Source organism: Salinivibrio sp. SS2 (genome assembly GCF_001722075.1).
Classification (GTDB): domain Bacteria; phylum Pseudomonadota; class Gammaproteobacteria; order Enterobacterales; family Vibrionaceae; genus Salinivibrio; species Salinivibrio proteolyticus.
Window position 1 is genome coordinate 1 of record NZ_MEBP01000069.1, and the last position, 45,413, is coordinate 45,413.

The window sequence follows — 45,413 nt, forward strand, 5'->3', positions numbered from 1 at the left end:
GATTTAGGAAACAACGCCCGAAGAAACTGTAGCATTCTTAAGGCTCATGCAATTCATGAAGCCTCGTAATGTACCAAAAAGGCTGCCTACAGCCGCGTAAAAAAAGCGTAAAAAATTCACTTTTTCATGAGCAAATAGTCAAAAATTCGACGAAATTACTGTTTCCAATTGGTTATCATGGCTCAGTATTTCAATTGACATATGGAAAATCATATATATTATTTACCATATATGAAAACCGCGGATGACCTCAATGTGTGACACCCTAACGTTTTACAAAGCCTTATCTGAGCCCACTCGGCTGACCTCTCTATTGCTGCTCTCACAGCATGGTGAGTTATGTGTATGCGATTTAATGACTGCGCTGGCGTTGAGTCAGCCTAAAATTTCACGGCATTTGGCGGAGCTACGTAAGCATCAGTTAGTCGTCGGAGAGCGTCGTGGTAAGTGGGTCTATTACCAATTATACCCAGCCTTACCTGACTGGATGCGCGACATTTTACTGACCACGGTAAAACACAATCCTGCCATGTTGCCGCCTGTTGAGCCAATGGCCTTTAGTCAGACTTGCTGTGAGGAAAAACAATAGTATGAATGATAACGAACTCCCAAATATCACGGCCGATGCGTTTGATATTCCGTCGGCTGATAAGTTTGCGGTGCAGTCATCGACCCACCGTCCTCGTATCTTGCTGCTATATGGTTCCTTGCGGGCGCGTTCATACAGCCGACTGGTGGTTGAGGAAGCGGCGCGTCTGTTGACCGCGATGGGGGCTGAGGCGCGCATTTATGATCCTAGTGGCTTACCCGCGGCCGATAGTGTAGATCCTTCACATGAGAAAGTGGCGGAATTGCGCGAGCTGATGATGTGGTCTGAAGGGCAGGTTTGGTGTTCGCCTGAACGCCACGGTTCGATGACCAGTATCATGAAAAGCCAAATCGATTGGGTGCCTCTAAGTCTTGGGGCCGTGAGGCCAACCCAAGGCAAAGTGCTCGCAGTGATGCAAGTATGTGGGGGCTCTCAATCATTCAATACGGTTAATCAGCTCCGTGTTCTCGGCCGCTGGATGCGTATGTTTACCATTCCGAACCAATCATCAGTGCCCAAAGCCTATTTAGAGTTTGATGAACAAGGCCGGATGCTGCCATCGCCTTTTTATCAACGCATTGTTGATGTGGTGGAAGAGCTTATGAAATTTACGCTCTTACTTCGTGACAACAAAGACTATCTCGTTGATCGCTACTCTGAGCGCGTTGAGAGTGCCGATGAGCTATCAGCACGTGTCAATCAACGTCAGATATAAAAAGGAAATACCACTATGACTCAATCTGAAGCCTGTGCGCCGTCGGCCGCGCAAAAGATGGGGTGGCTCGATCGGTACTTAACCGTGTGGATTTTTCTCGCCATGGCCATTGGGGTGAGTGTGGGGTGGCTTTTTCCCGACGTCGCAACCCTCAGTGAGCGCTTATCAGTCGGGAGCACCAACGTGCCGCTTGCGGTTGGCTTGATTTTAATGATGTATCCGCCACTGGCAAAAGTGAATTATCGCTTATTGGGATCGGTTACGCGCGATAAAAAAGCTATCACGTTGTCGCTGATCATGAACTGGATCGTGGGTCCTATTCTTATGTTCGCGCTGGCGGTGCTGTTTTTACGTGATGAGCCAGGCTACATGGCGGGAGTGATATTGATTGGTCTTGCCCGTTGTATCGCCATGGTCTTGGTGTGGAACGACATCAGTGGTGGCAATAAAGAGTATGGCGCGGCCCTAGTGGCCCTAAATAGCTTATTTCAGATCCTGACCTACAGTGTGATGGCATGGCTATTTATCACCGTTTTACCCCCCATGCTGGGACTACAAAGTTTTGTGGTGGATGTCACCATGGGCGAAATTGCACAAAGTGTGCTGATTTACTTGGGTATCCCTTTTGTAGCGGGTTATCTATCACGCACCGTGTTGGTCGCTAAAAAGGGTGAACATTGGTACGAAGACGTCTTTTTGCCACGTATTTCCCCGATGACGTTAATTGCTTTGTTGGCGACCATTGTGTTGATGTTTAGCCTAAAAGGGGAGGCGATTATTGCGCTGCCACTTGATGTTTTGCGTATCGCTGTACCGCTAGTGACCTACTTTGTGCTGATGTTCTTTATTAGCTTCTTTGCGGGCAAAAAATTGGGGATCCCGTATGACCGCAACGCGTCAATTGCGTTTACTTCATCCGGCAATAACTTTGAATTAGCCATTGCGGTGGCGATTGCGGTGTTTGGCATTCACTCTGATCAAGCCTTTGCAGGGGTGATTGGGCCGCTGGTGGAAGTGCCTGTGTTGATTGCCTTGGTGAATGTCGCGCTAAGAATGAAGCGACGCTATACGACTTAATATGAAGCTTTTATGAATCCCTGTCTGTGAGGGTTGCATGCTGGCTTAGGTTTATTAATATGCGTATATCCATATATGCATTTAGCGGAGTGTAGTGAGAGAGCCTATGTTGCCTCATCAGTTTTTTAAATTATTGGCCGATGAAACGCGCGTGCGATGTTTACTGCTTATTGCCCGTGAAGGGCAGTTATGTGTGTGCGAGCTCACCGAAGCGCTGGACACCTCGCAGCCGAAGATCTCACGTCATTTGGCGCAACTGCGGGCCAGTGGTGTGTTGGTTGATACGCGCCAAGGGCAATGGGTGTTTTATCGCTTAGCCGCTGACTTACCCGGCTGGATGCGCAAACAAATTCAGGGGTTAGTTGATTCCAACTGCCTAAAAGACACTTATCAAGAAGATATCACGCGGCTGGCCAAAATGGCGTCACGCCCCACCTGCTGCGTGTAAAGGAGAAAGCAATGACAATTAAAGTCGGAATCAATGGGTTTGGCCGTATCGGTCGTTTGGCATTAAGGGCAGCATTTGATTGGCCAGAGCTCGAGTTTGTGCATATTAACGATGTGGCGGGAGATACCGAAACGCTGGCGCATTTGCTGGAGTTTGATTCGGTACAAGGGCGCTGGCATCACGCGGTGAGTGTAGAAGGCAACCGCGTACAGATTAACGGCCAAACACTGACGACAAGCCAAGAAAAAGCGATTGATGCCGTCGATTGGTCAGGCTGCGATGTGGTGATTGAAGCAACGGGAAAACATCGTGACGCGGATCTGCTGCAACAATATTTGGACCAAGGCGTAAAGCGCGTGGTGGTCTCTGCGCCGGTCAAAGATGAGCGTGTGGCGAATATCGTAGTGGGGGTGAATGACGCGATTTTTGATCCGAGCAAACATCGGATCGTTACCGCAGCGTCGTGTACCACGAACTGCTTGGCTCCGATTGTGAAAGTGATCCATGAAAAGCTGGGGATTGCGCAGTCGACCTTCACTACCATTCATGATTTAACCAATACCCAAACGATTTTAGACGCGCCGCATAAAGACTTACGTCGTGCCCGCGCCTGCGGCATGAGTTTGATCCCGACTACTACAGGATCGGCGACCGCCATCGTAGAAATTTTCCCGGATCTAAAAGGCAAGATTAACGGCCATGCAGTGCGTGTCCCCCTTGCCAATGCGTCGCTAACGGATGTGATTTTTGATGTGGAAACTGATACCACCGCCGACGAGGTGAATGCACTGTTGCAAGAAGCCGCGGATGGCGAGCTCAAGGGTATTCTTGGCTTTGAGGCGCGTCCTTTAGTCTCGATAGATTACCGTGGTGATCAGCGCTCCACCATTGTCGATGGTTTATCCACCATGGTGGTGGGTAAGCGTATGGTCAAAATCTATGCGTGGTATGACAACGAAATGGGGTATGCCACGCGCACCGCTGAGTTAGTGCGCAACGTCGGCGGCGTTGATCAGTAATCGCTTTTTTATCGGGTAGCGATGTGTGCCCAGTGCCGCATCGCCCTTTTTGGTATGTGAATCGATGACCACTATGTTTGCTCAATTAAGCCAATCTGTGCGCCAGTATATGCTGGTCACCTTTAATTATTGGAATTTCACCATCACCGACGGTGCACTGCGGATGCTGGTGGTGCTGTATTTTTATGAGTTGGGCTACGGCACGTTAGAAATCGCCTCGCTGTTTTTGTTTTACGAATTTTTCGGGGTGGTCACTAACCTTATCGGTGGATGGCTCGGTGCGCGTTTAGGCCTTAATCGCACCATGAATATTGGCCTTGGCATGCAAATTATCGCGCTTGCCATGTTAGCCGTGCCAGCCGGTTGGCTCACCATTCCTTGGGTGATGGCGGCTCAAGCCTTGTCTGGAATTGCAAAGGATCTGAATAAGATGAGCGCTAAAAGCGCGATCAAAACCTTAGTGCCTGACAACGCACAGGGAGCGCTGTTTAAGTGGATTGCGATCTTGACGGGCTCGAAGAACGCGCTCAAAGGCGTAGGTTTTTTTGTCGGTGGCGCATTGCTCTCTCTGATTGGCTTTCAATATGCGGTGGCGGCGATGGCTGGCGTGTTGAGTTTGGTGTTTATAGGCAGTGTGGTATCGCTCAATGCGGAGTTGGGGAAAGCGAAAAATAAGCCCAAGTTTTCGGAAATTTTTTCTAAGTCTCGCAGCGTGAATATCCTCTCGGCAGCACGTTTATTTCTTTTCGGCGCTCGAGACGTTTGGTTTGTGGTGGCCTTGCCAATTTATCTTGGCACCACATTTGGTTGGAGCCACAGTGCGGTGGGCGGATTTCTTGCGCTATGGGTGATCGCTTACGGCGTGGTGCAAGGGGTTGCGCCGAAAATTACCGGGCGCCAAGCTGGCCATTCGCCGGGCGGTAAAGCGGCGTTAGGTTGGGCAGGTTTATTGGCAGTGGTGACGGGTATTATTGCTTACGCGATTGGCGAACAGTGGTATCCGCAAGGGGTGATTATTGTTGGACTCATGGTATTTGGGGCGATATTTGCGATTAACTCGTCACTGCATTCCTACTTGATTGTTAGCTACGCCAAAGGCGACGGTGTGTCGCTGGATGTAGGATTTTATTATATGGCGAACGCCATGGGACGCTTAATTGGCACCGTGTTATCCGGTTGGGTTTTCCAAGTATGGGGACTGGCGGCATGCCTTTGGGTGTCGTTTGGATTTCTTACCGTAACCACGGTCATTTCGCTGGGGTTACCGAACCGTCAACCACAGCCTCTGCCGCCTTCGTCATAACCGCAGAATGAGATAAGTGCCACCCAGCAGGCTGGGTGGCATTTTGGTTACCATTTAAACACGGTACTGAGGCGACGCAGCTCTTCACCGACGGATGCCAAGTCTTGGCTGGCTACCGAGGTTTGCTCGGAGGCTTGTGAGGTTTGGTCGGCCACATCTTGAATGGTATTCATGCGTTGGCTGACATCTTCCGCCGCGTGCCCTTGCTCTTTGACGGCTTGTGCGATTTGGGTGTTCATTTCCGTGATATTGCTAATTTCTGCTGAAATAGACTCAAGCGCTTCACGAACTTGTTCGGTTTGCTCGACCACTTCTTCGACTTGTTGCTTACTTTTCACCATTTCACTCACGGCGGATTCGGCCCCGGCTTTAAGGGTCTCGATCATTTTTTCGATCTCGACGGTCGATTCTTGGGTTTTCTGAGCCAGTGAACGGACTTCATCCGCCACTACTGCAAAGCCACGACCTTGCTCACCCGCGCGGGCGGCTTCGATGGCGGCATTGAGTGCGAGTAAGTTGGTTTGATCCGAAATTCCTTTGATCACATCCAAGATAGACGCGATGTTCTCACTGTCGTCTTTCACCGTGTTAATGACTGACTCGGATTGTCCAATGGCTTCCGCTAAGGTCGAAATACCGGCGACTGTGGTGCTCACTAACGCGTTACCGCGTTGCGCTTGATCGTTCGCCTGATGGGCGGAGTCCGAAGTTGCCTCGGCTTTATGTGCTACCTCTTGTGCTGAGGCGCTCATTTGTGTTGCTGCAGCGGCCACTTGTTCAATATCCTGCTTCTGTGTCTTCACGCCGTGGGAGGTTTCGTTGGTCAGCGAAGACAATTCCTCTGACGAATTGGCGATGCGGGTAATGTTGTCCGACAAATCGCCAATCATGGTTTTTAGACGGGTAGACATGGAGGAAATGGATCCGAGCAGCTCACCAATTTCATCTTTCCTATCGGTCGCAATGTTGACGCTTAAATCGCCATTGGCAATTTTCTGACTCGCTGCCACTGCGCGCTGTAAAGGCGGCACGATCATGGCGGTCATCAGCCAAGAGACGCCAATACCGATTGCAATGGCGACGCTAGCAAGCACGATATTAGTGATCAGCATGCTTTGCTTATTTGTAGCGAGTTTTTGTTTGCCGATGTCACGGCCTTTCTCCGCAAGATCTTCTACCGCTCTCGCTTTGGTTAACATGGTGTCGTTAATTGTTCGGCGTTGTTGATATGCACTGACGTAGGTTTGGAATGCGTTGCGATAGGACGCGATGCCTTGTCGAACGGCTGACGTGTCTATTTCATCCGGAAGGGTGTCGCTCAGTTTATCCATATCAGCCAGCTTTTGGTTAACGGCTTCCGTGAATTGCGCATCGCTGGATAGTATATAATTCTTCTCGGCGAGACGAGACTCGAGCATCCATTTAATTAAGCGATTCGCTTCATCGGCAATTTTTAACGTATCAATGATCACTTCCGGCGAGCGCCCTTGGGCAAGATAACGGTTGACGCGATCCTTTTGCATTTGACGAATGCCTATAAGCGCTTGCTCAACCCGCCGAGCTTGATCGCGCATCCCCGTTTCCGCTTGCGCAAGCTTGTCATACTGGGCCACATACTGATCCATCGCCGTTTGGTACGCTTTATTTTCAGCCATGATTTGCGAGAGCAGCGTTTTCGTTTGTTGATCACTGACTTTGGCAGTTGTGGTGGTCGCTTGCTGATTGATGGTATCGGTGAGTTGTTTAATTTCCGCCACGTAGCTGTTGTCGCGGCGCAAAATAAAATTCTTTTCGGTAATCCGTACTTCTTTTATGTATTTTACTATTCGATTGAGATCATCAGCTGCCGAGACTTCATTATTGAGCTGAGCCACGCCAGTGACAGCGTTCAGCGTCACTAATGCGGTTAATAACACCAAAATGCCAAATGCGATCATCAGCTTAAGCCGCACTTTAAGGTTATACATCCATTTCATTGGGCGCCTATTCAGTTGAGGTGGGACCTATTCAATATAGTGGAATTTTACTAACTGACATGTTTTCACTCTAAGGGGACACTATGGTGTGCGCCTTGGCGTATGATTTTTCGGTGGCCTCGTACTCCTTCCATTCTGCGACGATCAGCGACTTGAACAGCTTTTTCGAATAACTCCAACAAGCTGAACGGCCGACTTTCTCGTTGTGGCTTTTTATACTGCAAAGAGAAAAAGGAGGACGTATGGGAAAACTGATCGATGGTGTGTGGCACGATGTGTGGTATGACACCCAAGCATCCGGCGGCCGATTTATCCGTGAAGACGCTGGGTTTCGTCATTGGATAACGCCTGATGGAGATGCAGGGTCCAGCGGGAGCGCGGGCTTTAAAGCAGAATCAGGACGTTATCATCTCTATGTCTCTTTGGCATGCCCTTGGGCGCATCGCACCCTGATTATGCGTCATTTGAAAGGACTTGAGCCTCATATTGCTGTCACTGTGGTGGCGCCTGAGATGCTAGAACATGGCTGGACGTTTTCGAAGCCAGAGCCCTTATATGGGTTTGACTACGCGCACCAGTTGTATACCAAAGCCAAACCTGACTACACCGGACGGGTCACTGTGCCAATTTTATGGGACAAGCAAACCGAGACCATTGTCAGTAATGAATCCGCCGACATTATTCGGATGTTCAATTCGGCATTTGATGGTATTACGGGCAATCATGACGATTATTACCCAGAAAACCTACGTGCAGCGATTGAGCAGTGGAATGAATTTGTTTATCCCAATGTGAACAATGGCGTGTATAAATGCGGCTTTGCCACTGAGCAAGCGGCCTATGAAGACGCTTTTGATAAGTTATTTACTGCCTTGACAGTATTGGACGATCATTTAAGTCGTCACCGTTACCTTGCTGGAAATCAGATCACAGAAGCCGATTGGCGTTTGTTCACCACCTTAATTCGTTTTGATCCTGTCTACGTGGGCCACTTTAAATGTAACAAGCAACGTATTGCCGATTACTGCAATTTGTTCTGCTACATGAAAGAGCTGTTTCAAGTGCCAGGGGTGGCTGAGACCGTCGATATGCAGCACATCAAAACCCATTACTATTACAGCCACGGGAATATCAATCCAACCCGAATTGTACCGAAAGGACCGGAGCAAGATTTATGGTCGCCGCATGGGCGGGCATCACTAACAAGTGGGAAATGATAGGGTAGTTAACGACACAACAACGAAAAAGGGCCAGCATCTGCTGGCCCTTAAAGATGGTGGTGGAGGAAGGATTCGAACCTTCGAAGGCTGAGCCGTCAGATTTACAGTCTGATCCCTTTGACCGCTCGGGAACTCCACCACGGAGTCTTACTTTGTAAAGTGGTGGTGGGAGAAGGATTCGAACCTTCGAAGGCTGAGCCGTCAGATTTACAGTCTGATCCCTTTGACCGCTCGGGAATCCCACCACGGGGTGTTGCTTTGTAAAAGTGGTGGTGGAGGAAGGATTCGAACCTTCGAAGGCTGAGCCGTCAGATTTACAGTCTGATCCCTTTGACCGCTCGGGAACTCCACCACGGAGTCTTGCTTTGTAAAAGTGGTGGTGGGAGAAGGATTCGAACCTTCGAAGGCTGAGCCGTCAGATTTACAGTCTGATCCCTTTGACCGCTCGGGAATCCCACCACGCGAACGGGGCGAATATTATCAAACCGATTGGTGCTGTAAAGGATTTTCTTGATCCCGTGTAGCGGTTGATGTTTTTTTCAACGCTTTACGGCGTTTTTAACCGCCAACATCGAATTTTATGCGTTTTTTGAAACCGTTGCTTATTGCCGCAGTCTTATGCCCAGTTTCGATGATGTGTGGGAGATCATAATCCTGCATATCGCTGATAGATAAATCAAAAAGGAATTATACGTTCTGATCGAATCTCATATTTGGATGTAATAAGTATAAAAAATAGCGTCTTTACAATTCTTTAAGGACAAAACAAAGCAGATCAGTACACTGGTGCTATTCAAATTATAAGGTGTGATGCAATGAAAAAAGGGATGCTACTGGGCGCCGTGATATTGGCTGGCGTTGCGTTCTGGTTATGGAGTGGGTCGGGGCCCACGAACGAAGATGCGGCAACCTCCGCTCCAAGCGCGCGCGCTGTGGATGTGATGACAGCGGAAGTAGAAACCAGACCCATTGCGCCGTCGTTATCTTTGGTGGGGAATGTCAAAGCCCACCAACAGATTAATATCGAATCGGAAGTGTCGGCGCGCATTGAAACTGTTCACGTTAAGCCGGGCGAAACCGTGCAAAAAGGGGCGCCGTTGGTAACCTTTAATCGCGCCAAAGCTCAAGCCGCGGTGCTGGAAGCGTCGGCTTACCTCAATGACGAGCAGCGCAAGCTAAAAGAGTATACCAAGCTGGCGCAGCGTGGTGCGTTAACGCAAACCGAGTTGGATGCACAGCAAGCGAGTGTCAATATCGCCAAGGCGCGTTTGCAATCGGCGCAATCTGATTTAGATGATCACCGTTTAATTGCGCCTTTTTCGGGGCGCATTGGTTTGTTTGATTTAAGTGTCGGGCAGCGCGTCGATGTGGGCGAATCGCTCTTTAGTCTCGATAATCTTTCGCAGATGAACCTCGATATTCAAGTACCAGAACAATATATCGGGTTGCTGTACACCAATATGCCAGTGGCGGTCACGTCGCAAGCCTATCCCGATGAGGCCTTTACCGGCACGGTGAGTGTGGTGGACTCTCGGGTGGATAAAGACGCGTTATCGGTCAGTGTTCGCGTCGCGCTAGATAATCCTGAACGCCAATTGCAGCCCGGTATGCTGATGGAGGCGAAACTGACTTTGCCTGAGCAATACGCGGTGATAGTGCCCGTGCAAGCTCTGCAATATTCCGGTACGCGACGTTATGTTTTCCGGATTGATGATGAAGGCATTGCTCATCGCACTGAAATTACGCTCGGCGCGCGGATTGACAACCAAGTGGTGGTGAGTAAAGGACTCGAGCCGGGTCAGCACATTGTGGTGCAAGGTTTAGTGAACATGCGTGATGGGGCGCAAGTCTCTGTATTAAATGCGGAAGCGCGTAAAAACCAAGCTGATGATAAAAGCCGTGTGACTGAGACCGCGTCTGAGACGGAGGCTAGCTAATGTGGTTGTCTGATGTCTCGGTAAAACGGCCAGTGATGGCAATAGTATTGAGCTTGCTGTTATGTGTCTTTGGGGCGGTCTCTTTCTCGACCTTGTCTGTACGTGAGATGCCTGATATTGATAGCCCGGTGGTGAGTATCTACACCGGCTATTCCGGCGCTTCGGCGAGCATTATGGAAAGCCAAGTCACGCAATTGATTGAAGATGAGCTCTCCGGCATTAGCGGCATTGAAGAGATTACCTCGGTCAGTCGTAATGGCTCATCACGGATCACGGTGGAGTTTAAGCTCGATCATCCGCTGACCGAAGGGGTGAGTGATGTGCGTGATGCCGTGGCACGCGCACAAGGAGGACTGCCCGATGATGCCAATGACCCGATTGTGTACAAAGACAACGGCACCGGCGAAGCGGCGGTTTATATCAACCTGGCCTCGTCAGAAATGGACCGCAACCAACTGACGGAATATGCCCAACGTACTCTCGAAGACAGATTTAGTTTGATCTCAGGCGTGAGCTCGGTCGATTTATACGGCGCGCTGTATAAAGTGATGTATGTGAAACTGAATCCGACCCAAATGGCGGGGCACGGTGTTACCACTCAAGATATTCTTGATGCATTGCGGGATGAAAACTTAGAAAGTCCGGGCGGGGAAATCCGCAATGACGTGATGACCATGCCAGTGCGTAGCGATCGGTTATACCGTGATGCGGAGGACTTCAAACAACTGGTGGTGCGCACTACGGCGAACGGCACTGCGATTTATCTGTCGGATGTGGCGGAGGTGGCAATTGGCTCACGGAACGAAGATGCCACCTACAAAAACAATGGTATCAATAATTTAAGTTTGGCGCTGATCCCACAATCCGATGCCAACCCGCTCGACATATCCGCACGGGCACATAAGCTTGTCGATGAAATGCAGGCCTTCCTGCCCGAAGGCACGCGCCTTTGGGTCGATTACGATACCACGGTATTTATTGATCGCTCGATTGAAGAGGTGTACAGCACCCTGTTTATCACTGGGGCGTTGGTGGTGTTAGTGCTGTATATTTTTATTGGCCAAGCGCGCGCCACCTTGATCCCAGCAGTGACCGTGCCTGTGTCCTTGATATCCGCCTTTATCGTTGCCTCGGCGATGGGCTTTTCCATCAACCTGCTGACTTTAATGGCGCTCATTCTCGCGATTGGTCTGGTGGTGGATGATGCCATTGTGGTGGTCGAAAATATCTTCCACCACTTACAGCAAGGCGATCCACCTTTGGTGGCCGCTTACCGTGGCGCACGGGAGGTGGGTTTTGCGGTGATTGCCACCACGGCGGTGTTGGTGATGGTGTTCCTCCCCATTACCTACATGGATGGCATGATCGGTAAGCTGTTCACCGAGTTTGCCGTGATGCTTGCCGTCACTGTGCTCTGTTCGTCCCTCATTGCGTTAACGCTCACGCCGGTGCTTGGCAGTAAATTGCTACGCTTAAATGTAACATCCAGTCCTGTGAACCGCGTGATCACCCGTGGGTTTGATGTGCTTGAAAGTTACTATCGCCGAGTGCTGGCACATGTCCTGCGTTGGCGTTGGATGGCACCTGTGGTTATCTTGCTCTGTATTGGCGGCAGTGGCGTGCTGATGCAGCACTTACCGTCGCAATTAGTGCCACAAGAAGATCGCGGGGTGCTGCTGGCGTTTGTCCGTGGTGCGGAAGGCACGGCGTACAACCGTATGGTGGGCAACATTGAGCAAATTGAGCAGCGCTTAATGCCCTTGGTCGAGGCGGGGACCTTGAGCTCGGTCAGCGTACAGACACCGGCGTTTGGCGGTCGAGCGGGAGATCAAACGGGCTTTGTGATCATGCTATTGCCGGATTGGGATGAGCGTGATCGCTCTGCACAGGATATCTTGGCGGAAGTCCGTCAGGTGTTAAATGGTGTGCCAGACGTGCAAGTGTTCCCGTTTGCGCCTGGCTTTGGTGGGGGGAGTTCAGAGCCCGTGCAGTTTGTATTGAGTGGCCCAGACTATCCTGAGCTTCACCGCTGGGCGGAAAAACTGGGCGAAATGGGTCGTGAGGCGGGCATGATTGATAGCCCAGATTATGACTACAACCAAACTACCCCTGAGCTAGTGGTTAAAGTGGATCGTCGTCGCGCCTCTGAACTCGGCATTTCGGTGCGGGATGTGTCCGATACGTTAGAGGTGATGCTTGGCGGCCGTGCCCAGACCAGTTATGTGGATCGCGGTGAAGAGTACGATGTATATGTGCGCGGCGATGAAAAGGCCTTTAGCAGTAAAGGCGATCTCAGTCGTATTTATATGCGCAGTCGTAGCGGTAAGTTGGTTTCGCTCGATGCGGTAACCACGGTGGAGGAAACAGCGTCCGCGCAGCGTTTAAACCATACCAACAAGCAAAAATCGATCACCTTATCGGCGCATTTAGGCGAGGGAGTGACGCTGGGCCAAGCACTGGATTATCTGGATAGGGTCGCGGCTGAGAATCTACCGGCCGATATCTCGGTGGGCTATTCAGGGGAGTCGAAAGATTTTCGTGAAAACCAAACCAGTGTGCTGGTGGTGTTCGGTTTAGCGCTCTTGGTTTCGTACTTGGTGTTAGCGGCGCAATTTGAAAGCTTTATCAACCCCTTGGTGGTGATGTTGACGGTGCCCATGGGAATGCTAGGCGGCTTTTTAGGCCTGTGGTTGACTAACCAAGGGATCAATATCTACAGCCAAATTGGTTTGATCATGCTGATTGGGATGGTGACCAAAAACGGTATCTTGATCGTGGAGTTTGCCAACCAATTGCGTGACCGCGGCATTGCATTTGAAAAAGCGATTATCGATGCGTCAGTCCGTCGCTTGCGACCGATTTTGATGACGGCGTTTACCACCTTGGCAGGGATGATCCCACTGATCCTCTCCACTGGCGCGGGGGCTGAAAGTCGTATCGCGGTTGGGACGGTGATCTTCACCGGCATGGCCTTTGCGACTTTTGTCACCTTGCTGGTGATCCCGGCGATGTATCGTCTGCTCTCTATTCATACTCACTCGCCGGAGTATGTGGCGCAGCAGTTGGATAAAGCGCTCGCGGTGGAAACTGTGCATCGGGCCAGTCATGGTGAGTTTGATACCCACCCGCATGATGAGCCGCATAAATAACCGCTGTTGTATTCTCGATACAAAAACCGCCTTTTCATAGTGAGGCGGTTTTTTATTTCTTGTCGCTGCCTGAGAGTGCCCGCTATTAGGCGTTTTCGGCTTGTTTGCGTCGCAGTGCGGCTTGTACGTCCGCTTGATTGGCCAGATAGTCATCTAAGCCACGCTGACGCAAGTGACAGGCTGGACACTCGCCACAGCCAGTGCCTTTAATGCCGTTATAACAGGTTAGGGTGTGGTCGCGTACAAAATCGAGGGCGTGATACTGGTCGGCCAGTGCCCACGTTTCAGCTTTATTCAGCCACATCAATGGTGTGACTAAGGCGAGTTTTCTGTCCATGCCGCGCTCAAGAGCCTGCTGCATTGATTGAATAAAATCGTTACGACAATCTGGGTAGCCAGAAAAGTCGGTTTCGCAGACACCGGTGATCACCGCCTCAGCGCCAATTTGATAGGCGTAAATGCCTGCCAAAGTCAAAAACAAGATATTACGACCCGGCACAAAGGAATTGGGCAGGCCGTTTTCGTTCAGTGCATTGGAAACAGGAATATTGTCGCGTGTGAGCGAGCTAATCGCCAATTCATTGAGCAAACCAACATCCAGTACCTTGTGCGCACTGACTTTGCGGTTTGCAGCAATCTCACGGGCAACATCAATTTCTTGCTTGTGGCGCTGGTTATAGTCGAAAGTGAGGCAATGCACTTCGTCGTACTCTGCCTGCGCTTGAATCAAACAGGTAGTTGAATCCTGTCCTCCGCTAAATACCACAACGGCTTTTTTCATCGGTTTGTCCTTTGGCGGTGCTACTTACCCAGTGTTACACAGAGCACGGATGGTACCCCTGTGCGGTATCGACAGCAAGCCAGACGCGATGATCTGAGTGTTGCGTTATCACAAACAAACCCCCTGTTCCTGTGAGTATCAAGTGCTACAGTAATGGTATTTAGATGTCACGATCGATCGAGCGATGAAAGTAGAACGAGTAACTACCTTATTAAATGTGGATGATTACGAATTAATGCAGAGCCGTCTTGCTCTCTTAGAAGGGATCGCGCGTGGCGAGCGCGCCATTACCGAAGAGAAGCTTTTTAGTCATCATGATGCCAAGGAACAAATGTCCCAATGGCTCAACGGCTGACTGCGCGTCAGGCAACGCGCAGTGCTTGTCTCTATGCTTACTATTTCGTCACAAAGGCTTTTAACCCTTCGAGCGTCTCGGCTGGGATAGGGCAGCTTTTACCGGTTTTAAAATCGCAATAGACAATCAAGGCCTCGCCCTCGGCCACACAGCGTTCTTGATTGTGACTGTAGATTTCATACTTCATCGCATAGCGCTTTTCTTGAATATCCTCGACCCAAGCGACGGTGGTGATGGTATCTGGATACACCAAAGGGGCGCGATAATCGCAGCGGGTTGAGGCGACCACGGGGCCTACATGCAGCCGTTTGGCTAGCTCGAATACTTCCAGCTTTTCAAGCATCACCACACGTACATCTTCAAAATAGCGAAAGTACACGGTGTTATTGATGTGTTGCAGGGCATCCATGTCGTTCCAGACAATCGCCTGCGTATGAGAGAGCGGGTAGTTTTCTACTGGGATATTTGCCACAAGACAATCCTCCTTAATTGTGTGTCTTGATTGCACACCAAGCACAATGACAAGACAAGCCGCGCAAAGGTAAATACGGAGCTTGGTCTAACAATTACGCAACAAAATACATGAGGCGACAAAGTGGTTATCAAGAGTGTGGCGCTAATTGGTTAATGTGGCAGCAATCAGACTCTGGTATGATACGCCCCCTTTTTTGGCCGTGCTTGGGCGCGGCATGATTTACTTTTGCTGTGGATACGACTTTGACTGATATCGCTTTTTCCTCGCTCGCGTTACCTGCTGATTTAATCGATAACTTGGCAACCTTGGGTTATACGCAGATGACGCCCATTCAGGCGCAGAGCTTACCGTCTGTGCTCAGTGGCAAAGACATTATCGCCCAAGCTAAAACTGGCTCGGGGAAAACGGCGGCATTTAGCTTAGGTGTGTTAGCCAAACTGAACGTAAAACGCTTTCGCGTGCAATCTTTGGTGCTGTGTCCAACCCGTGAGCTGGCCGAGCAAGTGGCGGTTGAGATGCGTAAGTTGGCGCGTGGTCGCCATAATGTCAAAGTGCTGACGCTGTGTGGTGGTGTATCGATTGGCCCACAAATTGGCTCATTGGAGCATGGTGCACACATTATTGTCGGCACTCCGGGGCGCGTGGATGACCATTTACGTAAGGGCACCTTGCGTCTCGATGACGTTGAGACGTTGGTGTTGGATGAAGCCGACCAGATGCTGGATATGGGCTTCCAAGATACCTTGGATGCTATCATTGCGCGTGTTCCTGCTCATCGCCAAACCTTGTTATTCAGCGCTACCTTCCCGCGCTCGATCAATGCGATTGCCCAGCGAGTGTTGAGCCACCCTGTCTCCGTTAAAGTGGATGAGGTGCAAACGCAAAGTACAATCTCGCAACACGTTTATAAAGTTGATGACAACAAGCAGCGTTATCAAGCGTTAAAGCTACTGTTATTACACTTTCAGCCGCAAAGTTGTGTGGTGTTTTGTACAACCAAAGCTCAAACCCAACAAGTTTGCGATAACCTAGAAGATGATGGTTTTAGCGCCGTTGCCTTGCATGGCGATATTGAACAGCGTGGCCGTGAGCGCACCTTGGTAAAATTTGCCAACAAAAGTGCGTCTGTGCTGGTGGCCACTGATGTGGCTGCGCGCGGCTTAGACATTGATGACATGGATATGGTGATCAACTATCAACTCGCCCACGATCCGCAAACTCATGTACACCGCGTCGGCCGTACCGGTCGCGCTGGCAAAAAAGGGGTGGCGTGTTCGCTATATAACGATGCCGAGCACTATAAGCTGGCGATGATTGGCGATCAGTATGACCGCGATTTTCTCCCTGAAGCCCTGCCGTCGCAAGATTTGCTCGGCACCGTGCCCTATCAGCCTGAGATGGCAACCTTGATGATTGACTCAGGTAAAAAACAAAAAGTACGCGCGGGTGATATTTTGGGCGCGCTGACGGGCCAAGCGGGCATTGACGGTAAGCAGGTGGGTAAAATCAATGTACTCGACAATGTGGCGTTTATTGCTGTGTCCCAATCCTGCGTTAAAGCCGCGTTGCGTAAGCTCAATGATGGAAAAGTTAAAGGACGCACTATCCGCGCCCGCCGGATTTAGTTTGTAAGAACGCATCAAAGACATAACCAAGGAATAAGCATGACGAACAAGGATGTTGTTCTCGCGTTTTGGGAAGCCATGCAACGAAATGACTTCTCAAAAGCGAGTGAGTATTTCAGTGATGACTATCAATGCTTCTGGCCTCAGTCAGGAGAATTGATCGTTGGGCGCGATGACTTTGTCGCACTAAACACGGCCTATCCTGCAAATGGTCTATGGCAATTCTCTGTTTACTCTTGCGTCGCTGAAGGCGATAGGGTGGTGACAGATGTTGGAGTGACTGATGGTGTCGTGAACGATCGAGTCATCACTTTTCATACACTGAAGGCTGGTCGTATCGCGTATCAACAAGAGTTTTGGCCTGACGACATGCCAGCACCTGAATGGCGATCCAATTGGGGGAGGCGTGTTGGCAATGGTCTGAATCTTTCTAAGCACGGATCGCAATCGCGATAAGAAGGGCATCACTTGCGGAGTCCCTACGTTAATCTACTCTATTTCAATCGCTTAATGATAAGCGCTGCATCATACCCCATTGGTATTGTGCGTGTTGGCATGGAGTCATAGATGAAAAAATATTTTGAGAACTTAGCCAAAGCTTTGCTCGGCCAGCCATTTGGTAGCCTTAGTTCGGGAGAACAGAAAGTCATTGAAAGCATTGCCAATAACACGGCAGTGTCTGAGAACGTCAACAAGTCCTTCCACGAAAGTCTGACCACTGGGCAAATGGTGGCGGACAAAATTGCCTCATTTGGTGGCTCTTGGTCATTTATCGGGCTTTTCTTCGCATTCATCATTGGCTGGATTGTCGTGAATACGGTTTGGTTAGTGGGAGACGCGTCATTCGATCCCTATCCCTTTATTTTGCTGAACCTTGGGTTATCCAGTCTGGCGGCTTTCCAAGCGCCGATCATCATGATGTCGCAAAACCGCCAAGCGGCAAAAGATAGGATGGAGCAAAAAGCCACCTACGAAATCAATCTAAAACTCGAGCTTGAACTAATGCGCCTGCACGACAAGTTTGATGCCCTGCAGGCCGATGTCCGTCGAGGCGAGCCAGAATAATTCACTCGCCTTTTCGTGAAACCCAGTTAGAGACGATGGCGTGTTACCCCAACAAGGTCTGCAAATCATGGGTCGCTTGGTCGAGATCCCCAATGTGCTCGCGTACCCAATCAGGGTTGTAATAGGTGTCTAGGTAGCGCTCGCCGCTGTCACACAGCAAGGTGACAATAGAGCCTTTCTCGCCGTTGGCGCGCATTTCATTGGCCAGCATCAAAACGCCGTACAGGTTGGTACCGGTGGACGCGCCGGCTTTGCGGCCAAGCTGGCTTTCTAGCCAATGAATGGTGGCGATACTGTGGGTATCCGGCACTGTGGTCATTCTATCAATCACGCCGGGAATAAAGCTGGGCTCGACACGTGGTCGTCCAATCCCTTCAATGCGGCTGCTTTTATCGGTGGTCAGTGCACTGTCGCCGGTGAGGTAATAATCGTGAAACACCGAGTGCTCAGCATCGGCCACCATCAGCTGAGTCGGTTGGCAACGATAACGAATGTAGCGGCCAATGGTTGCTGAGGTGCCACCGGTGCCAGGACTCATCACAATCCAGCGAGGGATAGGGAAGCGCTCGTACTGCATTTGATCAAAAATGCGGTTGGCAATGTTGTTATTGCTACGCCAGTCGGTCGCTCGCTCGGCATAGGTAAATTGGTCCATGTAATGGCCATTGAGCTCTTTAGCAAGGCGGCGAGACTCGGCATAGATCTGATCTGACCGCTCGACAAAGTGCGCTTCACCGCCATAAAAACGGATTTGCTCAATCTTCTTACACGCGGTGTTTTTGGGCACCACGGCAATAAAACGTAAGCCAAGCAGACGGGCAAAATACGCTTCAGAAATGGCAGTACTGCCTGATGAGCTTTCAATGATGGTGGTGTGCTCATCAATCCAACCATTACACAAGCCGTACAAAAATAAAGAACGCGCCAAGCGGTGCTTCAAGCTACCGGTCGGGTGGGTGCTCTCGTCTTTTAAATAGATATCAATGTCCGTAAAGCTAGGGAGATCGAGTTTAATTAAATGAGTATCTGCAGAGCGTTTAAAGTCGGCTTCAATCAGGCGAATCGCGTTACCGACCCAAGTATGGCAAGGATGTGAGGTTGTCATCATGCGTCTCCGAATACGTAATTAGCACCAGTTTACGTAAAGAGTGGGATAAAAACCTTGCTATTTTTGCTCTATAATGACGCCAAAAGAGAAAAATGAACTCCTACATAACAATTAATGGAAATAAATTTTCATGACTGTCACTTTAGATGAGATAGATCGCACGTTACTCGCGGCGCTGCAGGAAGATGCCAACTGGTCTGTGTCCGCGCTGGCAGAACGGGTGAATTTAACCACGACCCCCTGTTGGAAGCGGCTGAAACGGCTGGAATCACAAGGGGTGATCCGCGGGCGGGTGGCATTGCTTGACCCCGAAACCGTTGGCCTCGCATTTACCGCCTTCGTCCATATCAAAACCAATGATCACAGTGAGCAGTGGTACAAGACTTTTACCAAGGTGGTAACCGAGTTCCCTGAGGTGATGGAATTCTACCGCATGGCAGGCGAGTATGATTACATGATGAAGGTGCAGGTAGCTGATATGACTCGATTTGATCATTTTTATAAAAAGCTGGTCAATTCTGTGCCAAGTCTGAATAATGTGACATCAACATTCGCCATGGAAGCGCTTAAGTACACCACCGCCTTACCGATCCGATAGGTCGTTCTGATGATAAAAAGGCGGGGATAAAAAGGAGACCTCATGAAGGTGTTTTGGCAGTTAGGCTGGTTTTTTAAACGTGAATGGCGTCGTTATGTCGGCGCCATGATTATTTTGGTATTTGTCTCTGTCTTCGAGCTCATTCCACCGCTGGCTGTGGGCCATGTGGTTGATGGCGTGGTCGCGGGCGAGATTTCGACTGAGCTACTGATGTGGCTACTCGCGGGTATGCTGGCCATTTGGGTGGTGGTGTATGTGCTACGCATTGTGTGGCGAGTCTGGCTATTTGGTGCCGCGGCCGAGCTGGGTACTGTGCTGCGCAACCGGCTTTATGATCATTTTACTCGCCAATCCCCGCATTTTTTCCGTCGCTACCCGAGTGGCGATATCATGGCGCGCTCTACCAATGATGTGAAAGCGGTGGTAATGACTGCCGGTGAAGGGGTTCTGACCGCGGGGGATTCCATTATCACAGGCGCGGCCGTGCTCATTGTGATGGTAAGCCAAATCAGCTGGCAGCTGACGCTTTTAGCGCTGCTACCGATGCCGGTGATGGCGGTGCTGGTCAATCGCTTTGGCCGTCGTTTGCACCATACCTTCACCGAATCACAAGCAGCATTTTCTGAGCTGTCAGAGGTGAGTCAGTCCTCACTGTCAGCAGTGCGTATGGTACGTGCATTCGGCTTAGAGCAGCATCAAATGAATCAGTTTAATCAAGTCGCCGATCGCACTGGGGAGAAAAACCTCGCGGTGGCGCGGGTTGATGCGCTGTTTTCGCCGGTGATCCAAGGCACCATTGGCGCCTCGTTTTTCCTAACCGTCTCTGGCGGCGGCTACTTGGTCGCCACTGGTGAGATTTCGCTTGGGGATCTTACCGCGTTTACCTTGTATCAAGGCTTGATGATTTGGCCGATGCTCGCGGTGGCGTGGCTATTTAATATTATTGAGCGTGGGCGCGCCGCTTGGACGCGGATTGATGCGTTGCTACAAGAGCAGCCGGACATTGTTGGCGGTGACACGCCGCTGCCTGACACCATGCAGCCGTTGACGCTGGCCATTGAGCAGTTTAAGTGGCAACCGGATGACAGTTTTGCCCTTAAAGATATCCATGTGACGCTTCCGCCTGGAGCCATGTTGGGGATTGCCGGCCCAGTCGGCAGTGGCAAATCAACCTTATTGCAATTGCTACTTCATCTGACCCAGCTTGAAAAGGGCGATATTCGCTATGGTGATGTGTCGATAGCGGAAGCTGATTTGTCGTCATGGCGACAACGTTTCGCGGTGGTGACGCAAACGCCGTTTTTGTTTTCGCGCTCGATTGCGGAAAACATCGCCCTGGGTCGTCCGGATGCGACCCAAGCGGAAATCGAGCAGGCGGCGGCACTTGCTTGCATCGATGAAGACATTCGTCAGCTGCCGCACGGGTATGAAACTGCGGTGGGTGAAAAAGGGATCACCTTATCTGGCGGTCAAAAGCAGCGTATTTCGATTGCTCGCGCCTTGTTGGTGGAAGCGGAGTGTTTGATTTTGGATGATGCCTTGTCGGCGGTTGATGGCGACACCGAGCACCGCATTTTGCAGAACCTGCAACAGCATCAGCATACTCGTACCACGATAGTGATAGCCCACCGCTTATCGGCACTCGAAAATGCCGATGAAATTGTGGTGCTCAGTCATGGGCAAATCCGAGAGCGTGGCCAGCATCGCCAATTGATTCAACAGCCAGGATGGTATCAAGAAATGCACCAATATCAGCAGCTGGAAGCGGCATTGGAAGCCGATGAGGAGCCGCGCCATGACTAAGCGAGAGATCTTATTTCGATTGCTAAGCTACATGCGCCGCGACAGGCGTCAATTTGTGATTGCCACGATTTTCTTGCTGGTGGCGGCGGTGGCGGAAGTGACGGGCCCTTATTTGGTGCAAATCTTTCTCGATAATTATGTCGCCAAAGACCATTATCCGGCGATGATCATGTGGGCACTGGCAGTCGGTTATATCGTATCGACCATTGTTTCCGCCGGCTTTCAGTATCAGTACGAGCTGCGTTTTAACACCATGGCGGTGGCCATCATTCAACGCATCCGTAAAGCGGTGTTCGCCAACGTGATTAAACAGCCTCTGTCAGCCTTTGATTATGTGCCGATGGGACGAATTGTATCGCGCTTGACCAATGACACCGAGTCGTTGAAAGAGCTGTATGTGTCGGTGCTTTCAACCTTTTTACGCAACATTGCGCTGATTGGGGTGATGCTGGTGGCGATGCTGATGCTCAGTGTGCAACTGACAATGGTGGTGCTGGTACTACTGCCTTGTGTGGTACTGGTGATGGCGCGCTATCAAAAACGCTCAGCGCCTGCGTATCGTCGAGCCCGAGATCGGCTAGCAGATATCAACGGGGTGATGAATGAATCTGTGCTCGGCATGAATTTGATCCAGCTAATGCAGCAAGAACGGGCGTTCTCCTCGCGATTCAGTGATATGACTGCGGATCACTTGGATGCCATGGTCACCATTCAGCGCCTTAACGGGATCTATCTCCGCCCTTTGATTGATTTATTGGCGGGGGCCGCCTTGCTGTCTTTGGTGGCTATCTTCGGTTTTAGCGGCACAGCAGTGATTGGTGTTGGGGTGCTGTACGCCTTTTTAAGCTATTTGGGGCGGATCACCGAGCCATTAATTGAAATGATGCAGCAACTGTCACTGCTTCAGCAGGCTATCTCGGCCGGTGAGCGGCTTTTCGAAATGATGGATACGCCGCCTGAGCAATATGGTCATGACACCACGCCGATCCCTGATGGTGCCATTGCACTGCAGAATGTATCGTTTTCCTATGATGGTGAAACACCGGTATTGTCCGACGTGAATGTAGACGTCCCTGCCGGCGGTTTTCTAGCGTTGGTCGGTCATACGGGCAGCGGTAAATCAACCTTGGCGTCGCTACTGATGGGATTTTATCGCGCAGGCGAGGGGACGCTGACGCTGGGTGGATTACCAATTGAAAGCTTGAGTCATCAAAGCTTGCGTGAAGGCGTTGCCATGGTGCAACAAGATCCGCACATGTTGACGGGGAGCTTGCGAGAAAACATCGCGCTGGGACAGACACTGGACGATGAAAAAATTTGGCATGCCCTCGAGCAAGTGGCGTTGGCAGATTACGTGAAAGGATTGCCAGCGGGGCTGGATACCTTACTTGGCGAGGGCGGAATGACCTTTTCTGCCGGTCAGCGCCAGTTGTTGGCTCTGGCGCGCGTGTTAGTGCGTCAGCCTAAAATTCTGATCCTTGATGAAGCCACCGCCAATATCGACTCTGGCACCGAAGAGCTTGTACAACAGGCGCTGAACAGGTTACGTCAACAGATGACAGTGGTGGTGATTGCGCACCGCTTATCGACCATTGCCGAGGCCGATAACATCCTCGTCTTGCATCGTGGCCGCGTGATTGAGCAAGGGCGTCATCAAAGCCTGCTGCGTCAGCAAGGCCGCTACTGGCAGATGTATCAACTTCAGCAAGCTAGCGCGCATTTAGCCGCATTAGAGGAAGAGGCGCAGGTGTAGCGGTTCAGTCATGGGTGAAACAGATAAAAAGGGGCGCAATGCCCCTTTTTTGTGCTGCTCAGACTCGCTCACGCTTGAGACGCTGATGGTTAGGAGAGCTTACGCATCAAGCCTTCTTGGGTGGCTGAGGCGATAAGATCGCCTTGCTGATTGAAAAGTTCGCCGCGTACAAAGCCACGCGCGCCACTGGCGGAGGGGCTTTCAATCGCAAACAACAGCCACTCATCCATTCTAAACGGGCGGTGGAACCACATGGAGTGATCAATGGTGGCCACTTTCATGCCCGGCGTAAGCAGCGTCACTGCATGAGGCTGCAACGCCGTGACCAAAAAGCCCCAATCGGCGGCATAGCCGAGTAAATACTGATGGACATGAAAATCGTCCCCCACTTCACCATTGGCGCGGATCCACAGATATTGCTTAGCGGGCGCGGCATGGGGGTTAAGTGGGTTGATTACCGTGGCAGGTCGCACTTCAATCGGCTTGTCGCCCCCAAAGGCTTTGACCACGTTAGGCGGTAGTTTGTGGGCAATATCATTGACAAGTGACTGCTCAGAGCGCAAGGTCTCGGGCGCTGGCACGTCGGTCGGCATGGTGTTTTGATGCTCAAAGCTTTCTTCCTCTTCTTGATAAGACGCCGTCAAATAGAAGATAGGTTTGCCGTTTTGCACCGCTTTTATCCGTCGCGTACTGAAACTTTTTCCGTCTCTGAGTATCTCAACGTCGTAGATGATCGGCTGCTCAGGATCGCCTGGGCGCAGAAAATAACTGTGGAATGAATGCAAGAAGCGATCAGGGTCGACCGAGGTTTTAGAGGCTGATAGGGCCTGCCCAATGACCTGTCCACCATACACCTGTGGCAGTCCAAGGTTTTCACTTTGACCTCGGTAAAGGCCAGTATCTAACCGCTCAAGCTGCAGTAATTGTAAGAGTTCTGTCAGTGGTTGGCTCATAAGTCCTTGATACGTGCTATGCTTCCAGTGTTATTGATCAAGCTATCATAACCTTAGCGTTTTTGCCGCATTCAAACGCGTACCAGTGAGGATTCTTTAATGAAGAAACTATCGTTTCTGTTGTTCGCCTTATTCACTGCCCTAGTGTTTACTGCCTGTTCAGGGAATAGTCAACCTAATGATTTAGCGAGTGTTTCTGGCACTTTAGTGTATCGTGAGCGACTTGCTTTACCTGAGAATGCCAGCGTCACGGTCCGTTTGGTAGAAATGAAAAAAATGGGTTCACCCGGTAAAGAGATTAGCCGACAATCATTCGTAACCGAAGGCCAGCAAGTGCCTATTCACTTTTCACTGAATTACGATCCGAGCCAAATTTCTCCAACACACACATACGTCGTCACGGCACAAATTGATGTGAACGAACGCCCGCTGTTTATCACCAATACCATCAATAAGGTGATCACGGATACGAATCATACCTTTGATCCCACCCTGACACTGGTGCGAGTCGGCAACTAATCACTACACTGAGAAGCGTGAGTGGAGCACAAGGAGTGTGCATGCGGATCTCTTCTTTGCTTTGGCCTGCGTTGCTTGTCGCCATTGCAGCGGCAGCCAGTTTGGTCTCCGGTTTTTCGTTATCCAGTTGGGCGATTTTCGTCCCGGCTGTTTTTTTCTTTTACCCCGAGACACTCACGAGTTGGTTACTTGTGTTGGCGATGGGGGCGTTTGCCTATGCCATGCCCCAGCTGCCTGCATTGCTCAGTGCAACCAGTTTACTGATGCTGCCCGCCTTGTCATTGTTGATGAACCCCTTGCGGCATCTACATGTCAAACTATTGCTGGGCTCAGTGATGATTGCGATGCTGACTGGTATTATGGCGCTGCAATCGGAGGCAAAACTCGCCGGTTCACCTTGGGTATTCACTGTCTTGCTGCTGGGATTAGTCGTGGCATGGGGCGCGCTACAGCAATGGTGCTTGTACATGCCACCTCGGCAAAGTGCATGGCTTTTGCTACCAGTGCTTGCCGTGCTGCTTGGTTGGCCGACTGCGCTTTGGTGTGTTTCTGTTGTGGCGGTGATCTGGTTATTGCAGTGGATAGGGCTGACGCCAAGGTTTGCTTCCTCGCGTCCCATCGCTTTACATGTATTACCTTGCGTTCCTTTTTTGGTGATCACGTTAGTGACACCCTCACAACTTACCATGTCGCTTTTGGTCGCGTGGGCAACGATGCTAGCGGCAATTTGGATCGGGGAATACTTGTTTTTGGAAGAGCCGGACGACTGACTGGGTGGATATTGCTCATAAGATCAACAGTTAAGCGGCGAAGCTATCAATCCTCCTTGCATTGCATCCAGCCATGCCACATAATGCCCCGCAGTTAAGCAAGCTTAACGACATATCGATGGAGGCCTCCTTGGTTCTCCCGCAACACTATCTTGTGTACTGGGTCAGGTCCGGAAGGAAGCAGCCCGCGCTTGGGACGTGTGTGCCGGGATGCAGCTGGGGAGGCCTCCGCCCTTTCTGCTCTTCGCTTTTCTCTTATTCTTCGTCGCGTACCCTTCAATCCATTTATGCGATACGCTTCATTGATAACGTTGATGTTGACACTCGGGTGACACAGCCCCTTACCGCTTAGCTATGATTTAATCATTAGTCGCAATGATAGGTCTGGGGAGAATCGATTGGGTTTTCGAGCGTTAGCCGCGTTACTGTTCGCTTTACTAAGCAGTCAAGTGGCGGCCAGTGAGCTACAAACGCAACTCAAGGGCTTTTATGATGAAGCGTGGCAGGCCGGTCATTTGGTGGTGGCTCAGCCTTCGCTCAATGCGTACTCGCAAAACCTGCTGCAAAGCCAAGCACAGTACCCCGATTTTACGCATTTTAACTGGCAAGATCTGGTTGCATTGCATCAGGTGACGCAGCGGTGTCAAGCCAATCCCCGCATTGTCGATCCCCAGTTATTGATTGCGCAGCGCTTTGAACTTGCTTTGTGCAACGGTCAGTCATTACCGCCAGCATGGTTTGTGGAAAATCCGTTATTGCACCCAGCGGGAGGCAGCTATGCGGACCGTTATCTTGCCGCCTATCCGATGACATCACCACCATCTGACATTCTCCAACGGCTGACTCTCGATAACCCACAGCACCCCCTACATCAATCATTGAGTGACCTGAGTGCGCAAGGGCGTGACGCGTTACTGAGTGGCTATCGTGCCTATCTAGATAATCACCAGCTGTGGTTGAATGGCGAATTGGGGTGGAAGGTATTGCCTCAATCTGTGTGGTCGCCGATTGCAGAACATTATCGACTCAGTTTGTCGACCGAGTCGACTGGCTGTGACTATCGCTATGGCAATATTTGCAACCAACTCCATCCGGCTTATCAAGGTGTATTTACCGCGATACTCGTGCTGGTCTGTATTGCTCTAGTCATCGGGCTTGCGCGTAGTGTGTATGATCGTTATCAACAGCGTCGTGAACGACAGTTTATACTTCAACTGCTAACGCATGAGTTACGCACGCCGATTGCCAGCTTGGGGTTAACCGTCGAAATGCTGCGTAACCAATTCGATCAACTTAGCGAAGATGCGCAAGATGTATTGTGGCGACTGTTGGCTGATCATCAAAGGTTGAGTCAATTGACTGAAACCAGTAAAGGTTATCTGAGTACGGATAAGAGTGAACAGTTTAAGACGCAAACGGCATCGCTGTCTGATTGGCTCGATCACGTATGTGACCCCTTTGATATTGACTATACCCTCGAGGACGATCGCACGCTGACGCTACCCTTCTATTGGTTATCGATTTGCTTGGAAAACTTGATTAAAAACGCGCACCAACATGGTGGGGAAACCGTATGGATTCGTGTGTGTGTGGGAAAACGTGTCCGTGTTTGTGTCTACGATGATGGTGTGTTTCCGTCATGGTGGCAGCGATTATGGCGGCGCTGTCGGGCGCCAACCTCGGAACACAATATGGGCATTGGATTGTTTTTGGTGGCGCGTTTAATGCGTCAAATGGGCGGAAAGCTATTGATAAAACGGCACCCGACTTGCTGTATTTTGGAGTTACCCCAATGAGCCACGTGTTATTGATTGAAGACGATAAATTATTGGGTGAGGGCCTACGTCAGTTTTTAGAAACGCAAGGTTTCAACTGTACTTGGTTGATGGAAAGCGCAAAGGTTGAGAAGCATTGGTATCACGCGGACTTAGTGATTTTGGATCGCCAATTGGCAGATGGCGATAGCTTGGCGCATCTCCCTACTTGGCTGGCATTGAAAGCGTTACCTGTCATCGTGTTAACCGCCAAAATTGAGGTTGAACAACGGGTTGAAGGCTTAATGGCGGGCGCTAAAGACTATGTGGTCAAGCCATTTGCACATCAAGAGCTGTTGGCCCGCATTTATGCTCAGCTTCGTCCTTTGGGAGAGAGTCAACTGCTGTATGGCAGCATCAAGGTCGAGCCCGGTTCACGCGCGGTATACTGGCAAAATGAAGCGGTCACGCTAAAACCCAAAGAGTTTGATTTATTACTGTTGCTTTTACAAAACCAAGGTCGGGTGTTCCACCGCGAGGAGCTCCTTAATAAAATCTGGGGTTATCAAGCCTTTCCGACGACTCGAACCGTGGATAATCATGTCTTGCGTTTGCGGCAAAAACTCCCGGACCTTGCCATCGAGACTCACCGTGGGGTGGGGTATAGGTTGATAGCACAATGATGTGGCATCGTCTCGGTATCGTAGCCCTGTGGGGCTTGACTAGCATCAGCGCGCAGGCTGAGCAATCTTGGTTTACAGATACGCCCATGCGCGAGGCTTATCAGGCGTTGCTGGTCGAACAGCCCACATTGGCTTGGCAAGAGTTGATGTTTGCGCTGACGCAAGCGCCCGTTGACGAGTCGCATTGGGCGACACTAAAACATGCCATTATTAATCAAACTGATTGCGGACAGCGTTTGACCGAGCCTAATGGCAAAGGGATCCCTCATGGTTTGACCATCTCTTTTGTACGTCGCGCAGGGGCGTCGAGTCTGGGCTATGAAATCAAGCTCTCGGCGGAGCAGGTGGCAAACACAACGCGGGTCACGCTTATGGATCCGAGTGGGCAAATGGTGTTAAGCGCCACACTCACGGCGCAAGCCAGCTATCAAGAGATTGAGTCGGGTCAATTGTTTACCCAAGTGGATCCGGGCGTTTACGAACTCAAGCTAGGTAATCAGCATTACAGCTTAGTGATTTACGGACTCCCGCGTCGTCCTTGGGTACAACTCACCGGGCATCCTGATATGCAACTGGCGATTGATTTGCCGACAACGCCGCAAAACTGTGCCCCTGCCACGGCGTATTGGTTATGGCTGGACGATGCCTATCGTTGGGTGGATCAAGCGCCGATTTATGCCTCTGGACGAACCGCTGAGGGGGCATTACCCGTTAAGGTTGATTTGCCGACGTCTCCGCCTGCTACTGCAAGCCATTTGAGTGCAACCGTGAGTCACTTTGAATACCAAGGCGCGATCAAGGTGAGCTATGTTGAGCGATTGGCACTCCCCCTACCCAATGCTGTCGAGCGCACTGACGCAGTGAATAGCGAATAAAGAGACAGCGAGGTGACAAATAAGGGACGAGGTTGGCATTTAATAGCGCGCTGATATCAACAGGAGACATCGCGTGAACCTACCATCTTTTTATTGTTCTTGTGTTGCGTTGAGCTTGACGCTATTCAGCTTAACTCCCTACGCAGCGCCTCTTACTTTGATCCATCAAGAGACACACGTCACCATTGACCCGAGTGATCTCATGATGCGTTGGGACAGCGTACCCATTAACGACGCCAGTTTATCCGTAGATCAGCAGCCCCAGCAGGTGGTGAATATACGTCACCCATCGCCAAATCAAGTTAACTGGCGTTGGGAGCCAGCCAATATCGAGGTGTCTGCCACCTTGGATGACGCCTTGACCTTGTCTATGTCGTTGGATGAAAACGCCCGAGTGACGCGCCAGCATCCCGTTACATTGCGTTGGTTTGATTTGCCTGTCGAGGACACTCAGACCTTATTATTGCCGTTTAGCGAAGGGATGCGGGTGCCTACCGATCATTCGCAATGGATTGACTACTTGCAAGCCAGCCGAGATGGCGCGAATACCACGCAAGATTTAAAGATGCCGTTTTGGACGGCTCAGATAGGTCGCCAATATGTTAGCTACCATCTGGTTACCGCCACCAATAATCGACTGAGTTTTGCACGCAAACACGACAAACTTGCGATGGGCGCGGTTCATACCTTTACACCATTAAATCGCCACGACCCCTTTGTGGTAAGGGTTAAACTGGGTCAGCATCCATTGGATGGGGCTAAATGGTATCGCCACTGGCGGCAAGAGCAGCATCAAGCAACCTCATTGGCCCAAAAAGTGAAGCAAAACCCTGAAACGGCCAAACTAATTGGCGCGACCCATGTGTATCTATTTGGACGAGGGCCGCTTGCTCGAGATGATGTGAAGGATTGGTGGGGGCTGAAATATTGGGCGCTTAATGCGTCATCATTGCCGTTTGATGATGAGACCAAAGCGGCACTCGGGGAGCTTTCAAGTGAGCAGGGTTGGTTTAGCCAATATCATAAAAACACCTTGGTGAATGGCATTAATCGTGCGTTGGCAGAGACCTTTCCAGTGACAGCGCCCACGGAAAAAGACAATACCATTAAAAATCAGTACCAGGCCGCGCAGCAACGTAAAAAGTGGTTAGCGGCGCGCGCAGGACAGTACCTTAAACCGGCTGACCAGTGGGGGCAGGGGCTTTCCACTGAGATGATCGACAGCTTACAAAAAGCGGGTATCCGTAAATTATGGTTAGGCTTGGACAATTGGATGCCGGCGTTTTATCAGCCGCACGTCGTCGAGAAAGCCAAGCAAGCGGGCTATTTAATTGGTCCCTATGACTCTTACAATACCGCGATCCCACGTGGGGTGAACGATAGCTGGCTGACTGCACAATTACCGGATGCGATGCGCACATCGTGTGCGATTGAACAGCGCGATGGCAACTTGAAAAAAGGGTTCCGTGGCAACGGCTTCTATCTCAACCCTGCCTGTGATGCCGATTATGTCGCGCAGCGTGTCGCCGATATTATTAAATATGGACAGTTTAATAGTTTGTTCATTGATGTGGATGCGACGGCGATGGCGCGAGAAGATTATCGCCGTGATACGCGCGAAGTCGATATGCTCGCGGCGTTCAACCAACGGATGAAATCGATCGTAAATCGTCAAGCGGTGGTGTTGGGGTCGGAAGATGGCAATAGCTTGACCACGCAGGGCATCGCTTTTGCACATGGTTTAGAAACGATTGGTTTTGGATGGCGGGATGAAGACATGAAGTCTAATCGCTCTTCGCCCTATTACCTTGGCCCTTGGTTTCCTGACAACAAGCCCGCCTTTTTCTTTCTGCCGGCGAAAGTGAAGCCGCTTTATCAAGCTCTTTTGTTTGATCCGCAATATCGTATTCCACTTTATCAAGCGGTGTTCCATGATGAGGTGATCAATAGCCACCATTGGCATAGCGATAGCCTAAAGTTTACCAATGTGCGTGCTGAGAGAGACTTAATAGCCATGCTTTATAATGTGCCCGCCATGGTGCATTTAAGTCGTGATGAAGCAACGTCGCCATCGCAACCTCGGATTCGTGCGATTAAACATTACCAACAGGGCTTTATGCCAATACATCAAGCCCTTTGGGACAAAGCCTTGGTGGACTTTCGCTGGTTGGACGAACGCGGACGCGTACAGCAGACCCAATTTAGCGATGGGTCGACGATAACCGCCAACTTTACCGACCAACCAGTCGGTATGTCAGACATCACTGTGCCCGGAAAAGGTTTGGTGGCGCAGTTGAGTGATGGAACGCAAGTGGTTTGGTCTGTGTCTCAGTAGGATTAAGGTGCGCTAACAAGATATAAGAAAGCCCGCATTGCGCGCGGGCTTTTTGCTGAATCCTACTGATTCATGATTAGTTGAGATAAGCGTTGAGCATCCACATCAGTTTTTCCTGTTCACGGATGTAATCACTCATTAGCGCAGATGTCCCTTCATCGCCTGCATCACCAGCAAGGTTCATGATGTCGCGCTGCAGGGCGATCAGAACACTGAAGCCTTCGACCAGTGCGCGGACACCAGCTTGACCATTCGCTTCAGGATCGTGCTCTTTTATTTCACTGACTTTCAAATACTCGCTGAAGCGGTGCTCAGCGGTACCACCGATGGTGAGAATACGTTCAGCGACTTCATCAATCTTGGTTTGAAGATCGGTGTAAATTTCTTCAAATTTAGTGTGCAACTCGAAAAAGTCGTTACCTTTGATGTTCCAGTGAAAACCACGCACATTGGTGTAAAGCACTTGATAATTCGCCAATAGCGTGTCCAAACGCGCGCCTAGTTCGGCGGCTTTGCTGCTGTCTAGTCCAATCAATGCTGCTTGTTTACTCATCTAATGCCTCCTTAGTGGCAAAATCAATGTGTTTGACGCCTACAGATAGCAAACGCCAAGCACTGGAAACGGTGTCGCTTCAAATGATGAAAATAGGATAACTACCCGATATCAAAAAAGAAAATGGGTTAAACCTATATAGCTGATAGGGCGTGCCTATGATGTGATCGACGTAGCGTCATGGACCATAAAGTGATCAGGCAGGGTGTCGAGTCCGGCAATGAGTGCATCCAAACACCGTTGGTCGATTGCCGTATCTACCTCTTCGCGCATGATACTCAGCGCCTTATCCACGGGAATAGGACCACGATACGGCCGCTCTGCAGTAATGGCATCGAATATATCTGCGGTAGTAATGATGCGTGTTAGAAGCGATATATGCTCGCCCTGTATTCCATCGGGATAACCGGTACCATCGAGCTTCTCATGGTGCGCGCTCGCGAATTGGGCGAGATCGTGGAATTGCTGGATCTTCGAGAGAATCGTTTTACTCAAGGCGGCATGTTGCTTGACCTGTTCCCACTCGTCGTCGTCAAGTTTACCGGGTTTATCAAGAATATCGTTGCTAACACCCAGTTTACCGATGTCATGGAGCAACGCGCCGCGTTTTAGCCACTTTTTATCCTGCTCGCTCACGCCAAGCGCGTCTGCGATTAAACTTGCATACACAGCGACACGTTCACTATGTCCGGACGTAAACGGGCTTTTGGCATCGACAACACGGCCAAAGGCAGCGGCTATCGCATCGAGATAGTCGTCATCCACCCAAATCGTTGCGGTAGCGGGTGCCATCGATAGGACTTGTTCTTTTAGTTGGGGGGCATCAAGATGCTGCCAAAAGTGGGGGGCGCTCGCGCATTCAATAAATGTATCTACCAGGTGAGGATCAAGCCAGGTGCCACGCCGCGCTTTGATTTCTTGTAGTGCCGCTTCAATGCCGGATTCGGTGCGAAAAACATCAATAACTTGGGTCATCAAAGCGATACGTGCATAAAGAGGGATCGCGTCACCGCTTAAACTGTCAGGGCGTCCACCTCCATCATAGTGCTCGTCTAGGGCGTAGACGGCGTTGGCAACTGCCTCGCTAAACCTTAGTTCACGCACAATTTCTGCACCACGCGTACAACGGGTTTCAATCAGCTCTTGGGCATACATATCACCGTTTCGTATGATATCTAACGTCGTGGAAAGTTTTTCCATGAAGCCCCGTTTAACACCGGTATTTTTGAGCACGAAATTGAGCACGCTAGATAAACTGCCATCGACAATTTTATAGCGTTGCTTAAAGGATAAATCGTTAGTGAGATAAAGTTCGCAGATCCGTGCGGCATTGCTACTGCACCCCGCATCTTTTAATAGCAAGGTATAGAAAAGATCGTGACGCTGCTGGGGCGAAAAATCGAGCGCATCGGCCAGCTTCATGCCCATCCAAGCACAACGCATACAGTGCTCGGGGGGCTGGCCTTCGGTCATGTCGAGCGCAGTACTCAGCGCAACGATGAGTTCCGATAGACGTAACTCAGACGATGGTTGGCAAGGTATATCTGGCACGCTCATCTGATCTGATTGCTGATGCATAATCCAATGGCTCGGTGTTAGGTTATTAGTTAACTATACGCCAGTTGACGATGTATCGTTCATTCAGTGAGTCAGGCCTCGAACCGTATCTGAGACTTCTTGCGCGCCGGCATGGATATCTTTCATCACTTCATCGACCGCTGTCACCTTCTCTTGCCCGAGCGAGGACTGTTCACTCACTCTCTCCATCGCCTCACTGACTCCCTTAATCAGTTGCAGGTTTTCATCAACCACATCCGCGATTTCAGTGGTCGATTTACTGGTTCGCTGTGATAAACCGCGTACTTCATCTGCAACGACCGCAAAGCCGCGTCCTTGTTCGCCGGCGCGAGCAGCCTCAATAGCGGCATTCAATGCGAGCAAGTTGGTTTGCTCGGCAATCTGTTTGATGGTGGTGACGATATTTTCAATACTCTGTGCATGCTGGTTCAGTTGGTTGACCTGATTAGAGGCTTCTATCGCTTGTTCAGAAACGTTTTGCGACAGCTGTACCGCTTCTTGCAACAGTACGCTGCCGCTTTCACTGTCTTTTAGCGTTTGCTCAGACGACGCTTGCGCCAGTTCGGCCGCATGATTCACAGCCTGATTTTTCTTGACGGTATCCGTGATGTTGGTGGCAAACTTAATCACTTTCACCACCTGTCCATTGGCATCGAACACAGGGTTATACGTGGCTTCTAGCCATACCTCATTACCGTACTTGTCGCGGCGCAGATATTGTCCTGCGGTGAACTGACCGTCAGCCAGTGATTGCCAAAAGTGGGGATTCTCATCGTAGAATTCCTGGTCGCAAAAGATACGGTGATGCTGGCCAGCAATATCACTGTCTTTATAGTGGACCGTACTGAGAAAGTTTTTATTGGCGCGAATAATAGTACCGTCCGGCTCAAATTCTATTACTGCCAATGAGCGATCAATGGCTTCCAATATGGCGTCTTTACGTTTTGATTGCTGGTGCCGCTCGGTAACATCAGCAGCAAGTTTACGCACCTTGGTGACTTTCCCATTTTCATCTTTGATAGGGACATAGGTCGCTTCCATCCAGATTTCATGTCCCTCTTTGTGGCGGCGCCTAAATATGCCTTGCTGGGGTTTCCCTTGCGCCAGTGCTTGCCAGAACTGGCGATATTCTGACGAATTTGCCGTGTCCTCAAAACAGACTGCGCGGTGATGCTGACCGATTACCTCGTCTCGCTGGTAACCGATAATGGCAAGTAAATGATCATTCACATCGATGACCGTCCCGTCGGGCGTAAATAAAATTGAGGCGATGTGTTGTTGGAGAGCGCTGAGCTCTGCTTCAAGCTCTGCTTTTTCTTTCTGGCAAGCGTCTAACGCGCGTTGAGTCTTTTTGAACATAACTACTTACTTCCCGTTGTCCAAACCCGCGAAGTCATTATCTTTTTATAGACTTCACATATGCTCGTAAAAGTGTAGATGTCAGGGGCAGGCTAAACGTAGTTTTTCCAGAAAATTATTCATCGCTCATAATGATAGCTACCTTATTTGTTGGCGATTCAAACAACTACCGTTGTTTATAAATCTATCAAATATGTATCTGAGTGTGTCATCGCTCTTTCGCTGTGCGGCGAAAGCGCTTAACCTATGCGGTCTTAGTCGATTCATCTGCCCGCAAATGTAACGTATTCATAACCCTTCTTCATTCCTTGTTACAAATCGACTTTTTTATTTTCAATAATTTCTGAAAATTCGAAATATTCATTGATCCTCAGCAAAGAAACTCCGTATCATTCCCCAGAAGCACTGTGAGGGAGATCAAGATGGAGCTGTCGCAAGAGCTAAGAAATGTGGTGATGCATTTCGGCGAAATGGGAAGTCGGTGGGGATTTAACCGCTCGGTCGGCGAAATGCTGGCACTGATTGTGTTGAGTGAAAAACCGTTAAGTGCCGATGATATTGTGTCGGCGCTCAACATATCTCGTGGCAATGTCAGCATGGCAACCAAGGAATTGCATGGCTGGAACTTGATTCGCTCACAGCGTACCCCCGGAGACAGAAAGGACTACTTTGTGCCTAACGGCACCATCTGGGAGTTGGCGCAGCAGGTACTCGCTGAGAGGAAGAAGCGAGAGGTGGATCCCACCTTATCTATGCTGCGTGCACACTTTATGCGAAGTGAAGATGACGCTGAGAGTCATTCGGTTAAGCAGTTACATGAGATCCACGATCTTCTCGAGCTGTTTAACCATTGGTTTGACGATGTTCAGCAAATGAAACCTGAGCATTTGAAGAACCTGATGAAACTGGGCAGCAGTGTCGGCAAGCTTCTCGAGCTGTCTGGCAAGTTGTTTCACAGTAAGTCCAACGAACAATCGGGCAGTTAAACTCCTGAGGGTAATGTCATGTTAGATACCTTAATGTTGTCGCGGATCCAATTTGCGGCCAACATCAGCTTTCACATCCTTTTTCCCACTATAACGATCGCCTTAGGGTGGATGCTGGTGTTTTTCAAGTTCAGATATAACCGTACCGGTGAGCAAATCTGGCTAGATACCTATTACTTCTGGGTCAAAGTGTTTGCGTTGACCTTCGCGCTGGGCGTAGTGTCCGGCATCACGATGAGCTTCCAATTCGGGACCAACTGGCCCGGATTTATGGAGAAAGTCGGTAACATCGCTGGTCCATTATTGGGTTATGAAGTGATGACGGCATTTTTCATGGAAGCCACCTTCCTTGGCATTATGTTGTTTGGTAAGAACCGTGTGCCGAATTGGGTTCATACCCTCGCAACCTTGCTCGTAGCGATTGGTACCACCATTTCTGCATTCTGGATTTTGGTGCTCAATAGCTGGATGCATACCCCAACCGGTTTTGAAATCATTGATGGTGTGGTGCACCCAACTAGCTGGTTTGAAGTGATTTTCAATCCGTCGATGCCATATCGCTTAAGCCACATGCTATTAGCGTCTGGTTTGACGGCTTCTTTCTTAATCGCCGGGATCTCTGCTTATCAGAAATTAAAGTCACCGACCTCAGGTGTATCGGACAAGCCTTTAAAAGTGGGTATCACTGCTGCGGCAATTCTGATCCCATTACAAGTACTGGTTGGTGACATGCACGGTCTGAACACACTTGAGCATCAACCACAAAAAATTGCGGCGATGGAAGGTGTGTGGGAAACCGAGCAGGGCGCGCCTTTGCTGCTGTTTGCGGTTCCAAACGAAGAAACACGCTCTAACGACTTTGAAGTGGGGATCCCGAATCTGGCAAGCCTCATTTTGACTCACAAACTCGATGGTGAGATCAAAGGCTTAGAAAGCTTTGAGTATCATCCACCGGTGAAGCCGTTATTCTTCGGCTTCCGCATCATGGTCGGAGTGGGTGTGCTTATGCTGGTGGTGAGCTGGTTTACCGCATATCGCGTTTGGCGTAATCAACCGATGCCGAAGTGGCACTTGATGGGGCTGGTCGCCATGACATTCTCGGGCTGGGTAGCGACGCTTTCGGGCTGGTATGTCACAGAGATCGGTCGTCAGCCTTGGTTGGTTCAGGGAGTGCTAAAAACGGCGGATGCGGTGACACCCGTGGCAAGCTCGCATGTCGGCATTAGTTTAACTATCTACCTCACACTCTATGTGGTGTTGATGGTAGCGTACATCCGTACCTTGTTCTTCTTAGCCAAAAAACGTCTGCCCGAGTACCAGTCAGACAACCACGCTCAGCCGAATAAAGAGGTGAACGCATGAGCATAACTCCTTATCTGCCTGAAATTTATCTGCTGCTGTTTGGCTTCTCGGTATTTATGTATGCCGTGCTCGATGGCTACGACCTTGGAGTGGGGATGCTGTTGCCGAGCTGCAACCAAGCGCAGCGAGACCGTATGATTGCATCGATTGGCCCATTCTGGGATGCGAACGAGACGTGGTTGGTACTGGCGGTAGGTTTGTTGTTGATTGCCTTCCCTGCGGCACACAGCATGATTTTGACCGAGTTGTATTTGCCTACGTCCGTGATGCTGGCGGGTCTTATTCTACGCGGCGTGTCGTTTGATTTTCGTGCCAAAGTGAAACCAGAGCGCAAAGACCTTTGGGATCGCTGCTTTAAAGCGGGCTCGTTTATCGCGTCGATGACACAAGGCTACATGATTGGCCGCTATGTACTGGCGTTTGATGACAGCACGGGTGCGTATTTGTTTGCACTGTTAAGTGGCCTCTGTGTGACCGCCGCCTACATCTATATTGGTGGCACTTGGCTGGTGATGAAAACGGAAGGGGACTTGCAAAAGCGCGCGGCGAAATGGTCTCGCCGCGGTGGCTGGCTTGCGGCGCTTGGCGTATTAGCCATCAGTATTGTCAACCCACTGGTGAGTGAGACAGTAGCCGAGCGTTGGTTTGGCTTCCCTGAGATTTTATTACTGGCACCCGTGCCACTGGTGTGTCTTGCAATTATGTTGCTCGTAGACCGCTATCTGCGCCACGTACCGGTCGAAAATGATGTGGGTTATCAGTTCCCATTCATTGGTGCGATCATTTTGTTTGCAATGAGCTTTTTTGGCTTAGCATACAGCTTCTTCCCTGACATTATCCCCGGCGTGATGACGGCGAAAGAGGCGGCGAGTGCCACTGGTACCTTGTTGATTGTCGGTTATGGTGCAATGTTCGTGCTACCGATGATCTTCTTATACACCCTCTTTGTGTACCGTGTCTTCTCAGGAAAAGCCACCGAGCTTAACTACGAGTAAGCCATACGTAACATACCCCTAATCGATGAGCCCAGCGATAGACGCTGGGCTTTTTTTTGCTCGGCGTTTGAGTGTGATAGCGATGATATGCCCATCACGATAAAACGGTTAGCGGTAACCTGCCTTTTTGTTCAATCTTTCGGGCCCTAAATATTGGTCGAGCGAAAGGTTATATCTCGTTATAGTTTGTGCTTCTCGACGCTCTAGCTGGAGTGGCCCATCATGGTTTGTGATCAGCTGATGCGTGCTTTCAAACTGGCGTCCCTCCTCTTTTTGTAGATAACGTCGGTTAAATTGTGCGTTTTGTCGCTCATTTTCGCATTTGTGGCTCAGCGTTGAGCGTGTTTTGAATCCTTGACTCGCGGTTGGTTTCGGCCAGCATTGAGTGAAAGTGAATCCTTATTCCCCTTACTATTTCCTGCGCCACCATAGCTTTGTGGTGGACTTTTGACCGATTTGTTCACAAATACTGCTATCAGCACAAAAGATTTGATCTGGAACAAACCTTTTTGAAATTGACCTAAATCATTGTTGTAGTTGTATGTTTCTGTTTTTTGAGGGTTGGTCGTGTAGCGATTTGGTTAAAAAATCTATTTGAGATCTAAATATTAGCGTGTAAGATTATATTTAACTAATCGTTCAATTAAAAACGAATGGGAGCAACAATGCCTAAGGTAGGGATGCCGGAAGTACGTAAACCGCAGCTCGTTAAAGCCACCATGACCGTGATTGGTCGCGTTGGTTTGCATGCGGCAAGTATCTCTTTGATTAGTAAGGAAGCCGGCGTATCAACAGGCATTATCAACCACTATTTTGGTGGTAAGCATGGTTTGCTGGAAGAAACAATGCGCGTGGTATTGCGCGAGCTTTCAGCCACTGTCATTAACACGTTGCGTGGGATCCCTCGTCATCACCACCAAGCGCGTATTAATGCGATCATTAACGCGAACTTTGAAGGTTTTCAGGCCCAATCTGATGTGGTGAAAACTTGGCTCGCGTTCTGGTCATATGCCATGCATGACAATGAGTTACATCGTTTGCAGCGCGTGAACGAGAAGCGCTTGCTGTCGCATTTGCGTATTGAGCTTAAAGCGCTATTGCCGGTCGAGCAGGCTGTTATGGTTGCTCAGGGGATTGCAGCATTGATTGATGGTATTTGGTTGCGCGGTGCATTGAACCCTAAAGGTATTGATGCCAATAACGCCCGCACTATTATCAATGACTATTTAGACAAGCAACTGACCTTTTATGGTCGTCCTCAGGGCTAACCCGGGATAGCAGCTGACATGCACACACGAACAGAAAAGAATTCAGGATTAATCATGGACGCGAAAACGCTTTTTATTAATGGTCAGTTAACTGACGTATCCAGTGGTGAATACTTTGCCACCGTGAACCCTGCAACGGGTGAAACACTGGCACAGATCGGCCAAGCTTCTGCAGACGATGTGCAGAAAGCGATTGATGCCGCAAAAGAAGGCTTTGCCGTTTGGTCTCGCATGACCGCGATGGAGCGTAGCCGAATTCTATTGAAGGCGGTTGTTTTGTTGCGTGAGCGCAATGATGAACTGGCGAAACTGGAAGTCCTTGATACGGGTAAGCCGTTGCAAGAAGCGATTGACGTTGATGTGGTGACCGGTGCTGATGCGATTGAATATTTCGCCAATTTGGTGCCATCCATGCAAGGTGAGCAGCAACCGCTGTCTGACAACCAATTCTTCTACACCCGTCGTGAGCCACTTGGCGTGTGTGCAGGCATTGGTGCGTGGAACTATCCGATTCAAATTGCGATGTGGAAATCAGCGCCAGCATTGGCAGCAGGCAATGCCATGGTATTCAAGCCATCGGAAGAAACCCCGCTTACAGCCCTTAAGTTGGCAGAGATCTTCACTGAAGCCGGTATGCCTGACGGCGTATTCAATGTGGTGCAAGGTGATTACCGTGTTGGCCAAATGCTGACAGCACACCCAGAGATTGCCAAAGTTTCTTTCACCGGTGAAGTCGGTACCGGTAAAACCGTGATGGGTGATGCCGCGAAGACCCTGAAATCAGTCACCATGGAGCTAGGTGGTAAGTCACCTTGTATCGTGTTTGATGATGCGGATTTAGACAATGCGGTATCTGCGGCTATGGTCGCCAACTTCTATACCCAAGGTGAGGTATGTACTCACGGTACCCGTGTCTTTGTTCACGACAGCATTTATGACGCGTTTGTCGAGCAGCTGAAATCGCGCACCGAGAAACTGGTCGTCGGCGATCCAATGGATATGAACACCCAAGTTGGTGCATTGATTTCAACCGAGCACCTTGAAAAAGTGATGACGGCCATTCAAGGCGCGAAAGCAAGTGGTGCCACCCTGCTAACTGGCGGCGAACGCTTAATGGAGAATGGTCTCGACAAAGGTAACTTTGTGGCCCCGACTATCTTCACCGATTGTGATGACAGCATGGTGCATGTGCGTGACGAGATCTTTGGCCCTGTGATGTCAGTGTTGCGTTTCTCAGACGAGGAAGAGGTCATTCGTCGTGCCAACAATACCCATTATGGTTTGGCAGCGGGCATCTTTACCCAAAACCTGTCGCGTGCGCATCGCGTGATCCATCAGCTTGAAGCCGGTATTTGTTGGGTGAACACGTGGGGTGATTCGCCAGCAGAAATGCCTGTCGGCGGCTACAAGCAATCAGGCATCGGCCGTGAGAATGGTGTCGAGACCCTGACTCACTATACCCAAACCAAGAGTGTACTGATTGAGCTAGGCGATTTCGCTAGCCCATACGCCTAACCTCAGTTAACGGAGCGACCAATATGTCACAACGCTACGATTATATTATCGTCGGCGCGGGTTCGGCCGGCTGTGTGCTGGCGGATCGGCTCACCGAGTCCGGCGAACATCAAGTGCTATTGCTTGAAGCCGGGGGCACCGATAAAAGCATTTTTATTCAGATGCCTACCGCGCTGTCTTATCCCATGAATACCAAACGCTATGCTTGGCAGTTTGAGTCTTTGCCTGAGCCAGGCTTGGATGGCCGTCAGCTACATTGCCCACGCGGTAAAGTGCTGGGTGGTAGTTCATCTATTAATGGCATGGTCTATGTGCGTGGTCACGCTTGCGATTTCGAAGAATGGGTTGAGCACGGTGCCAATGGCTGGGATTACGCTAGCTGTTTGCCTTATTTCAAGCGTGCAGAAAGCTGGTCGGGCGGTGAAGATACTTACCGTGGTGGTCAGGGCCCTGTCGGTACTTGTAACGGTAACGACATGAAACTCAACCCGCTTTATCAAGCCTTTATTGATGCGGGTGTCGAAGCGGGCTATCCAGAAACCAAAGATTACAACGGTTATCAGCAAGAAGGCTTTGGGCCGATGCATATGACGGTTGATAAGGGTGTGCGTGCTTCAACGTCAAATGCCTACCTACGTCGCGCGCTGAAGCGCAGCAATCTGACCTTGAAAAAGGGTGTTGTGACTCGTCGTGTCTTGCTGGAAGGCAAACGTGCGGTAGGTGTGGAATTTGAAAAGGGCGGCAAAATTGAACGCGTGATGGCAGACAAAGAAGTCATTTCCAGCGCGGGTTCAGTAGGCTCACCGCAACTGCTGCAACTTTCAGGCATTGGTGCGCGTGACGTACTGGAAAATGCCGGTGTTGACGTCAAGCACGAGTTGCCGGGTGTGGGTGAAAACCTGCAAGACCACCTTGAAGTTTACTTCCAGTTCCATTGTAAAGCGCCGATTACGCTCAACAGTAAGCTGGGATTAATTAGCAAGGGAATGATCGGTACTGAGTGGATCTTGACCCGTAAAGGCTTGGGTGCAACCAACCACTTTGAATCATGTGCCTTTATCCGTTCACGCAAAGGGTTGAAGTGGCCAAATATCCAGTACCACTTTTTACCTGCAGCGATGCGTTACGACGGTAAAGCGGCGTTTGATGGGCATGGTTTCCAAGTCCATGTGGGCCCAAACAAGCCTGAAAGCCGCGGCCACGTACGTATCAAGTCAGCGGATCCGCAAGATGAACCGTCGATCCTGTTTAATTACATTACTACCGAACAAGATCGCCAAGACTGGCGGGACACCATTCGTTTGACCCGTGAAATCATGGATCAAAGTGCTATGGATCCCTTCCGTGGTGAAGAGATTCAACCGGGTCGTGATGTCACCACAGACGAAGCGATTGATCGCTGGGTGAAAGAGAACGTGGAAAGTGCGTATCACCCATCGTGTACCTGCAAAATGGGTGCAGACAACGATTCGATGGCGGTACTCGATGAGCAGTGCCGTGTTCGAGGGATTCAAGGTTTGCGCGTGGTGGATTCATCGATTTTCCCCACCATTCCAAATGGCAACTTGAATGCCCCAACCATCATGGTAGCGGAGCGCGCCGCTGACATGATTCTCGACAAGCCACTCTTGCCTGCTGAGCAGGTGCCAGTATGGATTGCGGCTGAGTGGCAGCAAAAGCAACGCAATCAGAACGCGCAAAGTGAGAAAGCCACCGAAGGTGCGCCTTCACTGGAAACTAATCAGTAAGCATTACAAGGAATCCAAGATGTCAATGAACAAACGTAAGACCACCAAAACCCTGATGACCGCGGTTGGCCTGAGCTCTATGGTGGCGTTTAGCGCCGCTGCCAACCAATGTGAGACGGTACGTTTCTCGGATATCGGTTGGACGGACGTGACCTCAACCACAGCCATCACCACAGAAGTGCTAAAAGGCATGGGCTACCAAACAGAGACAGACTTGCTGTCACTGCCTGTGACTTTTTCATCTCTGGCGTCGGGCGACATCGACGTATTCCTCGGTAACTGGATGCCAACCCAAACGGGCGATATCAAAAAGTATATTGAAAACGGCACTGTAGATAGCCTACGCGCCAACCTAACGGGTGCGAAATACACCCTTGCCGTGCCTAAGTACGTTTACGATGCGGGTGTGACCAGTGTTGCAGATATCGCGGAATACGCTGACAAGTTTGACTCTCGCATTTATGGCATTGAGCCAGGCAATGATGGCAACACGCAAATTCAAAAAATGATCGATACCGATGATTTTGATTTGGGTGATTTCCGTCTGATCGAATCAAGCGAAGCGGGCATGATTTCGCAAGTTTCACGTGCTATTCGTCGTGGCAAATGGGTTGCTTTCCTAGGTTGGGCTCCACACCCAATGAACAGCAACTTTGATATGAAGTATCTGTCTGGTGCAGATGACTACTTCGGCCCTAACTACGGCGGTGCCACGGTTCATACCAATGTTCGTAGTGGCTATGTCGAGCAATGTTCGAATGTGGGTCAAATGCTCGAGCAACTTGAGTTTAGCCTCAAGATGGAAAACGAAATGATGGGCAAAATCCTGAACGACGGCGAGAAGCCAGAGGTTGCAGCGCGCGAATGGCTACGTAACAACCCAAGTGTGTTGAACAAGTGGCTAGACGGTATCACCACACTAGACGGTAAAAACGCCGTAGAAGCTGTGACTGAATATCTTAAAAAGACTGAAGCGTAACAAAAAAGTGTAGAAGGAGAGGGCGGTTTAATCGCCGCCCCCTAAGGTTTTATTGTGAATATTATTACAGATAACAAGATCCCACTCGGTCAATGGATGGAAAATGGCGTTGACTGGTTAACCATGAACGCCGCGGGCTTCTTTGATGCCATCTCGATTGGTTTAGATACCAGCATCATGTTTTTGGTCGACATCTTTAAATGGATGCCACCTGCAATGCCTATCATCATGACTGCTGCGTTAGCGTGGTACCTGCAGCGTCGAATTTCCATCGTGATCTTTGTTGTGAGTGCGCTCTTGTTGATCCTCAACCTGGGCTACTGGCAAGAGATGCTGGAAACCTTTGTTCTGGTGTTTGCCGCGACAACGATTTCCGTATTAATTGGCATACCGCTTGGGATAATGGCTGCTCACCGGCCCTTAGCGTATACCATCATGCGTCCACTCTTGGACTTAATGCAGACGGTACCGCCTTTTGTATATTTGATTCCAACGCTGGTTCTTTTCGGCTTAGGGATTGTACCGGGACTGATTTCCACCATCATCTTTGCGATTGCGGCACCGATTCGCTTGACTTATCTCGGCATTACACGTGTGCCAGAGGAGTTGGTGGAAGCTGGCCGTGCATTTGGCGCCAACCGAATGAAGCTTTTGTTTAAAGTGGAATTGCCTGCGGCACTGCCAAGCATTATGACGGGTGTGACGCAATGTATTATGTTGTCACTGTCGATGGTAGTTATCGCCGCACTAGTGGGGGCTGACGGCCTCGGTAAGCCAGTGGTTCGCGCACTAAACACTGTCAACATTTCTCAAGGTTTTGAAGCGGGTCTGGCGATTGTATTGGTAGCCATCATTCTTGACCGCCTGTGTAAAGCACCAAACCAAGGCCATGAATAAGGGGGATACCATGGACGCAATCGCAATTAAAAATCTTGATGTTGTTTTCGGTGACAACGTACAACCCGCACTCGACCTGCTCGACAAAGGCTTAACGCGATCAGAGATCATCGATCAAACTGGTCAAGTCGTGGGTGTGGACAATGTGTCACTTAATGTAAAAGAAGGTGAGATTTGCGTATTGATGGGCCTATCTGGCTCAGGTAAATCGAGCTTATTACGGGCAGTGAATGGCCTTAACCCGATTAGCCGTGGCAGCCTTGAAGTGCGCGATGGTGACCAAATGGTGGATATGGCGAGTGTGGATGCACAAACGCTGCGTCATCTGCGTACCAACCGTGCCTCAATGGTATTCCAAAAATTCGCTCTGATGCCTTGGTTAACCGTGGTGGATAACGTTGCCTTCGGTCTAGAAATGAAAGGCATCAGTAAAAAAGAACGCCGTAAGCAAGCATTAGAAAAACTTGAAATGGTGGGATTGGCGGATTGGGCCTATCAGTATCCACACGAATTGTCTGGCGGTATGCAGCAGCGTGTTGGCTTGGCCCGTGCCTTTGCGATGGACAGTGACATCCTACTGATGGATGAACCGTTTTCCGCACTGGATCCCTTGATCCGTGCTCAGCTACAAGACGAGCTACTGGAGCTGCAGAAAAAACTCAACAAAACGATTTTGTTTGTGAGCCACGATCTGGACGAGGCACTGAAAATTGGTAACAACATTGCCATCATGGAGTCCGGTCAGCTTATTCAGCACGGTAAACCTGAAGACATTGTTCTGCGCCCAGAAACGGACTATGTTCGCGACTTTGTGGCGCACACTAATCCGTTGAACGTACTGAAAGGTCGCTCAATGATGAAAGATATCGACACCATGCCGCACGTTGAAAACCGTTGGAAGGTGTGCGATCAGCGTGATATCTGGGTGACAGTAGAGCCTCAGGGTGCATTGTCGGCCATGGCGGGCACACAGCATTTGCGTGTGGCTGAGTGGAAAAAAGACATGGCAGACTTGTCACAAGTAAGCTCGGATACCATTGTAATGGCATCGCCTGATATCGAAATGCGTGATGCGATTGAAATCCGCTATCACACCAACAAACCCGTACTACTGGTAGAAAATGGCAAATTGGTTGGCACGCTTTCCGATCACGATTTCTACCATGCCTTGCTCGGCAAGTATCAGCAGTCGTGCGATAGCCAAGCGGCTTGACTCACGTCAGCGAATAAATGCTAACTAACGACAAAGCCTGCTCATGGAGCAGGCTTTTTTTTGTTTGCCCAGCGA

Annotated in this window: 38 protein-coding genes, 4 tRNA genes, 1 other RNA gene and 2 pseudogenes; 32 read left to right on the forward strand and 13 right to left on the reverse strand. The window is 50.1% G+C overall.

All coding sequences use genetic code 11. The features are described from left to right. Positions 1 to 253: 253 nt before the first annotated feature. The 6 genes from BGK46_RS07010 to arsJ all read left to right on the forward strand — a co-directional run bounded on the left by BGK46_RS07010 (position 254) and on the right by arsJ (position 5,151). Entirely contained in the window at positions 254 to 589 is a 336-nt protein-coding gene (locus BGK46_RS07010) for a metalloregulator ArsR/SmtB family transcription factor (RefSeq protein WP_069588038.1), read from the forward strand. Between the two features lies 1 nt (position 590). After that, positions 591 to 1,304: an arsenical resistance protein ArsH gene (gene arsH / locus BGK46_RS07015; RefSeq protein ID WP_069587994.1), complete on the forward strand. Its 714-nt coding sequence runs from the start codon at positions 591 to 593 to the stop codon at positions 1,302 to 1,304. 15 nt (positions 1,305 to 1,319) lie between these two features. Next, positions 1,320 to 2,381, forward strand: a complete 1,062-nt coding sequence (gene arsB, locus BGK46_RS07020; protein ID WP_069587995.1) for an ACR3 family arsenite efflux transporter — start codon at positions 1,320 to 1,322, stop codon at positions 2,379 to 2,381. Between the two features lie 106 nt (positions 2,382 to 2,487). Next, positions 2,488 to 2,829 (forward strand): metalloregulator ArsR/SmtB family transcription factor, encoded by a 342-nt coding sequence (locus tag BGK46_RS07025; protein WP_021024015.1) that lies wholly within the window; start codon positions 2,488 to 2,490, stop codon positions 2,827 to 2,829. 11 nt (positions 2,830 to 2,840) lie between these two features. Then, positions 2,841 to 3,848 (forward strand): ArsJ-associated glyceraldehyde-3-phosphate dehydrogenase, encoded by a 1,008-nt coding sequence (locus tag BGK46_RS07030; protein ID WP_069587997.1) that lies wholly within the window; start codon positions 2,841 to 2,843, stop codon positions 3,846 to 3,848. A gap of 73 nt (positions 3,849 to 3,921) precedes the next feature. Next, a complete protein-coding gene (arsJ, locus tag BGK46_RS07035; protein WP_069588039.1) occupies positions 3,922 to 5,151 on the forward strand; it encodes an organoarsenical effux MFS transporter ArsJ in 1,230 nt (409 codons plus the stop codon). Between the two features lie 47 nt (positions 5,152 to 5,198). Here arsJ and BGK46_RS07040 read toward each other — a convergent pair whose 3' ends face one another. Then, positions 5,199 to 7,127: a methyl-accepting chemotaxis protein gene (locus BGK46_RS07040; protein WP_084781313.1), complete on the reverse strand. Its 1,929-nt coding sequence runs from the start codon at positions 7,125 to 7,127 to the stop codon at positions 5,199 to 5,201. 242 nt (positions 7,128 to 7,369) lie between these two features. Between BGK46_RS07040 and BGK46_RS07045 the strand changes: the two genes are divergently transcribed. After that, positions 7,370 to 8,344: a glutathione S-transferase family protein gene (locus BGK46_RS07045; protein ID WP_069588000.1), complete on the forward strand. Its 975-nt coding sequence runs from the start codon at positions 7,370 to 7,372 to the stop codon at positions 8,342 to 8,344. A gap of 57 nt (positions 8,345 to 8,401) precedes the next feature. On the opposite strand, the gene BGK46_RS07050 is transcribed toward BGK46_RS07045, so the two are convergent. The 4 genes from BGK46_RS07050 to BGK46_RS07065 form a co-directional block, all read right to left on the reverse strand. Then, positions 8,402 to 8,486 (reverse strand) — tRNA-Tyr (locus BGK46_RS07050). 21 nt (positions 8,487 to 8,507) lie between these two features. Beyond that, positions 8,508 to 8,592 (reverse strand) — tRNA-Tyr (locus BGK46_RS07055). Positions 8,593 to 8,614: 22 nt separating this feature from the next. Beyond that, positions 8,615 to 8,699: transfer RNA gene (locus BGK46_RS07060), tRNA-Tyr, on the reverse strand. Positions 8,700 to 8,721: 22 nt separating this feature from the next. Next, positions 8,722 to 8,806: transfer RNA gene (locus BGK46_RS07065), tRNA-Tyr, on the reverse strand. A gap of 356 nt (positions 8,807 to 9,162) precedes the next feature. Here BGK46_RS07065 and BGK46_RS07070 point away from each other — a divergent pair. Both BGK46_RS07070 and BGK46_RS07075 read left to right on the forward strand, forming a co-directional pair. After that, positions 9,163 to 10,284, forward strand: coding sequence for an efflux RND transporter periplasmic adaptor subunit (locus tag BGK46_RS07070; RefSeq protein WP_069588002.1), 1,122 nt, complete (start codon positions 9,163 to 9,165; stop codon positions 10,282 to 10,284). Continuing rightward, positions 10,284 to 13,433 carry a multidrug efflux RND transporter permease subunit gene (locus BGK46_RS07075; RefSeq protein WP_069588003.1) on the forward strand — a complete coding sequence of 1,050 codons (3,150 nt, stop codon included), beginning with the start codon at positions 10,284 to 10,286 and terminating at the stop codon, positions 13,431 to 13,433. Before BGK46_RS07070 ends, BGK46_RS07075 begins: the two co-directional genes overlap by 1 nt. Before the next feature lie 85 nt (positions 13,434 to 13,518). Here BGK46_RS07075 and queC read toward each other — a convergent pair whose 3' ends face one another. Next, positions 13,519 to 14,214, reverse strand: a complete 696-nt coding sequence (gene queC, locus BGK46_RS07080) for a 7-cyano-7-deazaguanine synthase QueC (protein ID WP_069588004.1) — start codon at positions 14,212 to 14,214, stop codon at positions 13,519 to 13,521. A gap of 208 nt (positions 14,215 to 14,422) precedes the next feature. Here queC and BGK46_RS17605 point away from each other — a divergent pair. Continuing rightward, positions 14,423 to 14,569, forward strand: a pseudogene (locus BGK46_RS17605) (type II toxin-antitoxin system Phd/YefM family antitoxin); the annotation flags it as partial. 40 nt (positions 14,570 to 14,609) lie between these two features. Here the strand turns inward: BGK46_RS17605 and BGK46_RS07085 are convergent. Then, a complete protein-coding gene (locus BGK46_RS07085; RefSeq protein WP_254659668.1) occupies positions 14,610 to 15,041 on the reverse strand; it encodes an acyl-CoA thioesterase in 432 nt (143 codons plus the stop codon). Positions 15,042 to 15,286: 245 nt separating this feature from the next. Between BGK46_RS07085 and dbpA the strand changes: the two genes are divergently transcribed. The 3 genes from dbpA to BGK46_RS07100 all read left to right on the forward strand — a co-directional run bounded on the left by dbpA (position 15,287) and on the right by BGK46_RS07100 (position 17,734). Then, positions 15,287 to 16,669, forward strand: coding sequence for an ATP-dependent RNA helicase DbpA (gene dbpA, locus BGK46_RS07090; RefSeq protein ID WP_069588041.1), 1,383 nt, complete (start codon positions 15,287 to 15,289; stop codon positions 16,667 to 16,669). A 39-nt stretch (positions 16,670 to 16,708) separates the two neighbouring features. Further along, entirely contained in the window at positions 16,709 to 17,125 is a 417-nt protein-coding gene (locus BGK46_RS07095) for a nuclear transport factor 2 family protein (protein WP_069588005.1), read from the forward strand. A gap of 111 nt (positions 17,126 to 17,236) precedes the next feature. Beyond that, positions 17,237 to 17,734, forward strand: a complete 498-nt coding sequence (locus BGK46_RS07100; protein ID WP_069588006.1) for a DUF1003 domain-containing protein — start codon at positions 17,237 to 17,239, stop codon at positions 17,732 to 17,734. Between the two features lie 43 nt (positions 17,735 to 17,777). Here BGK46_RS07100 and BGK46_RS07105 read toward each other — a convergent pair whose 3' ends face one another. Continuing rightward, entirely contained in the window at positions 17,778 to 18,839 is a 1,062-nt protein-coding gene (locus BGK46_RS07105) for a PLP-dependent cysteine synthase family protein (RefSeq protein ID WP_069588008.1), read from the reverse strand. Between the two features lie 133 nt (positions 18,840 to 18,972). Here BGK46_RS07105 and BGK46_RS07110 point away from each other — a divergent pair, with 133 nt between their 5' ends. Genes BGK46_RS07110 through BGK46_RS07120 form a run of 3 tightly spaced genes read left to right on the forward strand, consistent with a single transcriptional unit; the run spans position 18,973 to position 22,996 of the window. After that, the gene (locus tag BGK46_RS07110; RefSeq protein ID WP_069588009.1) at positions 18,973 to 19,440 is read left to right on the forward strand and encodes an Lrp/AsnC family transcriptional regulator; all 468 of its coding nucleotides are present in this window, start codon (positions 18,973 to 18,975) and stop codon (positions 19,438 to 19,440) included. Positions 19,441 to 19,482: 42 nt separating this feature from the next. Next, the gene (locus tag BGK46_RS07115; RefSeq protein WP_069588010.1) at positions 19,483 to 21,243 is read left to right on the forward strand and encodes an ABC transporter transmembrane domain-containing protein; all 1,761 of its coding nucleotides are present in this window, start codon (positions 19,483 to 19,485) and stop codon (positions 21,241 to 21,243) included. Then, the gene (locus BGK46_RS07120; protein ID WP_069588012.1) at positions 21,236 to 22,996 is read left to right on the forward strand and encodes an ABC transporter transmembrane domain-containing protein; all 1,761 of its coding nucleotides are present in this window, start codon (positions 21,236 to 21,238) and stop codon (positions 22,994 to 22,996) included. Before BGK46_RS07115 ends, BGK46_RS07120 begins: the two co-directional genes overlap by 8 nt. 89 nt (positions 22,997 to 23,085) lie before the next feature. Here BGK46_RS07120 and tesB read toward each other — a convergent pair whose 3' ends face one another. Further along, entirely contained in the window at positions 23,086 to 23,949 is an 864-nt protein-coding gene (gene tesB / locus BGK46_RS07125; RefSeq protein WP_069588013.1) for an acyl-CoA thioesterase II, read from the reverse strand. 99 nt (positions 23,950 to 24,048) lie between these two features. Between tesB and BGK46_RS07130 the strand changes: the two genes are divergently transcribed. From BGK46_RS07130 to BGK46_RS07160, 7 genes are all read left to right on the forward strand, one after another. Next, entirely contained in the window at positions 24,049 to 24,468 is a 420-nt protein-coding gene (locus BGK46_RS07130; RefSeq protein ID WP_069588014.1) for a YbaY family lipoprotein, read from the forward strand. Between the two features lie 41 nt (positions 24,469 to 24,509). Beyond that, the gene (locus BGK46_RS07135) at positions 24,510 to 25,238 is read left to right on the forward strand and encodes a hypothetical protein (RefSeq protein WP_069588015.1); all 729 of its coding nucleotides are present in this window, start codon (positions 24,510 to 24,512) and stop codon (positions 25,236 to 25,238) included. A 128-nt stretch (positions 25,239 to 25,366) separates the two neighbouring features. After that, positions 25,367 to 25,463: signal recognition particle sRNA small type (gene ffs / locus BGK46_RS07140), an RNA gene on the forward strand. A 173-nt stretch (positions 25,464 to 25,636) separates the two neighbouring features. Next, positions 25,637 to 27,034 (forward strand): DUF3404 domain-containing protein, encoded by a 1,398-nt coding sequence (locus tag BGK46_RS07145; RefSeq protein WP_069588017.1) that lies wholly within the window; start codon positions 25,637 to 25,639, stop codon positions 27,032 to 27,034. Continuing rightward, positions 27,031 to 27,675: a response regulator transcription factor gene (locus BGK46_RS07150; RefSeq protein ID WP_069588018.1), complete on the forward strand. Its 645-nt coding sequence runs from the start codon at positions 27,031 to 27,033 to the stop codon at positions 27,673 to 27,675. Before BGK46_RS07145 ends, BGK46_RS07150 begins: the two co-directional genes overlap by 4 nt. Beyond that, positions 27,672 to 28,550 (forward strand): DUF2861 family protein, encoded by an 879-nt coding sequence (locus BGK46_RS07155; protein ID WP_084781316.1) that lies wholly within the window; start codon positions 27,672 to 27,674, stop codon positions 28,548 to 28,550. Before BGK46_RS07150 ends, BGK46_RS07155 begins: the two co-directional genes overlap by 4 nt. 73 nt (positions 28,551 to 28,623) lie before the next feature. Then, positions 28,624 to 30,885 (forward strand): glycoside hydrolase, encoded by a 2,262-nt coding sequence (locus BGK46_RS07160; protein WP_254659669.1) that lies wholly within the window; start codon positions 28,624 to 28,626, stop codon positions 30,883 to 30,885. Positions 30,886 to 30,961: 76 nt separating this feature from the next. Here BGK46_RS07160 and BGK46_RS07165 read toward each other — a convergent pair whose 3' ends face one another. The 4 genes and pseudogenes from BGK46_RS07165 to BGK46_RS18020 form a co-directional block, all read right to left on the reverse strand. Further along, a complete protein-coding gene (locus BGK46_RS07165) occupies positions 30,962 to 31,438 on the reverse strand; it encodes a Dps family protein (protein ID WP_069588020.1) in 477 nt (158 codons plus the stop codon). 156 nt (positions 31,439 to 31,594) lie between these two features. After that, positions 31,595 to 32,995, reverse strand: coding sequence for an HD-GYP domain-containing protein (locus tag BGK46_RS07170; RefSeq protein WP_069588044.1), 1,401 nt, complete (start codon positions 32,993 to 32,995; stop codon positions 31,595 to 31,597). Between the two features lie 84 nt (positions 32,996 to 33,079). Next, positions 33,080 to 33,595, reverse strand: a complete 516-nt coding sequence (locus tag BGK46_RS18015; protein WP_256369727.1) for a methyl-accepting chemotaxis protein — start codon at positions 33,593 to 33,595, stop codon at positions 33,080 to 33,082. A gap of 12 nt (positions 33,596 to 33,607) precedes the next feature. Further along, positions 33,608 to 34,375: pseudogene (locus tag BGK46_RS18020) on the reverse strand (PAS domain-containing protein); the annotation flags it as partial. 422 nt (positions 34,376 to 34,797) lie between these two features. On the opposite strand from BGK46_RS18020, the gene BGK46_RS07180 reads away from it, so the two are divergent. The 9 genes from BGK46_RS07180 to choV all read left to right on the forward strand — a co-directional run bounded on the left by BGK46_RS07180 (position 34,798) and on the right by choV (position 45,338). After that, complete coding sequence (locus BGK46_RS07180; protein WP_069588024.1) at positions 34,798 to 35,361, forward strand: GbsR/MarR family transcriptional regulator; 564 nt, start codon at positions 34,798 to 34,800, stop codon at positions 35,359 to 35,361. An 18-nt stretch (positions 35,362 to 35,379) separates the two neighbouring features. After that, positions 35,380 to 36,723, forward strand: coding sequence for a cytochrome ubiquinol oxidase subunit I (locus BGK46_RS07185; protein ID WP_069588026.1), 1,344 nt, complete (start codon positions 35,380 to 35,382; stop codon positions 36,721 to 36,723). After that, positions 36,720 to 37,718, forward strand: a complete 999-nt coding sequence (gene cydB / locus BGK46_RS07190; RefSeq protein WP_069588028.1) for a cytochrome d ubiquinol oxidase subunit II — start codon at positions 36,720 to 36,722, stop codon at positions 37,716 to 37,718. Before BGK46_RS07185 ends, cydB begins: the two co-directional genes overlap by 4 nt. A gap of 665 nt (positions 37,719 to 38,383) precedes the next feature. Continuing rightward, positions 38,384 to 38,986, forward strand: coding sequence for a transcriptional regulator BetI (gene betI, locus BGK46_RS07195; RefSeq protein WP_069588030.1), 603 nt, complete (start codon positions 38,384 to 38,386; stop codon positions 38,984 to 38,986). A 54-nt stretch (positions 38,987 to 39,040) separates the two neighbouring features. After that, entirely contained in the window at positions 39,041 to 40,501 is a 1,461-nt protein-coding gene (betB, locus tag BGK46_RS07200) for a betaine-aldehyde dehydrogenase (protein ID WP_069588032.1), read from the forward strand. 23 nt (positions 40,502 to 40,524) lie between these two features. Then, positions 40,525 to 42,249 carry a choline dehydrogenase gene (gene betA / locus BGK46_RS07205; protein ID WP_069588033.1) on the forward strand — a complete coding sequence of 575 codons (1,725 nt, stop codon included), beginning with the start codon at positions 40,525 to 40,527 and terminating at the stop codon, positions 42,247 to 42,249. A gap of 19 nt (positions 42,250 to 42,268) precedes the next feature. Then, the gene (locus BGK46_RS07210; RefSeq protein WP_069588034.1) at positions 42,269 to 43,228 is read left to right on the forward strand and encodes a choline ABC transporter substrate-binding protein; all 960 of its coding nucleotides are present in this window, start codon (positions 42,269 to 42,271) and stop codon (positions 43,226 to 43,228) included. 54 nt (positions 43,229 to 43,282) lie between these two features. Next, entirely contained in the window at positions 43,283 to 44,125 is an 843-nt protein-coding gene (choW, locus tag BGK46_RS07215; RefSeq protein ID WP_069588035.1) for a choline ABC transporter permease subunit, read from the forward strand. 10 nt (positions 44,126 to 44,135) lie between these two features. After that, entirely contained in the window at positions 44,136 to 45,338 is a 1,203-nt protein-coding gene (choV, locus tag BGK46_RS07220; RefSeq protein WP_069588036.1) for a choline ABC transporter ATP-binding protein, read from the forward strand. Positions 45,339 to 45,413 lie beyond the last annotated feature (75 nt).

Excerpts from the sequence above, each read along its gene's own strand:
- BGK46_RS07075 (WP_069588003.1), top strand. The coding sequence starts at position 10,284 with ATGTGGTTGTCTGATGTCTCGGTAAAACGGCCAGTGATGGCAATAGTA.
- betI (WP_069588030.1), top strand. The coding sequence starts at position 38,384 with ATGCCTAAGGTAGGGATGCCGGAAGTACGTAAACCGCAGCTCGTTAAA.
- BGK46_RS07180 (WP_069588024.1), top strand. The coding sequence starts at position 34,798 with ATGGAGCTGTCGCAAGAGCTAAGAAATGTGGTGATGCATTTCGGCGAA.
- BGK46_RS07115 (WP_069588010.1), top strand. The coding sequence starts at position 19,483 with ATGAAGGTGTTTTGGCAGTTAGGCTGGTTTTTTAAACGTGAATGGCGT.
- BGK46_RS07185 (WP_069588026.1), top strand. The coding sequence starts at position 35,380 with ATGTTAGATACCTTAATGTTGTCGCGGATCCAATTTGCGGCCAACATC.
- BGK46_RS07110 (WP_069588009.1), top strand. The coding sequence starts at position 18,973 with ATGACTGTCACTTTAGATGAGATAGATCGCACGTTACTCGCGGCGCTG.
- cydB (WP_069588028.1), top strand. The coding sequence starts at position 36,720 with ATGAGCATAACTCCTTATCTGCCTGAAATTTATCTGCTGCTGTTTGGC.
- BGK46_RS07040 (WP_084781313.1), bottom strand. The coding sequence starts at position 7,127 with ATGAAATGGATGTATAACCTTAAAGTGCGGCTTAAGCTGATGATCGCA.
- queC (WP_069588004.1), bottom strand. The coding sequence starts at position 14,214 with ATGAAAAAAGCCGTTGTGGTATTTAGCGGAGGACAGGATTCAACTACC.
- BGK46_RS07130 (WP_069588014.1), top strand. The coding sequence starts at position 24,049 with ATGAAGAAACTATCGTTTCTGTTGTTCGCCTTATTCACTGCCCTAGTG.
- BGK46_RS07010 (WP_069588038.1), top strand. The coding sequence starts at position 254 with ATGTGTGACACCCTAACGTTTTACAAAGCCTTATCTGAGCCCACTCGG.
- arsH (WP_069587994.1), top strand. The coding sequence starts at position 591 with ATGAATGATAACGAACTCCCAAATATCACGGCCGATGCGTTTGATATT.
- BGK46_RS07025 (WP_021024015.1), top strand. The coding sequence starts at position 2,488 with ATGTTGCCTCATCAGTTTTTTAAATTATTGGCCGATGAAACGCGCGTG.
- choV (WP_069588036.1), top strand. The coding sequence starts at position 44,136 with ATGGACGCAATCGCAATTAAAAATCTTGATGTTGTTTTCGGTGACAAC.
- arsB (WP_069587995.1), top strand. The coding sequence starts at position 1,320 with ATGACTCAATCTGAAGCCTGTGCGCCGTCGGCCGCGCAAAAGATGGGG.
- BGK46_RS07210 (WP_069588034.1), top strand. The coding sequence starts at position 42,269 with ATGTCAATGAACAAACGTAAGACCACCAAAACCCTGATGACCGCGGTT.
- BGK46_RS07165 (WP_069588020.1), bottom strand. The coding sequence starts at position 31,438 with ATGAGTAAACAAGCAGCATTGATTGGACTAGACAGCAGCAAAGCCGCC.
- arsJ (WP_069588039.1), top strand. The coding sequence starts at position 3,922 with ATGTTTGCTCAATTAAGCCAATCTGTGCGCCAGTATATGCTGGTCACC.
- BGK46_RS07120 (WP_069588012.1), top strand. The coding sequence starts at position 21,236 with ATGACTAAGCGAGAGATCTTATTTCGATTGCTAAGCTACATGCGCCGC.
- BGK46_RS07095 (WP_069588005.1), top strand. The coding sequence starts at position 16,709 with ATGACGAACAAGGATGTTGTTCTCGCGTTTTGGGAAGCCATGCAACGA.
- BGK46_RS07150 (WP_069588018.1), top strand. The coding sequence starts at position 27,031 with ATGAGCCACGTGTTATTGATTGAAGACGATAAATTATTGGGTGAGGGC.
- BGK46_RS07170 (WP_069588044.1), bottom strand. The coding sequence starts at position 32,995 with ATGAGCGTGCCAGATATACCTTGCCAACCATCGTCTGAGTTACGTCTA.
- tesB (WP_069588013.1), bottom strand. The coding sequence starts at position 23,949 with ATGAGCCAACCACTGACAGAACTCTTACAATTACTGCAGCTTGAGCGG.
- betB (WP_069588032.1), top strand. The coding sequence starts at position 39,041 with ATGGACGCGAAAACGCTTTTTATTAATGGTCAGTTAACTGACGTATCC.
- BGK46_RS07155 (WP_084781316.1), top strand. The coding sequence starts at position 27,672 with ATGATGTGGCATCGTCTCGGTATCGTAGCCCTGTGGGGCTTGACTAGC.
- BGK46_RS07105 (WP_069588008.1), bottom strand. The coding sequence starts at position 18,839 with ATGACAACCTCACATCCTTGCCATACTTGGGTCGGTAACGCGATTCGC.
- BGK46_RS07045 (WP_069588000.1), top strand. The coding sequence starts at position 7,370 with ATGGGAAAACTGATCGATGGTGTGTGGCACGATGTGTGGTATGACACC.
- BGK46_RS07030 (WP_069587997.1), top strand. The coding sequence starts at position 2,841 with ATGACAATTAAAGTCGGAATCAATGGGTTTGGCCGTATCGGTCGTTTG.
- BGK46_RS07100 (WP_069588006.1), top strand. The coding sequence starts at position 17,237 with ATGAAAAAATATTTTGAGAACTTAGCCAAAGCTTTGCTCGGCCAGCCA.
- betA (WP_069588033.1), top strand. The coding sequence starts at position 40,525 with ATGTCACAACGCTACGATTATATTATCGTCGGCGCGGGTTCGGCCGGC.
- BGK46_RS07070 (WP_069588002.1), top strand. The coding sequence starts at position 9,163 with ATGAAAAAAGGGATGCTACTGGGCGCCGTGATATTGGCTGGCGTTGCG.
- BGK46_RS07135 (WP_069588015.1), top strand. The coding sequence starts at position 24,510 with ATGCGGATCTCTTCTTTGCTTTGGCCTGCGTTGCTTGTCGCCATTGCA.